The 57,671-nt window shown below is 72.3% G+C and carries 54 protein-coding genes and 1 pseudogene (2 of these 55 cut by a window edge); 46 read left to right on the top strand and 9 right to left on the bottom strand.

Translation table 11 applies throughout. The annotated features are described in order from the left end of the window. The 3 genes from AC1DZC_RS18075 to AC1DZC_RS18085 all read left to right on the top strand — a co-directional run. A protein-coding gene (locus tag AC1DZC_RS18075) for an SDR family oxidoreductase (protein WP_477044228.1) crosses the window boundary here: on the top strand, positions 1-535 show its 3' portion. It extends 224 nt beyond the left edge of the window; only the last 535 of its 759 coding nucleotides appear in the window; its start codon lies off the left edge, out of view; its stop codon occupies positions 533-535. A gap of 90 nt (positions 536-625) precedes the next feature. Continuing rightward, positions 626-2,428 carry an ABC transporter ATP-binding protein gene (locus tag AC1DZC_RS18080; RefSeq protein ID WP_477044229.1) on the top strand — a complete coding sequence of 601 codons (1,803 nt, stop codon included), beginning with the start codon at positions 626-628 and terminating at the stop codon, positions 2,426-2,428. Continuing rightward, positions 2,425-4,236, top strand: coding sequence for an ABC transporter ATP-binding protein (locus AC1DZC_RS18085; RefSeq protein ID WP_477044230.1), 1,812 nt, complete (start codon positions 2,425-2,427; stop codon positions 4,234-4,236). The genes AC1DZC_RS18080 and AC1DZC_RS18085 overlap by 4 nt, the downstream gene beginning before the upstream one ends. Positions 4,237-4,260: 24 nt before the next feature. On the opposite strand, the gene AC1DZC_RS18090 is transcribed toward AC1DZC_RS18085, so the two are convergent. Together AC1DZC_RS18090 and AC1DZC_RS18095 are read right to left on the bottom strand one after the other, a co-directional pair. Next, on the bottom strand, positions 4,261-5,016 hold the full coding sequence (locus tag AC1DZC_RS18090) for a MerR family transcriptional regulator (RefSeq protein WP_477044231.1): 756 nt from the start codon (positions 5,014-5,016) through the stop codon (positions 4,261-4,263). A gap of 82 nt (positions 5,017-5,098) precedes the next feature. Further along, positions 5,099-5,752, bottom strand: coding sequence for an HAD hydrolase-like protein (locus AC1DZC_RS18095; RefSeq protein WP_477038950.1), 654 nt, complete (start codon positions 5,750-5,752; stop codon positions 5,099-5,101). 54 nt (positions 5,753-5,806) lie between these two features. Between AC1DZC_RS18095 and AC1DZC_RS18100 the strand changes: the two genes are divergently transcribed. The 32 genes from AC1DZC_RS18100 to whiG all read left to right on the top strand — a co-directional run bounded on the left by AC1DZC_RS18100 (position 5,807) and on the right by whiG (position 39,665). Continuing rightward, positions 5,807-6,304, top strand: a complete 498-nt coding sequence (locus AC1DZC_RS18100; protein ID WP_477044232.1) for a phosphoribosyltransferase — start codon at positions 5,807-5,809, stop codon at positions 6,302-6,304. 278 nt (positions 6,305-6,582) lie between these two features. Continuing rightward, entirely contained in the window at positions 6,583-9,792 is a 3,210-nt protein-coding gene (ileS, locus tag AC1DZC_RS18105) for an isoleucine--tRNA ligase (RefSeq protein WP_477044233.1), read from the top strand. After that, positions 9,789-11,171, top strand: coding sequence for a bifunctional folylpolyglutamate synthase/dihydrofolate synthase (locus tag AC1DZC_RS18110; protein ID WP_477044234.1), 1,383 nt, complete (start codon positions 9,789-9,791; stop codon positions 11,169-11,171). The genes ileS and AC1DZC_RS18110 overlap by 4 nt, the downstream gene beginning before the upstream one ends. A 171-nt stretch (positions 11,172-11,342) precedes the next feature. Further along, entirely contained in the window at positions 11,343-12,338 is a 996-nt protein-coding gene (gene dhaK / locus AC1DZC_RS18115) for a dihydroxyacetone kinase subunit DhaK (RefSeq protein ID WP_477044266.1), read from the top strand. A 72-nt stretch (positions 12,339-12,410) separates the two neighbouring features. Beyond that, a complete protein-coding gene (dhaL, locus tag AC1DZC_RS18120; RefSeq protein ID WP_477044235.1) occupies positions 12,411-13,043 on the top strand; it encodes a dihydroxyacetone kinase subunit DhaL in 633 nt (210 codons plus the stop codon). Then, positions 13,040-13,744 carry a dihydroxyacetone kinase phosphoryl donor subunit DhaM gene (dhaM, locus tag AC1DZC_RS18125; protein WP_477044236.1) on the top strand — a complete coding sequence of 235 codons (705 nt, stop codon included), beginning with the start codon at positions 13,040-13,042 and terminating at the stop codon, positions 13,742-13,744. The genes dhaL and dhaM overlap by 4 nt, the downstream gene beginning before the upstream one ends. Before the next feature lie 68 nt (positions 13,745-13,812). Continuing rightward, positions 13,813-14,445: a TetR/AcrR family transcriptional regulator gene (locus tag AC1DZC_RS18130; RefSeq protein WP_477041124.1), complete on the top strand. Its 633-nt coding sequence runs from the start codon at positions 13,813-13,815 to the stop codon at positions 14,443-14,445. Between the two features lie 78 nt (positions 14,446-14,523). Further along, positions 14,524-16,233 (top strand): MDR family MFS transporter, encoded by a 1,710-nt coding sequence (locus AC1DZC_RS18135; protein ID WP_477041123.1) that lies wholly within the window; start codon positions 14,524-14,526, stop codon positions 16,231-16,233. A 10-nt stretch (positions 16,234-16,243) separates the two neighbouring features. Then, on the top strand, positions 16,244-16,645 hold the full coding sequence (locus AC1DZC_RS18140) for a DUF4233 domain-containing protein (protein ID WP_477041122.1): 402 nt from the start codon (positions 16,244-16,246) through the stop codon (positions 16,643-16,645). A 27-nt stretch (positions 16,646-16,672) separates the two neighbouring features. Continuing rightward, positions 16,673-17,107 carry a nucleoside-diphosphate kinase gene (gene ndk, locus AC1DZC_RS18145; protein ID WP_477041121.1) on the top strand — a complete coding sequence of 145 codons (435 nt, stop codon included), beginning with the start codon at positions 16,673-16,675 and terminating at the stop codon, positions 17,105-17,107. 3 nt (positions 17,108-17,110) lie between these two features. After that, positions 17,111-17,668: a HEAT repeat domain-containing protein gene (locus tag AC1DZC_RS18150; RefSeq protein ID WP_477044237.1), complete on the top strand. Its 558-nt coding sequence runs from the start codon at positions 17,111-17,113 to the stop codon at positions 17,666-17,668. Positions 17,669-17,716: 48 nt separating this feature from the next. Further along, positions 17,717-21,280, top strand: coding sequence for a chromosome segregation protein SMC (smc, locus tag AC1DZC_RS18155; RefSeq protein WP_477044238.1), 3,564 nt, complete (start codon positions 17,717-17,719; stop codon positions 21,278-21,280). 93 nt (positions 21,281-21,373) lie between these two features. Beyond that, positions 21,374-21,691, top strand: coding sequence for a hypothetical protein (locus AC1DZC_RS18160; RefSeq protein ID WP_477044239.1), 318 nt, complete (start codon positions 21,374-21,376; stop codon positions 21,689-21,691). Positions 21,692-21,728: 37 nt separating this feature from the next. Next, positions 21,729-22,925 carry a signal recognition particle-docking protein FtsY gene (ftsY, locus tag AC1DZC_RS18165; protein ID WP_477044240.1) on the top strand — a complete coding sequence of 399 codons (1,197 nt, stop codon included), beginning with the start codon at positions 21,729-21,731 and terminating at the stop codon, positions 22,923-22,925. A gap of 367 nt (positions 22,926-23,292) precedes the next feature. Then, entirely contained in the window at positions 23,293-24,573 is a 1,281-nt protein-coding gene (locus AC1DZC_RS18170; protein WP_477044267.1) for an ammonium transporter, read from the top strand. Further along, positions 24,573-24,914 (top strand): P-II family nitrogen regulator, encoded by a 342-nt coding sequence (locus AC1DZC_RS18175; RefSeq protein ID WP_028047055.1) that lies wholly within the window; start codon positions 24,573-24,575, stop codon positions 24,912-24,914. The genes AC1DZC_RS18170 and AC1DZC_RS18175 overlap by 1 nt, the downstream gene beginning before the upstream one ends. A 21-nt stretch (positions 24,915-24,935) precedes the next feature. After that, the gene (locus tag AC1DZC_RS18180; RefSeq protein ID WP_477044241.1) at positions 24,936-26,732 is read left to right on the top strand and encodes a [protein-PII] uridylyltransferase; all 1,797 of its coding nucleotides are present in this window, start codon (positions 24,936-24,938) and stop codon (positions 26,730-26,732) included. A 41-nt stretch (positions 26,733-26,773) separates the two neighbouring features. Further along, on the top strand, positions 26,774-28,375 hold the full coding sequence (gene ffh / locus AC1DZC_RS18185) for a signal recognition particle protein (RefSeq protein ID WP_477040862.1): 1,602 nt from the start codon (positions 26,774-26,776) through the stop codon (positions 28,373-28,375). A gap of 20 nt (positions 28,376-28,395) precedes the next feature. Further along, entirely contained in the window at positions 28,396-29,490 is a 1,095-nt protein-coding gene (locus AC1DZC_RS18190) for an amidohydrolase family protein (RefSeq protein WP_477044242.1), read from the top strand. A 174-nt stretch (positions 29,491-29,664) separates the two neighbouring features. After that, entirely contained in the window at positions 29,665-30,090 is a 426-nt protein-coding gene (rpsP, locus tag AC1DZC_RS18195; RefSeq protein WP_477040860.1) for a 30S ribosomal protein S16, read from the top strand. Beyond that, positions 30,090-30,329, top strand: coding sequence for an RNA-binding protein (locus tag AC1DZC_RS18200; protein WP_477040859.1), 240 nt, complete (start codon positions 30,090-30,092; stop codon positions 30,327-30,329). Before rpsP ends, AC1DZC_RS18200 begins: the two co-directional genes overlap by 1 nt. Positions 30,330-30,412: 83 nt before the next feature. Then, positions 30,413-30,979, top strand: coding sequence for a ribosome maturation factor RimM (gene rimM, locus AC1DZC_RS18205; RefSeq protein WP_477044243.1), 567 nt, complete (start codon positions 30,413-30,415; stop codon positions 30,977-30,979). A 1-nt stretch (position 30,980) separates the two neighbouring features. Further along, a complete protein-coding gene (trmD, locus tag AC1DZC_RS18210) occupies positions 30,981-31,769 on the top strand; it encodes a tRNA (guanosine(37)-N1)-methyltransferase TrmD (RefSeq protein WP_477044244.1) in 789 nt (262 codons plus the stop codon). A 213-nt stretch (positions 31,770-31,982) separates the two neighbouring features. Beyond that, positions 31,983-32,348 carry a 50S ribosomal protein L19 gene (rplS, locus tag AC1DZC_RS18215; protein ID WP_028047047.1) on the top strand — a complete coding sequence of 122 codons (366 nt, stop codon included), beginning with the start codon at positions 31,983-31,985 and terminating at the stop codon, positions 32,346-32,348. Positions 32,349-32,463: 115 nt separating this feature from the next. Then, positions 32,464-33,321 (top strand): signal peptidase I, encoded by an 858-nt coding sequence (gene lepB / locus AC1DZC_RS18220; RefSeq protein WP_477040856.1) that lies wholly within the window; start codon positions 32,464-32,466, stop codon positions 33,319-33,321. Next, positions 33,318-34,058: a ribonuclease HII gene (locus AC1DZC_RS18225; RefSeq protein ID WP_477040855.1), complete on the top strand. Its 741-nt coding sequence runs from the start codon at positions 33,318-33,320 to the stop codon at positions 34,056-34,058. Before lepB ends, AC1DZC_RS18225 begins: the two co-directional genes overlap by 4 nt. Before the next feature lie 46 nt (positions 34,059-34,104). After that, positions 34,105-34,428 carry a DUF2469 domain-containing protein gene (locus AC1DZC_RS18230; RefSeq protein WP_028047046.1) on the top strand — a complete coding sequence of 108 codons (324 nt, stop codon included), beginning with the start codon at positions 34,105-34,107 and terminating at the stop codon, positions 34,426-34,428. 90 nt (positions 34,429-34,518) lie between these two features. After that, positions 34,519-34,875, top strand: coding sequence for a YraN family protein (locus AC1DZC_RS18235; RefSeq protein WP_477040854.1), 357 nt, complete (start codon positions 34,519-34,521; stop codon positions 34,873-34,875). After that, on the top strand, positions 34,876-36,399 hold the full coding sequence (locus tag AC1DZC_RS18240; RefSeq protein WP_477040853.1) for a YifB family Mg chelatase-like AAA ATPase: 1,524 nt from the start codon (positions 34,876-34,878) through the stop codon (positions 36,397-36,399). Further along, the gene (dprA, locus tag AC1DZC_RS18245) at positions 36,396-37,601 is read left to right on the top strand and encodes a DNA-processing protein DprA (protein WP_477044245.1); all 1,206 of its coding nucleotides are present in this window, start codon (positions 36,396-36,398) and stop codon (positions 37,599-37,601) included. Before AC1DZC_RS18240 ends, dprA begins: the two co-directional genes overlap by 4 nt. 196 nt (positions 37,602-37,797) lie before the next feature. Further along, entirely contained in the window at positions 37,798-38,730 is a 933-nt protein-coding gene (locus AC1DZC_RS18250) for a tyrosine recombinase XerC (RefSeq protein ID WP_477040851.1), read from the top strand. Between the two features lie 20 nt (positions 38,731-38,750). Continuing rightward, entirely contained in the window at positions 38,751-39,665 is a 915-nt protein-coding gene (whiG, locus tag AC1DZC_RS18255) for an RNA polymerase sigma factor WhiG (protein WP_477040850.1), read from the top strand. Positions 39,666-39,742: 77 nt separating this feature from the next. Here the strand turns inward: whiG and AC1DZC_RS18260 are convergent. Beyond that, a pseudogene (locus tag AC1DZC_RS18260) lies at positions 39,743-40,765 on the bottom strand (M23 family metallopeptidase); the annotation flags it as partial. On the opposite strand from AC1DZC_RS18260, the gene rpsB reads away from it, so the two are divergent. From rpsB to AC1DZC_RS18295, 7 genes are all read left to right on the top strand, one after another. Continuing rightward, a complete protein-coding gene (rpsB, locus tag AC1DZC_RS18265) occupies positions 40,653-41,726 on the top strand; it encodes a 30S ribosomal protein S2 (RefSeq protein ID WP_477044246.1) in 1,074 nt (357 codons plus the stop codon). The pseudogene AC1DZC_RS18260 and the gene rpsB overlap by 113 nt on opposite strands. A 72-nt stretch (positions 41,727-41,798) precedes the next feature. Further along, positions 41,799-42,644, top strand: a complete 846-nt coding sequence (gene tsf, locus AC1DZC_RS18270; protein ID WP_477040848.1) for a translation elongation factor Ts — start codon at positions 41,799-41,801, stop codon at positions 42,642-42,644. 97 nt (positions 42,645-42,741) lie between these two features. Further along, on the top strand, positions 42,742-43,485 hold the full coding sequence (gene pyrH, locus AC1DZC_RS18275) for a UMP kinase (protein ID WP_477040847.1): 744 nt from the start codon (positions 42,742-42,744) through the stop codon (positions 43,483-43,485). A gap of 48 nt (positions 43,486-43,533) precedes the next feature. After that, a complete protein-coding gene (gene frr / locus AC1DZC_RS18280) occupies positions 43,534-44,091 on the top strand; it encodes a ribosome recycling factor (protein ID WP_477040846.1) in 558 nt (185 codons plus the stop codon). Further along, the gene (locus AC1DZC_RS18285; RefSeq protein ID WP_477044247.1) at positions 44,091-44,936 is read left to right on the top strand and encodes a phosphatidate cytidylyltransferase; all 846 of its coding nucleotides are present in this window, start codon (positions 44,091-44,093) and stop codon (positions 44,934-44,936) included. Before frr ends, AC1DZC_RS18285 begins: the two co-directional genes overlap by 1 nt. A 59-nt stretch (positions 44,937-44,995) precedes the next feature. Next, positions 44,996-46,123, top strand: a complete 1,128-nt coding sequence (gene rlmN, locus AC1DZC_RS18290; RefSeq protein WP_477040844.1) for a dual-specificity RNA methyltransferase RlmN — start codon at positions 44,996-44,998, stop codon at positions 46,121-46,123. Next, positions 46,120-46,674 carry a DivIVA domain-containing protein gene (locus AC1DZC_RS18295; protein ID WP_477040843.1) on the top strand — a complete coding sequence of 185 codons (555 nt, stop codon included), beginning with the start codon at positions 46,120-46,122 and terminating at the stop codon, positions 46,672-46,674. Before rlmN ends, AC1DZC_RS18295 begins: the two co-directional genes overlap by 4 nt. Before the next feature lie 197 nt (positions 46,675-46,871). Here AC1DZC_RS18295 and AC1DZC_RS18300 read toward each other — a convergent pair whose 3' ends face one another. The 3 genes from AC1DZC_RS18300 to AC1DZC_RS18310 form a co-directional block, all read right to left on the bottom strand. Continuing rightward, positions 46,872-47,681 (bottom strand): ABC transporter permease, encoded by an 810-nt coding sequence (locus AC1DZC_RS18300; protein ID WP_477040842.1) that lies wholly within the window; start codon positions 47,679-47,681, stop codon positions 46,872-46,874. Continuing rightward, positions 47,678-48,673 carry an ATP-binding cassette domain-containing protein gene (locus AC1DZC_RS18305; protein WP_477040841.1) on the bottom strand — a complete coding sequence of 332 codons (996 nt, stop codon included), beginning with the start codon at positions 48,671-48,673 and terminating at the stop codon, positions 47,678-47,680. The genes AC1DZC_RS18300 and AC1DZC_RS18305 overlap by 4 nt, the downstream gene beginning before the upstream one ends. Before the next feature lie 65 nt (positions 48,674-48,738). Further along, on the bottom strand, positions 48,739-49,440 hold the full coding sequence (locus AC1DZC_RS18310) for a PadR family transcriptional regulator (protein WP_477044248.1): 702 nt from the start codon (positions 49,438-49,440) through the stop codon (positions 48,739-48,741). 35 nt (positions 49,441-49,475) lie between these two features. Here AC1DZC_RS18310 and dxr point away from each other — a divergent pair, with 35 nt between their 5' ends. Continuing rightward, positions 49,476-50,627: a 1-deoxy-D-xylulose-5-phosphate reductoisomerase gene (gene dxr, locus AC1DZC_RS18315; RefSeq protein WP_477044249.1), complete on the top strand. Its 1,152-nt coding sequence runs from the start codon at positions 49,476-49,478 to the stop codon at positions 50,625-50,627. A gap of 25 nt (positions 50,628-50,652) precedes the next feature. On the opposite strand, the gene AC1DZC_RS18320 is transcribed toward dxr, so the two are convergent. The 3 genes from AC1DZC_RS18320 to AC1DZC_RS18330 are packed head-to-tail and all read right to left on the bottom strand — an operon-like array spanning position 50,653 to position 53,854. Then, on the bottom strand, positions 50,653-52,050 hold the full coding sequence (locus AC1DZC_RS18320) for an NAD(P)/FAD-dependent oxidoreductase (protein ID WP_477044250.1): 1,398 nt from the start codon (positions 52,048-52,050) through the stop codon (positions 50,653-50,655). After that, complete coding sequence (locus AC1DZC_RS18325) at positions 52,035-53,411, bottom strand: aspartate aminotransferase family protein (protein WP_477044251.1); 1,377 nt, start codon at positions 53,409-53,411, stop codon at positions 52,035-52,037. Before AC1DZC_RS18325 ends, AC1DZC_RS18320 begins: the two co-directional genes overlap by 16 nt. After that, positions 53,408-53,854, bottom strand: coding sequence for an Lrp/AsnC family transcriptional regulator (locus tag AC1DZC_RS18330; RefSeq protein ID WP_477040870.1), 447 nt, complete (start codon positions 53,852-53,854; stop codon positions 53,408-53,410). The genes AC1DZC_RS18325 and AC1DZC_RS18330 overlap by 4 nt, the downstream gene beginning before the upstream one ends. 210 nt (positions 53,855-54,064) lie before the next feature. On the opposite strand from AC1DZC_RS18330, the gene AC1DZC_RS18335 reads away from it, so the two are divergent. The 3 genes from AC1DZC_RS18335 to AC1DZC_RS18345 all read left to right on the top strand — a co-directional run. Next, the gene (locus AC1DZC_RS18335; RefSeq protein ID WP_477040836.1) at positions 54,065-55,513 is read left to right on the top strand and encodes a gamma-aminobutyraldehyde dehydrogenase; all 1,449 of its coding nucleotides are present in this window, start codon (positions 54,065-54,067) and stop codon (positions 55,511-55,513) included. A gap of 147 nt (positions 55,514-55,660) precedes the next feature. Continuing rightward, a complete protein-coding gene (locus AC1DZC_RS18340; protein WP_477040835.1) occupies positions 55,661-56,908 on the top strand; it encodes an ABC transporter substrate-binding protein in 1,248 nt (415 codons plus the stop codon). After that, positions 56,905-57,671: the 5' portion of an ABC transporter ATP-binding protein gene (locus AC1DZC_RS18345; RefSeq protein ID WP_477044252.1), read on the top strand. 424 nt of this gene lie beyond the right edge of the window; the window shows 767 of its 1,191 coding nt (coding positions 1-767); its start codon is at positions 56,905-56,907; the stop codon falls past the right edge of the window. Before AC1DZC_RS18340 ends, AC1DZC_RS18345 begins: the two co-directional genes overlap by 4 nt.

A 57,671-nucleotide genomic window follows, 5' to 3' on the forward strand; every position in this document is an offset into this window, starting at 1 on the left:
CGGACCGCTCGACGCCGTCGTCAACAACGCGGGCGGGGCGTTCGGCCTCGACCCCGTCGAGAAGGCCGACCTGGACCAGTGGCGGCGGATGTACGAGCTCAACGTGCTCGGCACGCTGCGCGTGACGCAGGCCGTGCTGCCGCAGCTGCGCGCCGACGGCGGGGGAGACGTGGTCGTCGTGACCTCGACCGCCGCCTACGGCGCGTACGAGGGCGGCGCGGGGTACACCGGCGCCAAGGCCGCCGAGCGGATGCTCGCGACGACGCTGCGCTGGGAGATCGTCGGCGAGCCGATCCGCGTGCTGGAGATCGCGCCCGGTGCGGTCGCGACCGACGAGTTCGCGCTGGTCCGCTTCGACGGTGACGCCCAACGGGCTGCGGCGGTGTACGACGGCTACCAGCCGCTCGTCGCCGACGACGTCGCGGACGCGATCGCGTGGACCCTGTCCCGCCCCGCCCACGTGAACATCGACCTCCTCGTGGTCCGGCCGGTCGCGCAGGCCAGCAACACCAAGATCGCCCGCACCACCGCCTGAGCACGACGCAGCCCCGCGCCGAGGGGCTGCGTCGGTCCGCGGCGCGGAATCCGGGACGTGGATGTCCGACCGGCTACGTAGGGTGAACGGGTGCCTGACGCAACATCCGCCCGACCGCCCTCGACCACACGAGTACTGCTCCAGCTGCGTCGTTGGGCGCGGCCCGCGCTCCCGCGCATCGCGCTCGGCGGCCTGACGGCCCTCGGCGCGAGCCTGCTGGCGCTCGCCGTCCCGCAGGTCCTGCGGGTGATCGTCAACGGGCCGCTGCTCACCAACGGCTCGGCGCGCGGCGTGGTGCTCGGCGCCCTGGTCGTCCTTGCGCTCGGCATCCTCGAGGCGTTCCTCGTCTGGTGCCGCCGCGCCCTGATCCTCACGCCCGGGACGGGTGTCGAGCGGGACATGCGCACCGACCTGTTCCGGCACCTGCTCGACCTGCCGGTCGAGTTCCACGACCGGTGGCCCGGGGGCCAGCTGCTGTCCCGGATCATGTCGGACCTGTCGACGATCCGGCGCTGGACCGTCTTCGGCCTCGTCATGCTCCTGGTCAGCGCGACCACGGTGCTCGTCGGCGTCGGGCTGATGATCTGGACGAGCCCGGTGCTCGGTCTGGTCTACCTCGCGGGCGCGGTGCCGATGATCTGGCTCGGGTTCCGGTTCCGCGAGGACTACAAGGCGGTCGCCCGGCTCGCGCGCGACCAGGCGGGCGACCTCGCCACGACGGTCGAGGAGTCGGTCCACGGCATCCGCGTGCTCAAGGCGTTCGGCCGGGGGCAGGACGCCCTCGACGACTTCGCCCGGCAGGCCGACGAGCTGCGCACGACCGAGGTGCACAAGGCCCGGACGCTGTCCCGGGTGTCGTTCGCCCTGGGGGCCATCCCGGAGGCGGTGCTGGCGATCTCGCTCGCGATCGGGGTGACGCTGGCCGCGGACGGACGGCTGAGCGTCGGTGCGCTGGTCGCGTTCTTCGCGACCGCGGCCGTGGTGAACAACCCCGTCGAGCGGCTCGGCATGCTGCTCGCGATGACGCTCGACGCCCGCGCGGCGACCGACCGGTACATGCAGGTGATGGACACGGCCCCCACCGTCCAGGACCCGGCCCGGCCCGCGTCGCTCCCGCCCGCGAGCGGTGCCGGGTCCGTCGTGGAGCTGGTCGGGGTCGGGTTCGCGCATCCCGGGGCGACGAGCCCCGCCGTGCTGGAGGGCGTCGACCTGCGCCTCGAGCCGGGCGAGACGATGGCGCTCGTCGGCCTGACCGGCAGCGGCAAGACGACCCTGCTGCAGCTGGTGCCGCGACTCTACGACGTGACCGACGGGACCGTGCGGATCGACGGCGTCGACGTCCGTGACCTCACGCGAGAGGACCTGCGCCGTGCGGTCTCGGTCGCGTTCGAGGACCCGATCCTCTTCTCCGCGTCGGTGCGCGAGAACGTCCTGCTCGGCACCGACCTCACCGGCCCGGCCGCGGACGCGTTCGTCGACGAGGCGCTCGAGGTCGCGCGCGCCGGGTTCGCGTACGGGCTGCCCGACGGGCTCGACACGGTCATCGGCGAGGAGGGACTCAGCCTGTCGGGCGGGCAGCGGCAGCGCATCGCCCTGGCGCGCGCGATCGCGGTGCGACCCCGCGTTCTCGTCCTGGACGACCCGCTCTCGGCGCTCGACGTCACGACGGAGGCGGCGGTGACCGCGCGGCTGCGGGCGATGCTCACCGGCACGACGACGCTCGTCGTCGCGCACCGGCCCTCGACCGTCGCGCTCGCCGACCGGGTCGCGGTGCTCGAGGAGGGCCGGATCACCGGGGTCGGCCGGCACGCAGAGCTGCTCGCGACGCATCCGCACTACCGCTACGTCCTGACCGCGTTGTCCGAGCGCGACGTGCAGGAGGTGAGCTCGTGAGCGACGCCGAGTCCCGCGACGACGCCCCCACGCGCGTCGAGTCCCGACGGCTGCGCAAGCGTTCGCTCGCCCTCCTGTCGTCGCTGGTCCATCCGGTCTCCGGGGCCGCCTGGTGGACTGCTGCGCTCGTCGTCGGCTCGCAGCTGGCCGCGGTCGCGGGCCCGGTCCTGGTCGCGTACGGCATCGACCACGCGCTGCCCGCGATGCGGGACGGCGACGCCCGACCGCTCCTGCTGGCGTCGTCGGCCTACCTCGTGGCCGCGCTGCTCGGCGGCCTGCTGGTCGCGGCGACGGTGCGCGCGTCCGCCCGGGTCAGCCAGACGATGCTCCTGGACCTGCGACGCCGGGTCTTCCGGCACACGCAGCGCCTGAGCCTCGAGTTCCACGAGCAGTACACGTCCGGGCGGATCATCTCGCGACAGACGTCCGACGTGGAGGCGCTGCGCGAGCTGCTCGACGGCGGGGTGACCACGCTCGCCACCGGTGTCCTGGCCATGATCCTGACGGCCGCCTCGCTGGTGCTGCTCGACTGGCGCAGCGGCCTCGTGCTCCTTGTCGCGGTCGTGCCCGGCGTGCTGCTCACGCGGTGGTTCCAGGTGCGGTCGCAGGTGCAGTACCGCAAGAACCGCACGGCGGTGGCGCGCCTGATCGTGCGGTTCGTCGAGACGATGACCGGCATCCGCGCGGTCCAGGCGTTCCGGCGCGAGCGCGAGGTCGAGGGCGTCTACGGCGAGCTGGCCGAGACCTATCGCGGCACGACGGCCGAGGCGATCCGGCTCAACGGCGTGTTCGACACCGGCCTGGTGCTCATCGGCAACGTCACGGTGGCTGCCGTCCTGCTCGTCGGCGGGCTGCGCGCGGTCGACGGCAGCCTCGAGGTCGGGGTGCTCGTCGCGTCCGTCCTCTACGCGCGCCGGTTCTTCCTGCCGCTCGCGCAGATCGGCATGTTCTACAACTCCTTCCAGTCCGCGACGGCGGCGCTCGAGAAGCTCGCCGACCTGCTCGCGGAGGAGCCGACCGTGCCGGAACCCACCCGGCCGGTGCGTCTGGCGGCACCCCGCGGCGACGTCCGGTTCGACGGGGTGGAGTTCGGGTACGGCACCGGTCCGACCGTGCTGCCCCGGCTGGACCTGCACATCCCGGCCGGGCAGTCGGTCGCGCTCGTGGGGGAGACGGGCGCCGGAAAGTCGACCGTCGCGAAGCTGCTGGCGCGGTTCTACGACGTGCGGGCGGGGGCGGTGCGGCTCGACGACCTGGACCTGCGCACGATCGAGCCGACCGACCTGCGCCGGGCGGTGGTCATGGTCACCCAGGAGGCCTATCTCTTCTCCGGCTCCATCGGTGCGAACATCGCGCTCGGCAGGCCGGGGGCCGCGCCGGACGAGATCGAGGCGGCCGCGCGGGCCGTGGGCGTGCACGACCTGATCATGAGCATGGCGGACGGGTACGACACCGAGGTCGACAAGCGAGGCGTGCGCCTCTCGGCGGGCCAGCGCCAGCTCGTCTCGTTCGCGCGCGCGTTCCTCGCCGATCCCGCCCTGCTGATCCTCGACGAGGCGACCAGCTCGCTCGACGTGCCGGGGGAGGCGCTCGTCCAGGAGGGGCTGACCACCCTGCTCGCCGACCGGACCTCGGTCGTCATCGCGCACCGGCTGTCGACGGTGATGGGTGCGGACCGGGTGCTCGTCGTCGACGACGGTCGCGTGGTCGAGGACGGGTCGCCGGCCGAGCTCGTCGCGAACGACGGGCGGTTCGCGGCCCTGCACGCCGACTGGCAGCGCTCGCTCGAGCGGGTGCCGGGCCCCTGAGACCCGACCGAGCGCCGCGCGTGTTCAGAGATGTCGTGCGGCGTACTCGTGCAGCGCGTCCCGGACGAGGGTCGCACCCTCGACGCCGCCGTACGTGCGGGTGAAGCGCTCGTCCGCGACGTACATGTCGGCCAGGCCGACGACATAGGCGCGCACGGGCGACGTCCCGTACCCGGGGGTCCCGGGGATGCTTCCCAGCCACGCCACGTGTCGTGCGGCGAGCTCCTGTGCCTCGTCGGAACCCGGTGCGGTGCCGGCCCGAGCGGCGTCCGTCCACCGCGCGGCGAGCTCTGCCGTCTGCTTCTTCCAGGCAGCGCGCTCCGCCTCGCTCATGCCGCGCCACCAGGCGTCCGAGGAGGCGTACGCCTCCGCGCCCCAGCGCTGCTCGACCTCCTCCCGGTGCACCGTGTGGTCGAAGCCGTCGAACATGTCCTCGGCCATGAGTGGCCCTCCGTCCTGTCGTGCCGTGATGGTCCGCTCGACCGACGCGATCTGCCGCGCCAGCCGCTCCTGCTCGCCCCGCAGCCGGTCGAGGTGGCGCCGGAGCGCCGTCGTCTCGTCCTGCTCCTGGTCGAGAACCCGCCGGATGTCCGGCAGGCCCAGGCCCAGGTCCCGCAGCAGCAGGATCCGCTGGAGCCGCACCAGTGCGTCCTCGTCGTACCAGCGGTAGCCGTTGTCGCCGACGCGGCTGGGTTCGAGCAGTCCGAGCGCGTCGTAGTGGCGCAGCGCCCGGCTCGTCGTGCCCGTGAGCCGCGCGACCTGCTGGATCGACGCCTCCACGTGCCCTCCTTCGTCGCGGACCGTTCCTGTCCTGATCCACGGTAAGAGTTGACGCAGCGTCAAGGTCAAGTCGTCGGGCGCCTCAGGACTGGAGCCGTCGGAGCACCACGGCCGCGAGGTCGCGCACGTCGTCGACGAGCTCGACCGCGCCGGCCGCCGTGAGCTCACCGTCAGCCGCGTACCCCCACGTCACACCAACCGTGTCCACCCCGCACGCCCGAGCGCCGAGCACGTCGTGCTCGCGGTCGCCCACCATCAGCACAGGAGACGCCACGGGGAACGCGGCCAGCGCCGCGGCGACGACGTCGGCCTTCGTCGACGGGGTGTCGTCCAGCGGGGCGCCGAAGATCGCGTCCACCCGGTCGGTGATGCCGAACGCGTCGCAGATCGGCCGGGCGTAGACGGCGGGCTTCGAGGTGGCGACCGCCAAGGTGAGACCGGCGGCCCGCAGCTGGTCGAGGGTGTCGAGGATCCCGTCGAACAGGGCGTTGTCGCTGATCATGCGCGTGACGAACACCTCGCGGTAGGCGAGCACCGCCTCGGCCGCGCGCGCCGCCGGCACACCGTGCCCCACGAAGCTCTCCGTGATCGGCGGGCCGACGAACGAGCGCAGCTGAACCCGGGACGGCACCTCGAGACCGAGCGCCCGGAACGCGGAGGCGGCGGACGCGGTGATGCCCGGGGCCGAGTCGGTCAAGGTGCCGTCGAGATCGAGCAGGCAGAGAGGGGTCGTCACGGGCACGAGTGTGCCCGCAACCCGTCGGCAACGTCGGCGACCTACGCTGCCCGCATGGAGACTGAGACTGCGCGCGAGGTGCTCGGCTGGGACCTGTTCGGGACGGCGGCCCGGGAGCTGGCGCAGGCCGTGGTGGACGACGGGTTCGTGCCGGACATCGTCATCGCGGTGGCCCGTGGGGGACTGCCACCCGGGGGAGCCATCGCGTACGCGCTGGGCACCAAGGCCGTCGGCACCCTGAACGTCGAGTTCTACACGGGTGTCGACGAGCGCCTGCCCGACCCGGTCGTCCTGCCACCACTGCTCGACACGGACGCGATGTCGGGGCTGAGGGCTCTGATCGTCGACGACGTCGCGGACACCGGCGAGACCCTCGCCCTGGTGCAGAGGATCATGTCGCTGCACTGCGAGGAGGCGCGGACCGCCGTCCTGTACTCCAAGCCGCGCTCGATCGTCGAGCCGGACTACGTCTGGCGCCGGACCGACCGGTGGATCGTCTTCCCGTGGTCGGCCGAGCCGCCGGTCACGCCGTCCGCGGGGCGAGCGGGATAAGGCGGTGCGCACGGCGGGGTGAATGCCGATATCCTGGTGCGCACAGGCATCGACCCGGTCATCACCGGTGAGCCTCCGGAAGAACGGGCCGGTCAGACGGTCCCAGTAGAACCGGACGGGTAGGCCCGTCACAGCCGCTACGAAGTGGTCGACGACCCGCAAGGGGAGCCGGCAAGCGAGGTGGTACCGCGGTAGAGCCCGGCCGGTCCGGGTCCCATCGTCCTCGCAGCCGAGAGCGACGCACCCACCCAGGGTGCCGACCACAGGAGATCCGTACGGTGGCCTACCCGCTGCACCGCCCGTCCGCGTCCGTCCCCGCCTCGCCGGACCTTCCGTCCCTCGAGAAGGACGTCCTGGCCTACTGGGACGCCGACGGGACGTTCCAGGCGTCCATCGACGCGCGCCCCGCCGGTGAGAACGGCAGCAACGAGTACGTCTTCTACGACGGCCCGCCGTTCGCCAACGGGCTGCCGCACTACGGCCACCTGCTGACGGGCTACGCCAAGGACGTCGTGCCGCGCTACCAGACGATGCGCGGCCACCACGTCGAGCGTCGGTTCGGCTGGGACACGCACGGCCTGCCCGCCGAGCTCGAGGCGCAGCGGCTGCTCGGCATCACGGACACCTCGCAGATCGAGGAGATGGGCCTGGCGGCGTTCAACCAGGCGTGCCGCGAGTCGGTCCTGCGGTACACCGGCGAGTGGCGTGAGTACGTCACCCGGCAGGCGCGCTGGGTCGACTTCGACCACGACTACAAGACGCTCGACACGACGTTCATGGAGTCGGTGATCTGGGCGTTCAAGCGCCTCTACGACAAGGGCCTGGCGTACGAGGGCTACCGCGTCCTGCCGTACTGCTGGCGCGACGAGACCCCGCTGTCCAACCACGAGCTGCGCATGGACGACGACGTCTACCAGTCCCGCCAGGACCCCGCGCTCACGGTCGGGCTGCGGCTCGAGACCGGCGAGCTGGCGCTCATCTGGACGACGACGCCGTGGACGCTCCCGAGCAACCTGGCGATCGCCGTCAGCCCCGACGTGGACTACGTGACGGTCGAACCGGGACCCGACTCCGCGCTCGCGGGGGAGCAGGTGGTCCTCGCGGCCGCCCGGGTCGGCGCCTACGCCAAGGAGCTGGGTCCGGAGCCGACCGTCGTCGCGACCGTGAAGGGCCGCGACCTCGCGGGCCGCCGGTACACGCCGCCGTTCGACTACTTCGCCGGTCACGAGAACGCCCACCAGGTGCTGCTCGGCGACTTCGTCACCACCGAGGACGGCTCGGGCATCGTGCACATGGCGCCCGCCTTCGGTGAGGACGACATGGTCGCGTGCGAGGCCGTCGGCATCGCCCCGGTCGTGCCCGTCGACTCGCGCGGCCGGTTCACCACCGAGGTCCCGGACTACGTCGGCCTGCAGGTGTTCGAGGCCAACAAGCCGATCACGGCGGACCTCAAGGCGGGCACCGGCCCGCTGTCGCGCACACCTGCGGAGCAGCGGTCCGTCGTCGTGCGGCACGAGACCTACGAGCACTCCTACCCGCACTGCTGGCGCTGCCGGAACCCGCTGATCTACAAGGCGGTCTCCAGCTGGTTCGTGCGCGTGACCGAGTTCCGCGACCGCATGGTCGAGCTCAACCAGGAGATCAGCTGGACCCCGGACCACATCAAGGACGGCCAGTTCGGCAAGTGGCTGTCCAACGCGCGCGACTGGTCGATCAGCCGCAACCGCTACTGGGGCACGCCGATCCCGGTGTGGGTCTCCGACGACCCCGCGCACCCCCGCGTCGACGTCTACGGGTCGCTGGCGGAGCTGGAGGCGGACTTCGGACGGGTCCCGACGAACGAGGCGGGCGAGCCCGACCTGCACCGCCCGTTCATCGACGAGCTGACGCGCCCGAACCCGGACGACCCGACGGGTGCCTCGACGATGCGTCGCATCCCGGACGTGCTCGACGTGTGGTTCGACTCGGGCTCGATGCCGTTCGCCCAGGTCCACTACCCGTTCGAGAACGCGGACTGGTTCGAGCACCACTACCCGGGCGACTTCATCGTCGAGTACATCGGCCAGACGCGCGGCTGGTTCTACACGCTGCACGTCCTGGCCACGGCGATCTTCGACCGGCCGGCGTTCCGCAACGTCATGTGCCACGGCATCGTGCTGGGCGACGACGGCCGCAAGGCGTCCAAGAGCCTGCGCAACTTCCCTGACCCGGTCGAGATGTGGGACGTGTACGGCTCGGACGCCGTGCGCTGGTTCCTCATGTCGAGCTCGATCCTGCGTGGCGGGAACCTGATCGTCGGCGAGGAGGGCATCCGCGACGGGGTGCGCCAGGTGCTGCTGCCGCTGTGGAGCACGTACTACTTCTTCTCGCTGTACTCGGGCGCCGCGAACGGTGGCGCGGGGTACAGGGCGAAGGCGGTCTCGGCGGAGCGGGTCCCCGGCCTCGCGCCCATGGACCGGTACGTCCTGTCGCGCACCGACGACCTCGTCCGGGACGTCACCGCGCAGATGGACGCCTACGACATCGCGGCCGCGTGCGAGTCGGTGCGCGAGCACCTCGACGTGCTCACCAACTGGTACGTGCGCACGCAGCGTGACCGCTTCTGGGCCGAGGACGCCGACGCGTTCGACACGCTCTGGACCTCTCTCGAGGTGCTCACGCGCGTCATGGCGCCGCTGGCCCCGCTGGTCTGCGAGGAGGTCTGGCGCGGGCTCACCGGCGGTCGCAGCGTGCACCTGACCGACTGGCCGGTGGCCGGCGCGTCAGACGAGTCGCTCGTCGGCGCGATGGACCAGGTCCGCGCGGTCACCTCCACCGCCCTCGGGCTGCGCAAGGCGGCGGGCGTCCGCGTCCGCCAGCCGCTGCACCGCCTCACGGTCGCGGTCGACGACGCGGACGCGCTCGCGCCCTACTCCGACCTGCTCGCGGCCGAGCTCAACGTCAAGGCCGTCGACCTGGTCACCGCGGACGCCGGCACCGCCGAGCGGTTCGGGATCACGCAGCGGCTCGCGGTCAACGCGCGCGCGGCCGGTCCGCGGCTCGGTCGCGGCGTGCAGGCGGTCATCCAGGCCGCCCGCGCGGGTGACTGGAGCGTCGACGGCGAGACGGTCGTCGCGGGCGGGGTCGCGCTGGAGCCGAGCGAGTACGAGCTGACCACCGTCGTGGGGTCCGAGGGCGGTGCCGCCGCGGTGCTGCCGGGCGGTGGGTTCGTCGTGCTCGACCTGACGCTCGACGACGCGCTGCGAGCCGAGGGCTACGCCCGCGACGTCGTGCGCGCGGTCCAGGATGCCCGCAAGGCGGCCGGTCTGCAGGTGGGTGACCGCATCGTGCTCACGCTCGACGTGCCCGCCGAGCACCTGGCGGCGGTCGAGGCGCACCGCGACACGATCGCCCGCGAGACGCTCGCGATCTCGATCGAGGTCGCGGACGCGTCGCCCGAGCTGCGGGTCACCGTGGCGGCCGTCGAAGGTGGAGGGTACGAGGCGTGAGCAGCAGCAGCGGAGCCGAGCACGTGCGTCGTCAGGCCGAGAAGGAGGCCCGGCTGGCCGCCGACGAGGTCTACCAGGCGATCCTGAGCCGCGCCCCGGAGCACGACATCGACCCGACCCTGGACCGGGTCCGGGCCGTGTGCGAGCTGCTGGGCGACCCGCAGAAGGCGTACCGCGTGGTGCACCTGACGGGGACCAACGGCAAGACGTCGACCTCGCGCATGGTCGAGCGTCTGCTGCGCGAGCACGGGCTGCGCACGGGCCGGTTCACCAGCCCGCACCTGTCGCGGGTCACCGAGCGCATCGCGATCGACGGCGAGCCGATCAGCGACGAGAGGTTCGTCGAGGTCTGGCAGGACGTCGCGCCGTACGTGCACCTCGTGGACCAGGGGTCGCTCGAGAAGGGCGAGCCGCGGTTGTCGTTCTTCGAGGTGTTCACGGTGATGGCGTTCGCGGCGTTCGCGGACGCGCCGGTCGACGTCGCCGTCATCGAGGTGGGCCTCGGCGGCGCGTGGGACTCGACGAACGTCGCCGACGGCGAGGTCTCGATCATCACGCCGATCGCCCTGGACCACGAGCGCTTCCTCGGGCACACGGTCGTGGAGATCGCCTCGGAGAAGTCGGGGATCATCAAGGACGGTGCCACGGTCGTCGTCGCCGAGCAGACCGAGGACGTCGAGGGCGTGCTGCTCGCGGTCGCCGCGGAGCACGGCGCCCGGGTGGTCCGCGAGGGCGTGGACATCCGCGTGGTGGACCGGCAGGTCGCGGTCGGCGGCCAGCTGCTCTCGCTGCAGGGCCTGGGCGGGACCTACACGGAGATCTTTCTGCCCCTGCACGGGCAGTTCCAGGCGCACAACGCCCTGCTCGCGCTCACCGCTGTCGAGGCGTTCATGACCGGTGGGCGCGCGCTGGATCCCGGTGTCGTCGAGATCGCGTTCGCTGACGTCGACTCACCGGGCCGGCTCGAGCTCGTGCGCACCAGCCCGACGATCCTGGTCGACGGTGCGCACAACCCCGCCGGAGCCGAGGCGCTCGTCGAGGCGGTGCAGGAGGCGTTCCAGTTCGAGCGCCTCGTCGGCGTCGTCGGCGTGATGGCGGACAAGGACCCCGAGGGCATCCTCGCGGCGCTCGAGCCCCTGCTCGCCGAGGTGGTGATCACGAGTGCCTCCACGTCCCGCGCGATGGATCCGAACGACCTCGCGGAGACCGCGATCGACATCTTCGGGGAGGACCGCGTGCACGTCGCCGAACGCCTGAACGACGCGCTGGACCTCGCCGTCGCACGCGCCGAGAGCGAGGCCGACAGGGGAGCGGGTGTGCTCGTCACCGGGTCGATCCTGCTCGTCGCCGAGGCCCGGATGCTGCTCGGGCGTCGCTGAGGAGGCATCACCCCTTCGAGCGATGGTGCACGAACGTGCACCGGTGGCGCACGTTCTCACCTTGACGGCCCTGACCGGCACCCACAAGGTGAACATGTCGGGACAAAGGGGTCCGAGGACGGAAGTGCGCGGGTCGCTCGCCGTGGGCGCCCGGAGGAAGGGATGGCTGCAGTGAAGAAGCTCATCAACGACCCGCAGACCGTCGTGGCCGAGTCGCTCGAGGGATTTGCGGCGGCGCATGCCGACGTCGTCTCCGTGCACAGCGACCCGTGGTTCGTCACGCGTGCGGGTGGCGCAGTTGCCGGCAAGGTCGGCCTCGTCAGCGGTGGTGGGAGCGGCCACGAGCCGCTGCATGGGGGCTTCGTGGGTCTCGGGATGCTGGACGCTGCCGTACCGGGTGCCGTCTTCACGTCTCCGACCCCCGACCAGATCGCGCCGGCGCTGCACGCGTCGGACGGGGGCGCAGGCGTCCTCGCGATCGTCAAGAACTACACGGGCGACGTGCTCAACTTCGAGACGGCGGCCGAGCTGGCCGACGCCGAGGGCGTCACCGTGCGCACCGTCGTCGTGAACGACGACGTCGCCGTCGAGGACTCGCTGTGGACCGCCGGACGGCGCGGTGTGGCCGGCACCGTCGCGGTCGAGAAGATCGCCGGTGCCGCGGCCGAGCGCGGGGACGACCTCGACGCCGTCACCGCGGTGGCGGAGAAGGTCATCGCCAACGTGCGGTCGATGGGCGTCGCGCTGACCGCCTGCACCGTGCCGCACGCGGGCAAGCCCAGCTTCGACCTGCCCGACGACGAGATCGAGATCGGCATCGGGATCCACGGCGAGCCGGGTCGGCGCCGCATCCCGCTGGCCAGTGCCGACGAGATCACGGAGATGCTCCTGACGCCGGTCGTCGAGGACCTGGGCCTCGCCTCCGGCGAGAGTGTTCTCCTCTTCGTCAACGGCATGGGGGGCACACCTGCCTCCGAGCTCTACGTCGTCTATCGTCGGGCTCGCGCGTTGCTGGAGGAGCGGGGGGTCGTCGTGACCCGGTCGCTCGTGGGCAACTACGTGACATCGCTGGAGATGCAGGGCGCATCGGTCACCGTGCTCCGACTGGACGACGAGCTGACCGCCCTGTGGGACGCACCGGTGCACACGACCGCGCTGCGCTGGTAGCAGCCGGTTGGTGACGCCATGGGTGCGGCGCAGGGGAGCTCGGCCTCGGGAACTGTCGATGGGAGCGTGGGTATGACGTTGGACGTCGCGTGGGCGATCTCGTGGGTGCGCCTGTCGGCGCAGACCGTCACCGAGCACCGGTCGGAGCTGATCGAGCTCGACCGCCAGATCGGTGACGGGGACCACGGCGAGAACCTGTTCCGTGGCTTCACCGCCGTCACCGCCAAGCTCGACGCGCTCGAAGAGCAGCCCGCCGACATCGGCGAGGTGCTCAAGCTCGTGGCCACCACGCTGATGTCGACGGTCGGCGGTGCCGCAGGTCCGCTCTACGGCACCGCCTACCTGCGCGCGGCGAAGGCCACCGGCGTCGCCGAGCTCGACAGCCACGGCGTCGTGGCCCTGCTCGAGGGTGCGCTCGAGGGCATCGTCGCGCGCGGCAAGGCGCACACCGGCGAGAAGACGATGGTCGACGCGTGGACGCCCGCGGTCGAGGCGGCCGTCGCCGCCGCCGACTCGGGCGCCACGCCGGCCGCCGTCCTCGAGGCGGCCGCGCAGGCCGCGACCGCCGGTGCGGAGGCGACGGTCGAGCTGATCGCGACGAAGGGTCGCGCCAGCTACCTCGGCGAGCGCTCGGCGCACCACATGGACCCGGGGGCGCGCTCGACCGAGCTGATCCTGCGCGCCGCCGCCCAGGCCGCGGAGTGAGCGGGGGCGCACGGGTCGCGCTCGTGCTCGTCTCGCACTCGCGCGCGCTCGCGGAAGGGGCCGCCGAGCTCGCCGGCCAGATGGCGCCCGGCGTCCTGCTGATCGCCGCGGGTGGCATGGACGACGGGGGGATCGGCACGAGCTTCGGCGCGATCGAGGCCGCGCTGACGAGGGCGACCGAGGACGGTGGCTCCGCCGTCGTCCTGACCGACCTCGGCTCCGCGGTGCTCACCACCGAGTCCGTCGTGGAGTTCCTCGACCCCGACGTCGCGGCGCGGGTGCGGCTCGCGGACGCCCCGTTCGTCGAGGGCGCTGTCGCGGCGGCCGTGACGGCGCACGGGGGAGCGGACCTGGAGACGGTCCACGCGTCGGCAGAGGCCGCAGGCGGCATGTTCGGGACCCCCTCGGCGGAGGCCGCCCCAGCGGGTCCGGTCGGCGACGACGGTGTAGTGCGGGCCACCGTCACGGTCCGCAACCCGCTCGGGCTGCATGCCCGGCCCGCCGCGGTCGTGGCGCGGATGCTGGCGGGCTACGACGCGAAGGTGCAGGTCAACGGCGCGAACGGGGCGAGCGTGCTGGCCCTGATGAAGCTCGGGGCCACGCAGGGGCACGAGCTGCAGGTCGAGGCCGAGGGCGCGCAGGCTGCTGAGGCCGTCGCGGCCCTCGTCGAGGCGGTCGAGGGCGGGTTCGGCGAGACCTGATCCCGTGTGACCGAGTCCACATGGACGGGCGTTCAGAAAATATTGCACGAGATGTAAAGTTGCACCTCGTGCAGAACACCCTACTCGTCGGCTCGGCCGATCCCCGGGGCCCCGGCCTGCGGGAGCGCCAGAAGCTTGCGCGCCGCGAGGCGCTGATCGACGCGACCCATCGACTCGTCGCCGAGCACGGCCTCGACGCGGTGACGGTTGAGGCGATCTGCGCGGAGGCGGGTGTCTCGGTCCGCACGTTCTTCAACTACTTCGAGACGAAGGACGACGCGGTCCTCGGGCACGCGCCGTGGCCGCTGGAGTCGGAGGCCGCCGACGCGTTCGTCGCGGGCGGCCCGACCGGTCACCTCCTCGAGGACATGCAGGCGCTCGTCTCGTCGTTCCTGGGGGACCCGCACCTGGACCACGCCCGGATGGCGCGCGCGTTCGAGCTGGCGGCCCAGGAGCCGCGGCTGATCGCCCGCCACATGGCCTGGCTCGAGAAGCACAAGGGGCAGCTCGCGGCCGTCGTCGAGAAGCGCCTCGGATCGGGGACCGCGTCGTCGGCGTACTCCACCGAGACCGTCTCCGCCGCCCTGATGTTCCTCGTGCACGCGACATTCCTGCGCTCCGAGGCCTCACCTGCCGATGTGCCTGTCGGAGACCACCTCGCTGCCGTGGTCGCCGAGCTGCGCGCGATCGTCTCCGACTGAAGCCGCTCCACCGTCGTCCCTCGCGTCCCGCGACGCGATCACAGTTGCCCGAACGCACCGAAGAACGAGGTCCCACGCATGGCCATCGCCGCACCCGGCGCCCCAGCGACAGACAAGCCGCTGATCGTCCTGACCCCCCGCACCGTCTGGCTCATCTTCGGTGCGCTCATGGCGGGCATGTTCATGTCGTCGCTCGACCAGTCGATCGTCGGCACAGCCATGCCCACGATCGTGGGCGAGCTCAACGGCGTCGAGCACCAGGGCTGGGTGGTGACCGCGTACATCCTGGCGATCGCCATCGTGATGCCCCTGTACGGCAAGTTCGGTGACCTCTGGGGCCGGCGCTGGCCGTTCCTGGTGGCGATCGGGCTGTTCACGCTGGCGTCCGCCGGTGCCGGGTTCGCCGACACGTTCGGCCAGCTGGTGTTCTGGCGGTTCATGCAGGGCCTCGGCGGTGGCGGTCTGATGATCCTGTCGCAGGCGATCATCGCGGACATCGTGCCGGCCAAGGAGCGCGGCAAGTACATGGGCCCGATGGGCGCCCTGTTCGGCATCGCGGCCGTCGTCGGCCCACTGCTCGGCGGCCTGTTCACGCAGCACGCCGACTGGCGCTGGTGCTTCTGGCTGAACATCCCGATCGGCGTCGCCGCGTTCGCGATCGCCTGGTTCACGCTCAAGCTGCCCTCGCACCGTTCCGGCAAGAAGATCGACGTCGCCGGGATCTTCTTCATGGTCGTCGGAACCTCCGGCCTGGTCCTGCTGACCAGCTGGGACAGCTGGACCGGCAACCGCGGCTACGACTGGTCCGACCCGGGTCTGCTCGCGCTCGCCGTCGGCACCCTCGCGTCCATCGCGGCGTTCATCGTCGTGGAGCTGCGCGCGCAGGAGCCGCTGCTGCCGCTGCGCCTGTTCCGCAACCCGACCTTCACCATCGCCACCGTGATCGGCCTGATCCTCGGCATGGGGATGTTCGCGGCGATCGCGTTCCTGCCGACGTTCCTGCAGATGTCGACCGGTGCCGGCGTGACCGAGTCCGGCTTCCTCATGCTCCCGATGATGGTCGGCGTCATGATCGCGGCCGTCGGGTCGGGTCTGGCGATCACCCGCACGGGCCGCTACAAGATCTTCCCCGTGGCCGGCCTGGCCATCACGGCGGGGGGCATCGCGTGGCTCACGCAGATCACCGGTGACATGTCGATGATCCTGTTCGGCGCCATGATCTTCGTGGTCGGCTCGGGCATGGGCCTCGTGATGCAGACGATCGTCCTCGCCGTGCAGAACTCCGTGGACCCGCACGAGATCGGCACCGCGACCAGCACGAACAACTTCTTCCGCGAGATCGGCGCGGCCGTCGGCACGGCGCTGTTCAGCACCCTCTTCACGACGAAGCTCGCCGCGAACCTCGGCGACGTGTTCGCGGGTGCCCCGGCGGGTGCCGGCGACAGCGCGGCGGGCCTCACCCCCGCGGCCGTGCAGGCCCTGCCCGAGCCCTACAAGACCGGCGTGATCGACGCCTTCACCAACGCCCTCGCCCCGTCGTTCTGGTACCTCGTGCCCGTGGTCCTCGTCGGGTTCGTTCTCGCGCTCTTCCTGCGCGAGGTCAAGCTCTCCGACGTGGCCGGCATGGTCGCCCGCGGCGAGGCGCTGGCCGCCGACGGCTCCGGCGACGTGACCGAGACGGTCGACGGCTCCGTGGTGCTCGACGAGCTCTCCGCGCCGGCCCACCCGGACATCCCGAGCCCGCACCGCGAGCCGGCGCAGGACGTCGGCGCGTCGGCCCGCCGGTAACCTTGGCCGCATGAGCTCCACCACCGGTGACGGTCCGGCCGTACGCCGCAAGCGCCCCGCGAAGCCCCAGTTCACGCAGACGATCCTCGTTCTCGAGGCTGTCGTGGTGTTCTTCGCGACGCTCGTGGCGTACGGCCTCCGGGTCGCCCCCACGGCCACCGTCTGGCTGGTCGGCGGCGGCCTGTGCGTGCTGCTCATCCTGCTGTCGGGCTTCGTCTCGCGGCCCGGCGGGTACGCGGCCGGGTGGGTCGGGCAGGTGCTCGTGCTCGCGGGCGGGATCTGGGTCCCGATGATGTTCTTCGTTGGCGGGCTCTTCGTGATCCTGTGGTGGGTCGCACTGAGCCTGGGCGGACGCATCGACCGCGAGCGTGCGGAGTATGACGCCGCTCACCCCGGTGCAGTCGGACCCTGAGCGACGACCCCCGTTAGGGTGACGGCCATGACTGACGCACCGACCACCCAGCGCACCCTCGTCCTCGTCAAGCCGGACGGCGTCCGGCGCGGGCTGACCGGCGAGGTCCTGCGCCGCATCGAGGCCAAGGGCTACACGCTGGTGGCCGTCGAGCTGCGCGAGGCCTCCGTGGAGCTCCTCGAGGAGCACTACGCCGAGCACGCCGGCAAGCCGTTCCTGACCCCGCTGGTCGACTTCATGCGCTCGGGCCCGCTGCTCGCGGTCGTCGTCGAGGGCCACCGCGCCATCGAGGGGTTCCGGTCCCTGGCCGGCGCCACCGACCCGACGGTCGCCGCGCCCGGCACGATCCGCGGCGACCTCGCCCGCGACTGGGGCCTGAAGGTCATCCAGAACCTCGTGCACGGTTCGGACTCTCCCGAGTCGGCCGCCCGCGAGATCGCGCTCTGGTTCCCCGCGCTCTGAACCATGGCCGCGACGCCTGCGGACCTCGTCGCGCAGGCGTGCGCGGACCTCGGTGAGGACGTCGTCGTCGACCGGTGCGTGGACCTGCTCACCGGACGGGCGTCGGACCATCCGTTCTCGCTGGACCTGATCTCCGGGCCCGGGTCGCAACGGCTCGCGGACCGCTACGCGACGCAGCCCGGCAAGCCCGACTACTGGCCACGTGCCTGGGCCGCCCGGGCGCTGCGCTACGCCTGGCGCGAGGAGGTCGGCGTCCGGCGCGCCGTCGTCAGCGGGCTGTCCGACCCCGCGTGGCGCGTCCGGGAGACGTGCGCGGCGGTGGTCCGGCTGCGCGAGGTCGCGGAGGCGGCCGAGCCGCTGCGAGCCCTCCTGGCCGACGAGACACCCCGCGTCCGCGTCGCCGCCGCCCAGGCGCTGGCCGTGGTCGGCGAGCACGATGACCTCGAGGTGCTCGCGACGCTCCACGACGAGGACGCCCGGGTCGCACGCGCGGTCGGGCGGGCCCGGAGCCGGCTCGCGGAGCGCCTCGACCTGCCCGATCCCGGCCCCCACCGGCACTGAGCAGCGCCGCCTCCCGGCTGCCGGGCGGCCAGCCCTTAGGCTTCGACCGTGCACCTCAAGACCCTCACCCTGCGGGGGTTCAAGTCGTTCGCCTCGGCGACGACCCTGAACTTCGAGCCGGGCGTCACCTGCGTGGTCGGGCCGAACGGCTCGGGCAAGTCCAACGTCGTCGACGCGCTGGCCTGGGTGATGGGGGAGCAGGGCGCCAAGTCGTTGCGCGGCGGCAAGATGGAGGACGTCATCTTCGCCGGCACCACCGGCCGCCCGCCGTTGGGTCGTGCCGAGGTGTCGCTGACGATCGACAACGCCGACGGTGCGCTGCCCATCGAGTACTCCGAGGTGACGATCTCGCGCACCCTGTTCCGCAACGGCGGGTCCGAGTATGCGATCAACGGCCAGGGCTGCCGGCTGCTGGACATCCAGGACCTGCTGTCCGACTCGGGCCTGGGCCGCGAGATGCACGTCATCGTCGGCCAGGGCCAGCTCGACGCGGTCCTGCGGGCCACGCCCGAGGAGCGGCGCGGCTTCATCGAGGAGGCCGCAGGCGTCCTCAAGCACCGCAAGCGCAAGGAGAAGGCGCTCCGCAAGCTCGAGGCGATGCAGGCCAACCTGACGCGGCTCGGCGACCTGACCGGCGAGATCCGACGACAGCTCGGGCCGCTCGGCCGGCAGGCCGAGGTCGCTCGCAAGGCGCAGACCGTCCAGGCCGACCTGCGCGACGCCCGCGCGCGGCTCCTGGCCGACGACCTGGCGCAGCTCACCTCCACGCTCGAGCAGGAGATCGCCGACGAGAGCGCCCTGCGCGTGAAGCGCGAGGAGGTCGAGCAGGCCCTGGCCGGCGTCCGTGCGCGGCTCGCGACGCTCGAGCGGGAGGCGGCCGAGGCGGCACCCGCGCTCAGCGAGGCCAGCGAGGTCTGGTACCGGCTGTCGTCGCTGCGCGAGCGGCTGCGCGGCACCGCCTCGCTGGCGGCCGACCGGGTCCGGCTGCTCGGCAGCGCCGGCCCCGAGCGTTCCGGCGGCGCCGACCCCGACGACCTGGCGGCCCAGGCCGAGCGGGTGCGCTCGGCGGAGGCGGAGCTGGCAGGCGAGGTCGAGCTGGCCCGGGCCGGGCTGGAGGCTGCCGTCACCGCGCGCCAGCAGGCCGAGGCCGAGGCGGTCGCCGCCGAGAAGGAGGTGGCGACCGCCCTGCGCGGTGCCGCCGACCGTCGCGAGGGCGTCGCCCGCCTCGCCGGCCAGGTCGCGGCCCGACGCAGCCGCGTCGAGGCCACGCAGGCCGAGATCGGGCGCCTGCGCGAGTCGCTGGCGGCCGCCGAGCTGCGTGCTCAGGACGCGACGACCCAGTTCGCCGTCCTCGAGTCGCAGGTCGCGGGTGTCGAGGAGGGCGAGGAGGGCCTGGACGCCGAGCACGAGGCAGCCGTCGAGGCGCTCGAGAAGGCGACCGAGCGGCTCGCCGCGCTCCAGGAACAGCTCAGCGCCGCCGACCGCGAGCGTGCGGCCCTCGAGTCGCGCGCCGAGACCCTCGAGCTCAGCCTGACGCGCAAGGACGGCGTGGGCGCACTGCTCGCCGCCGACGGTCAGCCCGGTCTCGTCGGATCCGTCGCGGCCCTGCTGGCGGTGGACCCGAAGGACGAGGAGGCGATCGTCGCGGCGCTCGGCTCGCTCGCCGACGCGGTCGCGGTCGACTCGGTCGATGCCGCCGTCGACGCCATCCGGTACCTGCGCACCGAGGACGCCGGCCGGGCGACGCTGCTGGTCAGCGGCGGTGCCGGGAGTCCCGCCCCGCCGGTGACCGACGTGCCCGCAGGCGCCGAGCGCGCCGTCGACCTGGTCCGGGCCCCCGCGCACGTGCGCGCCGCCGTCGAGACATTGCTCGCCGACGTCGTGGTCGTGGACGACCTCGCCGCCGCCCGCGCGATCGTCGCCACCCGCCCCGACCTGGTCGTCGCGACCCGGTCCGGTGACGTCCTGTCGCAGCACCGCGCCTCCGGTGGCTCGGCGACCGCTCCGAGCGCGCTGCACCTGCAGGCCGCGCTCGAGCAGGCGAGGTCGGGTGCCGCGGCCGCGGCTGCGGCGGGGGAGCGGGTCCGGTTCGAGCTGACGACGGCGACCGAGTCGCTGGCCGCGGCCCGCGAGGCGCACGAGCACACCCTGGACCGGCTGAACGAGTCCGACGCGGCCCTCGCGGCCGTCGCCGAGCAGCTGGGCCACCTCGGCTCGACCGCCCGCGCCGCGAACGCCGAGGCCGCGCGCCTGCAGACCTCGCTCGACGGCGCGTCGAACACGCTCGAAGCGGACACCGCCGAGCTCGCCGAGCTCACCGAGCGGCTGGCCGCGGCCGAGGTCGAGCCCGCCGAGTCCGAGGCCGCGATCATGGAGGGCAGCGCGCGTCGCGACCGCCTGGCCGAGCTGGCGTCCGGCGCCCGCGCCCGGGAGACCGAGGCGCGGCTGACGCTGCGGACCGGCGAGGAGCGCGCCCGCGCGCTGTCGGGTCGTGCGGAGTCGCTCGAGCGCGCCGCGCAGGCCGAGCGCGCCGCCCGKGAGCGGGSCGCCGAGCGCGAGAGGTCGCGCGCGCGGCAGGCCGGGGTCGCCGAGGCCGTCCGTGACGGTGCCCAGCGCGCGCTCGTCGTGCTCGACGAGTCCCTGCGTCGGGCGTCCGCCGAGCGGGACGATGCCGAGACCGCGCGCGGCGAGCGCGACCGCGCGGTGACCGCGGCCCGCGCCGAGGTCGACGTCCGGGCCGGCGAGCTCGCCCAGCTGACCGACGTCGCGCACCGCGACGAGATGGCCCGCACGCAGCAGCGCCTGCGCATCGAGACGCTGCAGGCGCGCGCGGTCGACGACCTGGGCCTCGACCCGGCCGTGCTGATCGACGAGTACGGCCCCCACCAGGACGTCCCGGTCATCCCCCCGCCCGACCCCGGCTCCGACGAGCCGGCGGCGGTGCCCTACGTCCGCGAGCAGCAGGAGAAGCGCCTCCGGGCTGCCGAGCGTGCCCTGTCGCTGCTGGGACGCGTCAACCCGCTCGCGCTCGAGGAGTTCGCCGCGCTCGAGGAGCGTCACCAGTTCCTCGTCGAGCAGCTGGCCGACCTCAAGAAGTCGCGTGCCGACCTGCTCGAGATCGTCAAGGAGATCGACGAGCGCGTCGAGCAGGTGTTCGCGGACGCCTACCACGACACCGCGGCGGCGTTCGACGTCGTCTTCCCGCGCCTGTTCCCCGGCGGCGAGGGGCGACTCGTGCTCACCGACCCCGACAACATGCTCACCACCGGCATCGAGGTCGAGGCGCGGCCTGCCGGCAAGAAGGTCAAGCGCCTGTCGCTGCTGTCGGGTGGCGAGCGGTCGCTGACGGCCGTGGCGCTCCTCGTCGCGATCTTCAAGGCGCGGCCCAGCCCGTTCTACGTGATGGACGAGGTCGAGGCCGCGCTCGACGACGCGAACCTGGGCCGCCTGCTCGAGATCTTCCGAGAGCTGCAGGAGGACTCCCAGCTCATCGTCGTGACGCACCAGAAGCGCACGATGGAGATCGCCGACGCCCTCTACGGCGTGACCATGCGCGGGGACGGCGTGACCACCGTGATCAGCCAGCGGATGCGCGAGGACGTCGCGGTCTGAGTGCCTCGCGTCCTTGTGGAGATTGTGTGAGGTTGTCCGCCCGGCGCGCGTTCGATGCTGCTCACGGCGTGCTCGGCACGGAGACTGGATGACATGCCGGTTCTCGTTGCGATCTTCGTCGCCCTGCTCGTCGCGGGCGGTGTGCTGCTCGTGGCCAGCGTCGTCAGCACCCGGCGCGACCGCCGCGAGTCGCCGCTGACCGCCCTGAAGGCGGGCCTGACGGGCCGGGACCACCCCGACTCCGCGGTCGGTGCCGCCGCGACCGCCGAGCCCGTGGACGTCTCGCTGGCCGAGTTCCTCAGCGTGACCGTCGAGGAGGGGGACCCGTACCTCCACGTCGACGACCTGACCTCGACGCTGCAGGACGCGCGCGCCAAGGCCGCGGGAGCACTGACCGGCAAGCGACGCTGACTCGCTTCCTGGCGCCGCCGCCGTACAGACTGTCCCGGTGACCAACGACAGCCTCGAGATCCTTCTCGCCGCCGGCATCCCGATCGCTCTGCTCGTCGTCCTCGCGACGACGCTCGTGCGTCGTCGCCGACCCGGCCTCGACGACGAGGCACCGCCTCCCGTGGCGGAGGAGGCACCGGCAGCGGCCCCGGTCGAGGCTCCCGCCGACACGGCGCCTCCCGCGCCCGTCGTCGAGGCGCCCGAGGAGGTCTTCCCGGACGAGGCCGAGCTGGCTCCCGTCCTCGAGGTCCCCGAACCCGTCGCGGGTCGCCTCGCGCGGCTGCGCTCCCGGCTCGCTCGGTCTGGCTCACCCCTGGGCACGCGGCTGCTCGCGGTCCTCTCGCGCGACCACCTCACGGAGGACGACTGGGACGAGCTCGAGGAGACGCTGCTGCTCGCGGACGTGGGCGCCGGTCCGAGCGGTGAGCTGATCGACGCCCTGCGCACACGGGTGCGGGTGGACGGCGTCAAGGACCCCGCGCAGGTCCGCGCGCTGCTGCGAGAGCAGCTCATCGCGCTCGTCGACCCCACGCTGGACCGGTCGCTGAGCACGGCCCCGACCGTGGCCGAGGACGGGTCCGCCGTCCCGGCCGTCGTCCTGGTCGTCGGCGTCAACGGCACCGGCAAGACGACGACGGTCGGCAAGCTCGCGCGCGTGCTCGTCGCCGAGGGGAGCACTGTGGTGCTCGGTGCGGCGGACACCTTCCGAGCCGCCGCCGCCGACCAGCTGCAGACCTGGGGCTCCCGGGTGGGCGTGCACACCGTGCGCTCGGACCGCGACGGTGCCGATCCCGCGGCCGTCGCGTTCGACGCGGTCCGGACGGGCAAGACCGAGGGCGTCGACGTCGTGCTCGTCGACACCGCCGGGCGCCTGCAGAACAAGGCCGGCCTGATGGACGAGCTCGGAAAGATCACGCGCGTCATCACGCGCGAGGCGCCCCTGTCCGAGGTGCTGCTGGTGCTCGACGCCACGACGGGCCAGAACGGCCTGAACCAGGCGCGGGTCTTCAACGAGGTCGCCGGCGTCACCGGCATCGTCCTGACCAAGCTCGACGGCACCGCGAAGGGCGGAATCGTCGTGGCGGTCCAGCGTGAGCTCGGCGTCCCGGTCAAGCTCGTCGGCCTCGGTGAGGGACCCGACGACCTGGCGCCGTTCGACGCCGCATCCTTCGTCGACGGGCTGCTCGAGGGCTGAACCCGAGCGCAGGGTCGCGCCGACCTGTCCGGTTTGCTCGGATAATGGGTGGAGTTGTCGCCGTCGGTCCGGCAAGGCGCCCATGCGGACTGTCACCGAGCCCATCACCTGCCGGAATCAGTGGCTGACCAGGCACGACGCGCGTCGACGCACGGCCGGACCTCCTGGACGACCGCTCACCACGAAATCGAACGTTTACGCGGGATCGGCGCTTGTCACACGCCCGTAACGTCCCTGGTGACCGAAGGAAACGGGCCTCCCCGACTGTTGACCCGTCCGACCGCCAGGTCGGCGGAGGGAGAGACGCGTAATGGGCTCCACCTTGGTTTCCGCGGAATTCACGCTGGACTCCGGCAACACCGCCTGGATGATGACTTCGGCCGCGATCGTCCTCATGATGACGGTCCCCGGCCTCGCGTTCTTCTACGGTGGCATGGTCCGCAGCAAGTCGGTCCTGAACATGCTGATGATGAACTTCATCTCGGTCGGGACCGTGGGTTTCGTCTGGGTGCTGTACGGCTACTCGATGGCCTTCGGCCCGGACACGACCGGATTCGGGCAGTTCGTCAGCAGCCCCACCACGTACTTCGGTCTGAACGGTCTGACCGACGACCTGAGCCTCCTGGGCTTCGCGGGCGTCCCGGCGCTCGTCGCCGTGGGATTCCAGGCCACGTTCGCCGTGATCACGGTCGCACTCATCTCGGGCGCGATCGCCGACCGCATCAAGTTCGGCACCTGGATCGCCTTCACGGTGGTGTGGGTGACGCTCGTCTACTTCCCGCTCGCGCACATGGTGTGGGGCGGCGGCTTCCTGAGCCCGGTCGGTAAGGTCGCGGGCTGGCTCTCGGCCCCCATCGACTTCGCCGGTGGCACGGTCGTCCACATCAACGCCGGTATCGCGGGCCTCGCCCTCGTGCTCCTGCTCGGCAAGCGCAAGGGCTGGCCGAAGGAGCCGATCCGGCCGCACAACCTGCCGTACACCATGCTCGGTGCCGGCCTGCTGTGGATCGGCTGGTTCGGGTTCAACGCCGGCTCCGAGGGCGGCGCGGACAGCGTCTCCGGTCGTGCGTGGATCAACACGTTCGTCGCCACCTGCCTCGCGATGCTCACCTGGCTCATCGTGGAGAAGATCCGCGACGGCCACGCGACGTCCCTGGGTGCCGCATCCGGCATCGTCGCGGGCCTTGTCGCCATCACCCCGGCTGCGGCCGCGGTGGACACGTACGGCGCCATCGCGATCGGTGCGATCGCCGGTGTGGTCTGCGCCCTGGCGGTCGGCCTGAAGTTCAAGTTCGGCTACGACGACGCTCTCGACGTGGTGGGTGTCCACCTCGTCGGTGGTATCACTGGGACGCTGCTGATCGGCTTCTTCGCGACGACGAACCAGGGTGCCTGGTACCCGGACGGCGCGCAGGACGGTGTCTTCTACGGTGGCGGCTTCACCCAGCTGGCCTCGCAGGCGGTCGTGGCACTGTTCGCGGTCGTGTTCTCCTTCGTCCTGACCATCATCATCGGCTTCGTCCTCAAGGCGATCACCGGTCTGCGGCTCAGCGAGGATGACGAGGTCAACGGCATCGACCTGGCAGTGCACGGTGAGACGGCGTACGAGACCCTGGGTGGAACCCGGGTCCTGACGGAGGTGAACTGATGACCAAGCTCGTCACGGCTGTCATCCAGCCGCATCGGCTCGATGACGTGAAGTCCGCGCTGGAGGCCGCCGGAGTCCGGGGGCTGACGGTGAGCGAGGCGAGCGGCTACGGCCGTCAGAAGGGCCACACCGAGGTCTACCGAGGCGCGGAGTACACCGTCGACCTGGTGCCCAAGGTGAAGATCGACGTCCTGGTCACCGACGAGGACGTGGCGGGCGTGACCGAGGTCATCATCCGCGCGGCCCAGACGGGCAAGATCGGTGACGGCAAGGTCTGGGTCGTGCCGGTGGAGGACGTCGCTCGTGTCCGCACCGGTGAGCACGGCGACGACGCGCTCTAGCAGGACGGTGAATCGCAGCACATGACACACGAACGGCCGCCCGCGGGGGGCGTGGCCGGACATGGGTCGCCCGAGGTCCCGCACCCCCCCGTTGGGGTGCGGGACCTCCGCGCAGAACGGCTCGAGCTCGCCGCCGGCCTGACCGGCCCGGGGTCCGACGGCATCGGGCGACGCCGCGCCATCGTCGACCTCGTCGTCCACCGGCTCAGCGAGCAGTGGACGCTCGCCACCGAGGGCGAGGACGTCTCGGGCATCGCGCTCGGGGCGGTGGGCAGCATCGGCCGGGGTGACGCCAGCCCGGTCAGCGACCTCGACCTGCTCCTCGTCCACGAGGGACGCGGGCACTCGCCCGACGAGCTCGCCGCGCTCTCGCAGCGCATCTGGTACCCCATCTGGGACGCCGGGCTCGACCTGGACCACTCGGTCCGCTCGCTCGCACAGTGCCGCCAGGTGGCCTCCAAGGACCTGCCGGCCGCGGTGGGCCTGCTCGACCTGCAGCCGGTGGCCGGCGACGCGCTGGTGATCGCGCGCGCCAAGTCCGCCCTGCTCGAGGACTGGCGCTCCGCGGCCCGCCGCCGGCTCCCCGAGCTCCTCAACTCGACCCGTCAGCGCGCCGAGCGGCACGGCGAGCTCGCCTACCTCATCGAGCCGGAGCTCAAGGAGGCGCGCGGCGGCATCCGCGACGCCGTGGTGCTCAGCGCCCTGGCTGCCACCTGGCTGACGGACCGCCCGCACGGTGCGGTCGACATGGCCTACGCGCACCTGCTCGACGTGCGCGACACCGTGCAGGTGGTCACGCGACGGCACACCAACCGGCTCCTGCTCGCCGACCAGGACGAGGTGGCCGCGCTCGTGGGGTTCGACGACCGCGACGACCTCCTGGCGAGCATCGCCGAGGCCGGCCGCGTCATCTCCTACGCGCTCGACACCACCGTCCGCAACGCCCGGCAGGCGCTCCAGCGCCCGGCGAGGACCGCGATGCTCGTGCGCGGACGTCGGGCCGCGCCACGGCTGCGCTCGATCGCGGAGGACCTGGTCGAGCACGACGGCGAGATCGTGCTCGCGGTCGACGCGCGACCGGCGGACGACCCGCTGCTCTCGCTGCGCGCGGCGGCCACCGCTGCGCGGACGGGGCTGAGCCTGTCGCCCGTGACGGTCGCGAGCCTGACGTCCACGCCGCCCCTGCCGACGCCCTGGCCCAAGGCGGCGCGCCAGTACCTGCTCCAGCTGCTCGGCTCGGGTCCGGCGCAGGTGCCCATCTGGGAGGCGCTCGACCTGGCCGGCGTGGTGACCACCTGGATCCCCGAGTGGGCGGGCGTCCGGAACCGGCCGCAGCGGTCGCAGGTCCACCGGCACACGGTCGACCGCCACCTGATCGAGACCGTCGCGCGTGCGAGCCGCGACAAGCGCGTGGTCGAGAACGGCGACACCCTGCTCGTGGCGGCCCTGCTGCACGACATCGGCAAGCGCGCCGGCGCGGGGGACCACTCGGTCGAGGGTGCCCGCCTGGCCGGCCCGATCGTGGCGCGGATGGGCTTCGACGAGCAGATGGTGGCCGACGTGACGCGCCTGGTGCGCGAGCACCTCACGCTCTCGGAGCTCGCCACGACCGCCGACCCGGACGACCCGGCGACCATCGCGCGGCTCCTCGACGCGGTCGACCACCGCCCGGACATGCTGGTCCTGCTGCGCGCGCTGACCGAGGCGGACGCCGGCGCGGCCGGTCCGCTGGCGTGGAGCACGTGGCGCGCGACGCTCGTCGACGACCTGACGGCGCGGGCCACCCGCGCCCTGGCAGGTACGCTGGGCTCTCTCTGAGAAGCCGTTCCTGAGAACCCCCGAAGTGTGAGGATCGCCAGGTGTTCGCCACCCTGTCCGACCGATTGACGTCGACCTTCAAGAACCTGCGTACCAAGGGCCGTCTGTCCGAGGCGGACATCGACGCCACGGTGCGCGAGATCCGTCGCGCCCTGCTCGACGCCGACGTCGCCGTCCCGGTCGTGCGGTCGTTCACCGGTGCCGTGCGCGAGCGGGCCCTGTCGGTCGAGGTCTCCGGTGCCCTGAACCCGGCCCAGCAGGTCGTCAAGATCGTCAACGAGGAGCTCGTCGCGATCCTCGGCGGCGAGACGCGCACGCTGAACCTCGCCAAGAACCCGCCGACGGTCATCCTGCTCGCGGGTCTGCAGGGTGCCGGCAAGACGACCCTCGCCGGCAAGCTCGCGCTGCACCTGAAGTCGCAGGGCCACACCCCGCTGCTCGTCGCGGCCGACCTCCAGCGCCCGAACGCGGTGACGCAGCTGCAGGTCGTCGGCGAGCGCGCCGGCGTGCCCGTGTTCGCCCCGCACCGGGGCAACCAGGGCCACGAGGACGTCCTGCCGGCCGACGCCGACCCGGTCGCGGTCGCCCGCGAGGGGCTCGCGACGGCCAAGTCGAAGCAGCACGACGTCCTGATCGTCGACACGGCCGGACGCCTCGGCGTCGACGCGGACCTGATGAAGCAGGCCTCCGACATCCGCGACGCGCTCGACCCGGACGAGATCCTGTTCGTGATCGACGCGATGATCGGCCAGGACGCGGTCACGACCGCCCAGGCGTTCCAGGACGGCGTCGGGTTCACCGGCGTGGTCCTGTCCAAGCTCGACGGCGACGCCCGCGGTGGCGCCGCGCTGTCGGTGGCCAGCGTCACGGGCCGCCCGATCCTGTACGCCTCCACCGGTGAGAAGCTCACCGACTTCGAGGTGTTCCACCCCGACCGCATGGCGTCGCGCATCCTCGACATGGGCGACGTGCTCACCCTCATCGAGCAGGCCGAGAAGGCGTTCGACGCCGGCGAGGCCGAGGCGCTGGCCGACAAGCTGTCCGCAGGCAAGGACCTCACGCTCGAGGACTTCCTGAGCCAGATGCAGCAGCTGCGCAAGGCCGGACCGCTCAAGAAGATGATGGGCATGCTGCCGGGCATGGGGCAGATGCGCGAGGCGCTGGACAACTTCGACGAGCGCGAGGTGGACCGCATCGAGGCGATCATCCGCTCGATGACGCCCGCCGAGCGCCGCACGCCGAAGATCATCAACGGCTCGCGCCGCGCGCGCATCGCCAAGGGTTCGGGAACGCAGCCCAGCGACGTCAACCAGCTGCTCGAGCGCTTCGACGGCGCGCAGAAGATGATGAAGCAGATGGCCAAGGGCGGCGGGATGCCCCCGGGCATGCCGGGCAGCATGGGCAACCTGCCGGGCATGGGCGGCAAGAAGTCGAAGGGTCGCACGGCCCCGCCGGTGCGCCGGGTCAAGGCCAAGTCCGGCAACCCGGCCAAGCGGGCCGAGCAGGAGCGCGGCATCACGAGCCGTCCGGCCTCGGCCCCCGGCTCCGCGTTCGGCGTCGCCGCACCCAAGGCACCCGTCGACGTCGACCCCGCAGACCTGACGCTGCCCGCGGACCTCGACCGGTTCCTCGGCGGTCGCTGAGCCGGGCTGCGGCCACCCCGATGGTCCTGCACCTGCGTGGCACGGTCGTCCTCGACGACGAGCACGAGGTCGGTGAGGCCTGGGTCGTCGGCGGACGACTGACGTTCCAGCGCCCGGCGCTCGAGCCGTCCGCCGTCCTCGAGGGCTGGGTGCTGCCCGGCCTGGTCGACGTCCACTGCCACATCGGCCTGGCGGCGGACGGCCCGGTCGACGCCGCGACCGCCGAGCTGCAGGCGATCGCCGACCGCGACTCGGGCGTGCTGCTCGTGCGCGACGCGGGCTCGCCGGCCGACACCGGCTGGGTGCACGACCGCGCCGACCTCCCGCGGCTGATCCGCGCGGGACGGCACCTGGCCCTGCCCAAGCGGTACCTGCGGCACTACGGCCGCGAGCTCGCGTCGACGGACGCCCTTCCGTCCGCGGTCCTCGAGGAGGCGGCGCGGGGCGACGGCTGGGTCAAGCTCGTCGCCGACTGGATCGACCGCGACCTCGGAGCCGACGGCGACCTGACGCCCCTGTGGCCGGCGGACGTGCTGAAAGAGGCGGTGGCCGGGGCGCACGCCGCCGGTGCCCGCGTCACGGCGCACACGTTCGCGACGGAGTCGCTCGACGCCTTGCTCGACGCGGGTATCGACTGCCTCGAGCACGCCACGGGGGCCACGTCCGAGCACGTCGACCGCATCGCGGCGGCGGGCATCCCCGTCACCGCGACCCTCCTGCAGATCGCGCAGTTCGAGGCGATCGCTGCCCAGGGGGAGGCGCGCTACCCGCGGTTCGCGTCGCGCATGCGCGCCCTGCACGCCCACCGCTACCAGCTGGTGCGCGACCTGCACGAGGCGGGCGTCCCCGTCCTCGTCGGGACCGACGCCGGCGGCACCCTCGGGCACGGCCGGATCGCCGACGAGGCCGCCGAGCTGGTGCGCGCCGGCCTGCCGCCCCGCGAGGTGGTCGCGGCGGCGAGCTGGCGGACGCGCGAGTGGCTGGGCGTCCCGGGCGTCGCCGAGGGCCAGAGCGCCGACGTGGTCGTCTACGACGGCGACCCCAGGACGGACATCGCCGTGCTCGAGCACCCGCGCGCCGTGGTTCTCCGGGGGGACGTCGTCGCGCACGTGTGACGTCGGGCATGTGGTTGGGGGAGACCCTCCACATCTGGCACAATGGTCGGCTGTACCCGGCGTCTGCAGCCCCTCTACCTGCGTTCACCGTGTCCCCGACCGAACCGGCGCGCCCAACCCCACGGGCCATGCGCGGGAACGTCAACTCAGCAGACCTCAGGAGAAGACCACACCGTGGCCACCAAGATTCGTCTCAAGCGTTTCGGCAAGATCCGTCAGCCGTACTACCGCGTCGTCGTCGCCGACTCGCGCACCAAGCGCGACGGCCGCGTGATCGAGGAGATCGGCAAGTACCACCCCACCGAGGAGCCCTCGTTCATCGAGATCGACTCCGAGCGTGCGCAGTACTGGCTCGGCGTCGGCGCGCAGCCGACCGAGCAGGTCTCCGTGCTCCTCAAGATCACGGGTGACTGGCAGAAGTTCAAGAACCTTCCCGGCCAGGAGGGCACCCTGCGCACCAAGGCCGACAAGGTCGACCCGAAGGCGGCCATCGAGGCCGTCGGTCTGGACGCCGAGAAGGCCAAGGCCAAGGCGTCCGAGAAGAAGGCTGCCGACAAGGCCGCCGCTGCCGAGGCTCCTGCCGCGGACGACGAGGCCTGATGCTCGCGGAGGCGCTCGAGCACCTGGTGCGCGGCATCGTCGACCACCCGGACGACGTGCGGGTCAACGCCTCGACGCTGCGTCGCGGTGACCTGCTCGAGGTCCGCGTGCACCCGGACGACCTCGGCCGGGTCATCGGCCGCGGCGGTCGGACCGCTCGTGCGCTGCGCACGGTCGTCGGCGCGCTCTCCACGGACGGCTCGGTCCGGGTCGACGTCGTGGACGTCGACCGGCGCTGAGCCCAGCACCACCTGCGCAAGGCCCGGTCCCCTAGCCTGGGGACCGGGCCTTCGCCACATCCGCCACCTCTGGAAGGACTCCCATGCTGTTGACCGTCGCGCGGATCGGCCGTGCCCACGGCCTGCGCGGTGAGGTGGCGCTCGACCTGCGCACCGACACCCCCGAGGACCGATTCGGCGCCGGCACGCAGCTGCAGACCGAGCCGGCTGCGCGCGGTCCGCTCACGGTGGTCAGCACCCGGGTCCAGCAGGGTCGCTGGTACGTGACGTTCGCGCAGATCAACGACCGCACCACGGCCGAGGCCATGCGTGGCACCGAGCTCGTCGTCGAGGAGGACGTCTCCGACGAGGACGACGCCTGGTACCCGCACGAGCTCGCAGGGCTGCGCGCCGAGCACGTCGACGGCTCGCTGCTCGGCGAGATCATCGGTCTGGAGCACCTGCCGGCGCACGACATGCTGGTCCTGCGCGAGCCCGACGGCACGCGCACGCTCGTGCCGTTCGTCCGCGTGATCGTGCCGGTCGTCGACGTCGCGGGCGGGCGCGTGGTGCTCGACCCGCCCGGTGGTCTGCTCGCCTCCGACGCCGCGAACCTGGTGGTCTCCGAGGAGACGGTCGGCGCGTCGGACGACGACGGGGCCGACGACTGACGTGCGCATCGACGTCGTCTCGATCTTCCCGGAGTACCTCAGCCCGCTCGAACTCTCGCTCGTCGGCAAGGCCCGGACGTCCGGGCTGCTCGACCTGCGGGTGCACGACCTGCGGGACTGGACCACGGACCGGCACCGGACGGTCGACGACACCCCGTTCGGCGGCGGCGCGGGCATGGTCATGCGCCCGGACGTCTGGGGGAACGCGCTCGACGAGGTCCTGACGCCGGGCGCGCACCTCCTGGTGCCGACGCCGTCGGGGGAGCCGTTCACGCAGCGGACCGCCGAGGCGCTCGCCGGCGAGAGCCACCTCGTGCTGGCCTGCGGCCGGTACGAGGGGATCGACTCGCGCGTGGCGGAGCACTACCGCGGGCGTCCCGGGGTGACCGTGACCGAGTTCTCGATCGGCGACTACGTGCTCAACGGCGGCGAGGTGGCGGCCCTGGTCGTCGTCGAGGCCGTCGGACGCCTGCTCCCGGGCGTCGTCGGCAACCCCGAGTCCCTGGTCGAGGAGTCCCACGGGGCTGCTGGACTGCTCGAGTACCCCGTCTACACCAAGCCACCCGCCTGGGCCGGGCTCGAGGTGCCCGAGGTGCTGCTCTCGGGGCACCACGCGAAGATCGCGCGCTGGCGTCGGGACACCGCGCTCGAGCGCACCGCCGCGCGCCGGCCGGACCTCGTCGCCGCTCTGCCCCTCGACCAGCTCGACGCGCACGACCTGCGCGTGCTGGCGGACCTCGGGTGGGTGCCCGGGCACGGTCGGCTCGTCCGGGCTGAACTGCCCCTCTGATTTACCGCTGCACCCCTGCGTGTGGCAGACTTGCCCGTTGGTGCGCGCAGGCTGCGTCTCTGCCACAGGGGAGACGATCAACGGCCACCTGGGAGATGTCTCCCGGACGCGCACGACCATGAGCCCACGGACGCCGGTTCCTGCCCTCGCGGGCGGGCCGAGACGTCCCGACGACGCTCCTGACCTGTGGCAGGGCGAGGAAGTGAACATCACATGCACACGCTCGACTCCGTCGATGCAGCATCGCTGCGCTCCGACATCCCGGACTTCCGCGCCGGTGACACCCTGAAGGTCAACGTCAAGGTCGTCGAGGGCACGCGCTCCCGCATCCAGGCGTTCCAGGGCGTCGTGATCGCGCGCCAGGGCAGCGGCGTCCGCGAGACCTTCACGGTCCGCAAGGTCAGCTTCCAGGTCGGCGTCGAGCGCACCTTCCCCGTGCACTCCCCGAGCCTGGAGTCGATCGAGGTCGTCACCCGCGGTGACGTCCGTCGCGCCAAGCTCTACTACCTGCGCAACCTGCGCGGCAAGAAGGCGAAGATCAAGGAGAAGCGCGACTTCGTCCCGGCCAAGAAGGCCTGACGCTCAGCGCTCCCAGCACTCGTCGACGGGCGGTCACCTCACGGTGGCCGCCCGTTCGCGTCGTCGGACATCCGTCGTGTACGCGGATCACAACTCCACGTGCGAGAGTGTGCGGGTGACCGACCGACCCGCCGACGAGCTCGGCATCGACGCGGGTCCGACGGCCTGGCCGGGCCAGGTGAGCTCGGCTGCGCCCGCGACGGCCGCGACGGCGGGAGAGACCGTCGTCCCGTTCGGGGAGGTCCCGCCCTCGACCCCGGCGTCGTCCAGCCCGCGTCGCCACGCGGCCCCCCGGCGGCACGGCGGAGCCGGTTCGCTCCTGCGTGAGACGGTCATCATCCTCGTCAGCGCGATCGTCCTGTCGCTGCTGGTCAAGACCTTCCTGGTGCAGGCGTTCTTCATCCCGAGCCAGTCGATGCACGACACCCTGATCGAGGACGACCGGATCCTCGTCTCGAAGCTCACGCCCGGCCCTTTCGACCTGCGCCGCGGTGACATCGTCGTGTTCAAGGACCCGGGTGGCTGGCTCCAGGAGCAGGTCGTGCCGGATCCTGGCCCCGTCCGATCCGGGATCAACAACTTCCTGACGTTCATCGGCCTGTACCCCGCGGACGCCAACGAGCACCTGGTCAAGCGGCTGATCGGGCTGCCCGGCGACCGCGTGGCCTGCGCCGGACCTGGCGAGCCGATCACCGTGAACGGCGTGCCGATCGACGAGCCGTACCTCGCCGCGGGCGCGATGCCGAGCGAGCTCCAGTTCGACATCACGGTGCCGCCGGACAGCATCTGGGTGATGGGCGACAACCGCCAGAACTCGGCGGACTCGCGGTTCCACCAGGGCAACCCGGGCGGCGGCTCCGTGCCGATCTCGAACGTCGTCGGCACCGCGTTCGTCACCGTGTGGCCGCTCGAACGCTTCGGTCTCCTGCGCAACCCGAGCAGCACGTTCGCGGACGTGCCACCCCCGTCGTGACCACGACCGCCGACCGTCCGGCGACGCCGCGCACCGCGGCGCCCCGACCGTCGGCACCCCGCACGCCGCCGCACCTGCGCAACGAGCGGCTGCTCCTGCGCGACGGCGCCCGCCTCCTCGCGGGCATGGACGAGGTGGGCCGCGGGTCGCTCGCCGGGCCGGTCAGCGTCGGCGTCGTCGTGGTGGACGTCTCGACGCGCTCCGCCCCGCGCGGGGTCGCCGACTCCAAGCTGCTGACGCCGGCGGCGCGCACCGCCCTCCTGCCTCCTCTGCGCCGGTGGGGCGTCGCCCGGGCGGTCGGGCACGCGAGCGCGGCGGAGATCGACGAGGTCGGGATCATCGCCGCCCTGCGCCTCGCGGGCACCCGGGCGCTGGAGACGGTCGCTCTGGTGGTCGGCCCGGTGGACGTCGTGCTCCTCGACGGCTCGCACGACTGGCTCAGCCGTCCGGCCCAGGGTGACCTGTTCTCGCTCGACGACGAGCCGCTGGTCGCCGGACCGCGCGTGCACCTGCGGGTCAAGGCCGACCGGACGTGCGCGAGCGTGGCCGCCGCGAGCGTCCTGGCCAAGTGCGAGCGCGACGCGATGATGGTCGACCTGTCCGCGCAGCACCCGCACTACCGCTGGGACGAGAACAAGGGCTACGCGTCGCCCGAGCACATGGCGGCGCTGCGCGAGCTCGGACCGAGCGTCCTGCACCGGCGCTCGTGGCGGCTGCCGGGAGTCGAGGTCGACTGAGCGGCGTCGGTCGGGCGAGCGTCGTGCGATGGGGGATGATGGGCGCGTGAGTGCCGAGGACCTGGAGAACTACGAGACCGACATGGAGCTCGCGCTCTACCGCGAGTACCGCGACGTCGTGGGGCTCTTCTCCTACGTCGTCGAGACCGAGCGCCGGTTCTACCTGGCCAACCAGGTCGACCTGCAGGTGCGGTCGGCAGCCGGTGAGGTCTACTTCGAGCTGTCACTCGCGGACGCGTGGGTGTGGGACGTCTACCGCTCCGCGCGGTTCGTGAAGTCGGTGCGGGTCGTGACGTTCAAGGACGTCAACGTCGAGGAGCTGGCCAAGGCCGAGCTCGACCTCGGGGGCAGCGCCGGCTTCGCGCGCTGAGCCGCCCCCAGCCCCTGCGCGGACCTCCTGGCCGGGACCGGCCGTTCCTGCCACGTCCCGGCTGGAAGCGTCGTGCCCGGAGGTGGTCCGGTGCGCGCGAAGGACGCAGTGGGGCGGTACGGCGAAGACGTCGCGGAGGCGCACGTGCGTCGCCGCGGGTGGCAGGTGCTCGAGCGCAACTGGCGGTGCCGCGACGGTGAGCTCGACCTCGTGGCGCTCGACGGCGACGAGCTCGTGGTGGTCGAGGTCAAGACCCGTCGGTCGACCGCGTACGGGCACCCGGCCGAGGCGGTCACCGCCGTGAAGCTCGCGCGGGTGCGTCGGCTCGCGGCCCAGTGGCTCGCCGTGCACGACGTGCACCCGAGCTCGGTCCGGGTCGACGTGATCGCGGTCCTCCTCCTGCGTGGCCGCGCGGCGCAGGTCGACCACCTGGTCGGGGTGGTCTAGGTGGTGCTCGGCCGAACCCTCGGCGTCGCCCTCGTCGGGCTCACCGGGCACGTCGTCGACGTCGAGGCGCACCTGGCGCCGTCCCTGCCGGCATTCACGCTCGTCGGCCTGCCGGACGCGTCGCTCGCCGAGTCGCGGGACCGCGTGCGTGCCGCCGTGACCTCGTCGGGCCTGGCGTGGCCCAACCGGCGGATCACCGTGAACCTCTCGCCCGCCACCCTGCCCAAGTCGGGGTCGGGCTTCGACCTGGCGATCGCCGTCGCGACGCTCGCCGGTGCCGAGGTGGTCGACCCGGCGGGCCCCCAGGGAGTCGTGCACCTCGGCGAGCTCGGTCTGGACGGGCGGCTGCGGCCCGTGCGTGGCGTGCTCCCTGCGGTCGCCGCAGCCGTCGCCGCAGGGCGTCGTCGCGTGGTCGTCGCCGAGGCCAACGTGGCCGAGGCCCGGCTCGTGCCGGGTGCCCAGGTGGTCGGTGCGCGCAGCCTGGCAGAGGTGGCCGCGAGCTACGGTGCCGACGTCGCGGTCCCCGCGCTGCCCGCGGTCGAGCCCGAGGCCGTGCAGCTGCGCCCGCGCCTCGCCGCGCTCGACCTGGCGGACGTGGTGGGCCAGGAGGACGCCCGCGCGTGCCTCGAGGTCGCCGCGGCGGGCAGTCACCACCTGCTCATGGTGGGGCCGCCCGGCACCGGCAAGACCATGCTCGCCGCCCGCCTGCCCGGGCTCCTGCCCGATCTGTCGGAGGCCGACGCGGTCGAGGTGACCGCCGTGCACTCCGTGGCCGGAGCGTTCGACCCGGGGGAGGGACTCCTCCGGAGACCGCCGTTCGAGGACCCGCACCACACCGCGACGCCGGCCAGCGTGATCGGCGGCGGCTCCGGGGTGCCGCGTCCCGGCGCCGCGTCGCGTGCGCACCGCGGCGTGCTGTTCCTCGACGAGGCCCCGGAGTTCAGCACCGCGGTGCTGCAGACCCTGCGCCAGCCGCTCGAGCACGGCGAGCTGGTCCTGCACCGGGCCGCCGGCACCGCGCGCTACCCGGCGCGGTTCCAGCTGGTGCTGGCGGCCAACCCGTGCCCCTGCGGCCAGGCGGTCGGCAAGGGGCTCGCGTGCACGTGCCGCAGCGAGCAACGGCGCCGCTACTTCGGCAAGCTCTCCGGGCCGTTGCTGGACCGCGTGGACCTGCAGGTGGAGCTCGGCCCGGCGCGGGCCGGGTCGACCGCGGGGGAGTCGACCTCTCTGGTCGCCGCCCGGGTCCTGGCTGCCCGTGGAGCGCAGTCGGACCGGCTCGAGGGCACGCCCTGGCGGACGAACGGCGAGGTCCCGGGCGGTTGGTTACGTGCGCGGCTGGGCCCCGACCGCTCTCTGATGGGCGACCTCGACCGGGCGCTGGACCGAGGCACGCTCAGTCTGCGCGGGGTCGACCGGGTGCTGCGGGTCGCGTGGACGCTGGCGGACCTCGAGGGTCGGGCGGCGCCCGGGCGATCCGACGTCGGGCGTGCGCTGCTCCTGCGCACGCGCGGGAACGGCGCATGAGCGCCGACGAGGCGGACGCGCTCGCGCGGATGGCCTGGAGCGCGCTCGTCGAGCCCGGTGACCCGGTCGCCGGGGTCCTGGTCGAGCAGCTCGGTGCGTCCGACGCCCTCGACTGGGTCCGTTCCGGCGTCGGAGGCAGCTCCGAGATGCACTGGCGAGCGCTCGAGGAGCGGTGCGGGACTCTCGCTCCGGACGTGCGGGCGCGGATCGCCCGAGCCGTCGCCCGCTGGTCCGGGCGCCTCCCCGACGTCGACGCTGCCCGCAGCGGGGACCAGCTGGCGCGGCTCGGTGGCGTGCTGCTCGTGCCGACGGACCCGCGCTGGCCCGACGGCCTGGCCGATCTCGGCGCCGAGGGGCCGTTCTGCCTCTGGGTCCGCGGGGAGCCCGACCTACGGGCGGTGCTGACGCGGTCCGTCGCCGTCGTGGGGTCGCGGGCGTCGACCACCTACGGCGAGCGGGTCGCGTTCGACCTCGCCGACGGCCTGACCGGCCGCGGGGTGTGCGTCGTGTCCGGCGGTGCGTACGGCATCGACGCGGCGGCGCACCGGGGTGCCGTCGCGCGGGACGGCGCGACCGTGGTGGTCCTCGCAGGGGGCGTGGACCGCGCCTACCCCGCCGGCAACGCCCGGCTGCTCGAGGCGGTGGTCGGTGCCGGCGGGGCGCTCGTGGCGGAGGTGCCGCCGCAGAGCCTGCCCACCAAGAGCCGATTCCTGCAGCGCAACCGGTTGATCGCCGCGGCCGGCAAGGCGACGGTCGTGGTCGAGGCGGCCTGGCGGTCCGGCGCGATGAGCACCGCCCACCATGCGGCCAGGTTGCTACGACCGGTCGGGGCGGTGCCCGGACCGGTCACGTCGGCCGCGTCCGCCGGCTGCCACCGGCTGCTCCGGGACGGCGTCGCGGTCTGCGTCACGGACGCCGACGAGGTCGGTGAGCTCGCCGGGCTGACCGGCTCGGCCGCAACCCCCGGCGAGGAGGCCGCCGACGCCGGTGCGGTCCGCGCGACCGACCACCTGGACCCCGTGGCGCGCCGGGTCCTCGACGCCCTGCCGCGCCGGTCGGCGGTCGAGGTGGAGCGGGTGGCCGCCGCGGCGGGTATCTCCAGGGTGGAGGCAGGGGCAGCCCTGGGCATTCTGGAGCTCGACGGATGGGCAGTTCGCCGGGGCAACGGGTGGCTTCTGAGCAGGATGTCCGAAAGTTCATAGTGCCAAATGTCCAGCGGACTCGCCGATGGCAAAGGAGTGAGTTTCGGGGGTGAGTCCTGCAGGGGGTGAAAAAATCGGACACCGGTCCAATACGCGCTCGACGAATCGGACATTGACCCCGGAATCGCCCAGGATTAGGCCGTAGGTGTGAAAGTCGCGCTTGTTCCCGGCTGTGTTTCACGCCACCGTAGGGGCCATGAACGTGGCCGAGATCACCACAGGGACGCCCAGCCGGGCGAGCATCCTTGCTGCGTTCTCGGACCACCTGACCGCCCAGCGCGGCCTCTCGGAGCATTCCGTCCGCGCCTATCTGGGCGATGTCGACCAGCTCCTGGGATATGCCTCCCGCCACGGCGCGGTCACGCTCTCGGACATTGATCTCGCGATGCTGCGCGGCTGGCTCGCCTCCATGGCGACGGCTCGGCGCAGCCGCTCCACCCTGGCCCGCCGCGGTGCGGCCGTCCGGACGTTCTTCGCATGGGCCACGCGCTCGGAGCTCGTCGCGACCGACCCGGCCCTGCGCCTGGCGACGGCCCGCGCGGCCTCCCCGCTGCCGACCGTGCTCCGGGTCGAGCCGGTCACCCAGCTCCTCGACCAGGCCGGCGAGCGCGCCGAGGACGACGACGCGATCCACCTGCGCGACTGGGCGCTGCTCGAGCTGCTGTACGCCACGGGCGTCCGCGTGGGGGAGGTCGTCGGTGCCGACCTGGCCGACGCCGACCCGTCCGAGCGCACCATCCGCGTCGTCGGCAAGGGCGACAAGGAGCGGGTCGTGCCCTTCGGCCGCCCCGCCGAGCTGGCGCTGCGCGCCTGGCTCGACCGCGGTCGCCCGCAGCTCGCACAGCCCAACTCCCCGAAGGCCGTGTTCCTCGGCCTCCGCGGCGGACGCCTCGACCAGCGCCAGGCGCGCGCGGTCGTGCACCAGGCCGCCGCACTGGCAGGCGTCGACGACGTCGCGCCCCACGCACTGCGTCACACCGCAGCGACCCACCTTCTCGAAGGCGGTTCGGACCTGCGCAGCGTCCAGGAGATCCTCGGTCACTCGAGCCTCGCCACGACGCAGCGCTACACACATGTCTCCGCCGAGCGTCTGCGATCGGCGTTCCAGCAGGCGCACCCCCGAGCATGACGGACACAACGGAGTCGACGATGACCACTCAGCTGGATGCCGCATACAACGTGCACACGCGGTTCACGGGTACTGCGCCCGAGGGCGTCATCCCGCAGCCGCGCGCGTCCGCGGCCGAGCTGCTTGCCGAGGTCCCGACGCAGCGTGGAGCCTCCGCGCCCAGCCGGACCGGCGAGGACATCGACGCCCTCTGGGAGGAGTACAAGGCGACCTCCGCGCCTCGTGCCCGTGAGCGCCTGATCCTGCACTACGCGCCCCTGGTCAACGCCGTCGCCGGCCGCGTGGGCATGCGGCTGCCGAGCACCGTGGAGCAGGCCGACCTGGTCTCCTACGGCATGTTCGGCCTCATCGACGCCATCGAGAAGTACCAGACCGACCGTGCGGTGAAGTTCGAGTCCTACGCCTCCTCCCGCATCCGCGGCGCCATCATCGACGAGCTGCGCGCCATGGACTGGGTCCCGCGCTCGGTCCGCACCAAGGCCCGCTCCGTCGACCGCGCCTACGCCGAGCTCGAGGCCAAGCTGCACCGCACGCCCAGCGAGGCCGAGGTCGCCCTGCACCTCGAGATGCCGGTCGAGGACCTCCGTGCGATCTACTCCCAGCTCTCCACCGTCAACGTCGCCGCGCTCGACGAGCTGCTCGGCGGCGGCGAGGACCGCCCCGGCGGCGTCTCGCTCGGCGACACCCTCGGCGACGAGCGGACGCTGGACCCTGCCGGCTCGCTGGAGGCGGCCGAGACCAAGTTCCTGCTGGCCCGTGCCATCGAGTGTCTCGGGGAGCGCGAGCGCATCGTCGTCGTCCTCTACTACTACGAGGGCATGACCCTCGCCGAGATCGGTCGCGTCCTGGGCGTCACCGAGTCGCGGATCTCGCAGATGCACACGGCCGCGATGGTCCGGCTGCGCACCCGCCTCATGGACGCCGAGCGCGTCTGACCTCCGGCGGGACGCGTTCCCGACGAGAGCAGCACCACAGGTCCCGCACCGGGCAGCAGGCCCAGCGGGTCGACGTACTCGGCGCCCTCCCGCACGCCCCAGTGCAGGCAGGTTCGCGGCGCGCAGTGCGAGCCCGCAGCCTCGACGGTGCCGACCGGGTCGCCCCGTGCCACGCGCGTCCCGACGAGCACCGAGGCGCCGACCGGCTCGAGGCTCGACCGCCGACCGTCCGGGTGCGCGACGGTCAGCACGCCGCGACCCGCGACGGATCCCGCGAACGCCACGACACCGTCCGCCGGCGCGAGCACCTCGGCACCCACGACCGAGCGCAGGTCGACCCCGCGGTGCCCCGCCGACCACGCCTGCTCAGGCGCCTCGAACCGCCGCGCGACGTCGGGCGCGCCGGCCAGCGGCAGGCCGTAGGACTCGGACGCGCGCACGGGTACCGGTCCGGAGGCCGCCGGCAGCGCCGAGCCGAGCACGCCCAGGAGCACCAGCGCGAGGAGCGCGCAGACGGCGACCGCGACGGTCGGCGCGAGCCGGACGTGCGGCGCTGGTCGCGGCGAGGTCCTGGTCATGTCGCCACCCTGGCCTCCGGGAGCGACCGGCACGTCGGGCGCGTCGCCGACCGGAGGCGGATCCGCGTCGCCGGGGGGCTGGGGACGGCTCGGCCCCCGGTGTTCGGAGCTGCTGCCGCCATCCGCTAAACTGTTCTCGCGACCGGTCCGTACCGGTCGACTTCGCGCGTCATCCTCCCTTCCGGGAACCCGCTCGTGCCCTCCGGGGTCGGGCGAGCACCAGGTCGGGGTCGATCTCCGCAGCGGTCCGGCATCTTGCACACGGTCACCCGATGCAGCTGCCGGAGCGGACGACGACATGGCGCCAGGGGCGACGACCACATGGTCGGAGCCGACAACCGAGATGCGGATCCCTCGCGGGTCCGCCTTTGACGCGTGCACCTCGCGGTGCGCGCCGGAAGGACGTGCCATGGCCGTCGTGACCATGCGCCAGCTGCTCGAGAGCGGTGTCCACTTCGGACACCAGACCCGCCGCTGGAACCCCAAGATGAAGCGCTTCATCTTCACCGAGCGCAACGGCATCTACATCGTCGACCTGCAGCAGTCGCTGTCCTACATCGACCGCGCGTACGACTTCGTCAGCCAGACCGTCGCCCACGGCGGCACCATCCTGTTCGTCGGCACCAAGAAGCAGGCGCAGGAGCCGGTCGCCGACCAGGCCGCCCGCGTCGGCATGCCGTACGTCAACCAGCGCTGGCTCGGTGGCATGCTCACCAACTTCAGCACCGTGCACAAGCGTCTGCAGCGCCTCAAGGAGCTCGAGCAGATCGACTTCGACGACGTGGCGGGCTCGAACCTCACGAAGAAGGAGCTGCTCGTCCTGCGCCGCGAGAAGGACAAGCTCGCGAAGACGCTCGGCGGCATCCGCGACATGGCCAAGGTCCCCTCGGCCGTGTGGATCGTGGACACGAACAAGGAGCACCTCGCCGTCAACGAGGCGCGCAAGCTCGGCATCCCGGTCGTCGCGATCCTCGACACCAACTGCGACCCCGACGTCGTCGACTACCCGATCCCGGGCAACGACGACGCGATCCGCGCCGTGCAGCTGCTGACCCGCGTCATCGCGGACGCCGCGGCCGACGGTCTGCTCAAGCGTCACTCGGGTCGCACCGCGGCCGCCGAGGGCGCCGACGCCGACGCCGAGCCGCTGGCCGAGTGGGAGCGCGAGCTGCTCGCCGGTGCCGAGGCCGGCCTGGCCGCCGAGGCCACGGCCGAGGCCACCGAGGACGCTGCCGAGGAGGCCGTCGCGGCCGAGGTCGTCGAGGAGATCGCCGAGGCGGTCGCCGAGGAGATCGCCGCCGAGGAGATCGCGGAGGCCGTCGTCGAGGAGGCCGCTGTCGAGGCCATCGCCGAGGAGCTCGTCGCCGAGGGCGTCGAGGCCGAGGTCGCCGTCGAGGCTGCCGAGGAGGTCGTCGCCGAGGCCGTTGCCGAGGAGGCCGCCGAGGCCGACGCCCAGGCCGAGGGCGACACCGACGCCAAGTGAGTTGATCCGGCCGCCGCGAGGCGGCCGGATCCCCGCTCGATCATCACGACACAAGCAGAACGGACACGACTGATGGCGAACTACTCGCTCGCAGACATCAAGGCGCTGCGCGAGAAGACCGGTGCCGGAATGATGGACGTCAAGAAGGCGCTCGAGGAGGCTGAGGGCGACTCCGACAAGGCGCTCGAGCTCATCCGGGTCAAGGGCCTCAAGGGCGTCGGCAAGCGTGAGGGACGCGCGGCCTCCGACGGCCTCGTCGTCGCGCACGTCGGCCCGACGGCCGACGGGGAGGGTCAGACGGGCGTGCTCGTCGAGATCAACTCCGAGACCGACTTCGTCGCCAAGAGCCCGAACTTCGTCGCCCTGGCGGACCGCGTCCTCGCGGCCGCGGTCGACAGCCCGGCCCGCGATGCGGACGCGCTGCTGGCCACCGAGGTCGACGGCTCCAGCGTGCAGAACATCGTCGACGAGACGGCCGCCACCCTGGGTGAGCGCGTCGTCGTGCGTCGTCTGGCCCGCGTGGCCGGCGAGCACGTCGAGGTCTACCTGCACAAGGTCAGCAAGGACCTGCCCCCGCAGGTCGGCGTCCTCGTGGCGACCGACGCGGCCGGTGCCGGTGTGGCCCGTGACATCGCGACCCACATCGCGGCGTTCTCGCCGACGTACCTGACGCGTGAGGAGGTCTCGGCCGACGTCGTCGCGAACGAGCGCCACATCGCCGAGGAGACGGCGCGCAACGAGGGCAAGCCCGAGGCCGCGCTGCCGAAGATCATCGAGGGCCGCCTCAACGGCTTCTTCAAGGAGAACGTCCTGCTCGAGCAGGCGTTCGCCAAGGACAACAAGAAGACGGTCGCCCAGGTCCTCTCCGAGGCCGGCGGCACGCTGACGGGCTTCGTGCGCTACCGCGTGGGAGCCTGACACCTGTGAGCGCAACGGTGGCCCCGATCCGACTGGGTCGGGGCCACCGTCGCAACCAGGCGGCGGACGCCGCACCCAACAGCTGCGAGGAGACGACGTGAGCCAGGACCCGGGTCCCGTGCGCGGGGCCGAGCCGGAGCGTCGCGTCCTGCTCAAGCTGTCGGGCGAGACGTTCGGCGGCGGCGACATCGGCCTCGCGGCGGACGTCGTGCAGCGGGTGGCCGCGGAGATCGCGGTGGCCGTCCGCGCCGGGGTGCAGGTGGCGATCGTCGTCGGCGGTGGCAACTTCTTCCGCGGCGCCGAGCTCTCGCAGCGCGGTCTGGACCGTGCCCGCGCCGACTACATGGGCATGCTCGGCACGGTGATGAACTGCCTGGCGCTGCAGGACTTCCTGGAGCAGGCCGGCGTGAGCACCCGCGTGCAGACGGCGATCACGATGGGCCAGGTGGCCGAGCCGTACATCCCGCTGCGCGCCATCCGGCACCTCGAGAAGGGCCGCGTCGTCATCTTCGGCGCCGGCGCCGGCATGCCGTACTTCTCCACCGACACCGTCAGCGTCCAGCGCGCCCTCGAGACGCACTGCCACGAGGTCCTCATGGGCAAGAACGGCGTGGACGGCGTCTACTCGGCCGACCCGCGCACCGACCCCACGGCCGTGAAGCTCGACCACCTGACCTACACCGACGCCCTGGTCAACGACCTGGGGGTCATGGACGGCTCGGCGCTCAGCCTGTGCCGCGACAACGACGTCCGCATGCGCGTGTTCGGCCTCGAGGAGGTCGGGAACGTCACGCGGGCCCTGCAGGGTGAGAAGATCGGCACGCTGATCACGGCCAGCTGAACCCCACCCGGGCGCAGGCCGAACGACACGAACGACGAAGGAGCTCCGGTGATCGACGAGACCCTCTTCGAGGCTGAAGAGAAGATGGACAAGGCCGTCGAGGTCGCCAAGGAGGACTTCTCGACGATCCGCACGGGCCGCGCCAACGCCGCGATGTTCTCCAAGGTGTTCGTCGACTACTACGGCAGCCCGACGCCCCTGCAGCAGCTCGCGTCCTTCAACGTGACCGAGGCGCGCACGATCCTCGTCTCGCCGTTCGACAAGTCGTCGACGGTCGCGATCGAGAAGGCCCTGCGTGACTCCGACCTCGGGGTGAACCCCACCAACGACGGCAACGTCATCCGCGTGGTCCTGCCCGCGCTGACGCAGGACCGTCGCAAGGACTTCGTCAAGCTGGCCAAGACCAAGGCCGAGGACGCGCGCATCTCGGTGCGCAACGTGCGTCGTCGCGCCAAGGAGGAGCTGGACCGCATCGTCAAGGACGGCGAGGCGGGTGAGGACGAGGTGGGTCGTGCCGAGAAGGAGCTCGAGGCGCTGACCAAGAAGCACGTCGACCTCATCGACCAGCTCCTCTCGTCCAAGGAGAGCGAGCTGCTCGAGGTCTGATGACGGACACAGCCATCGCCACCACCCGCACGCCGCGCTCGGGTCGCGACCTCCCGGTCGCGATCGTCGTCGGTGTCGGCCTGCTCGTCCTCGTGGTGGCCTCGCTGTTCATCCGCAAGGAAGCGTTCGGCGTCCTGGCGATCATCGCGGTCTGCGCGGGCCTGTGGGAGCTGGCGCAGGCGTTCACGCGCCGCGACATCCACCTGCCGTTGCTCCCGCTGCTGGTCGGCGCGATCGGGATCCTCGTGTCGGCGTACACCGCCGGACCCGAGGCGCTGTTCGTGTCGTTCATGCTCACCGTCGGGGGCGTCGTCGTCTGGCGCGTGCTTGACGGCAGCGGCCAGTCGGCCCTGCGGGACGTGACCGCCGGGACGTTCGCGGCCGCGTACCTGCCGTTCCTCGCCGGGTTCGTCATGCTCATGCTCGCGGAGCCCGACGGGCCGTCGCGCGTGATGCTGTTCATCCTGCTCTGCGTGGCCAACGACACCGGCGGCTACACGGTCGGTGTCCTGCTGGGCAAGCACCCGCTCGCGCCGTCGGTCAGCCMGAAGAAGACCTGGGAGGGTCTGCTCGGGTCGATCGTCCTGGCGTGCGTCGTCGGCGTCGTGGGCGTGCAGGTCGCGTTCGACGGTGAGCCGCTCGTCGGCGTGTTCCTGGGGCTGGCCACCGTCGTGACGGCGACGCTGGGCGACCTGAGCGAGTCCATGCTCAAGCGCGACCTGGAGCTCAAGGACATGGGCCGGCTCATCCCCGGTCACGGTGGCCTGCTCGACCGGCTCGACTCCCTCCTGCTGACCGTCCCCGCGGTCTACGTCGTCCTGGCGGTCCTGCAGCCCGCCGCCTGACAGCTCGTCTTCTTCCTCGCGCGGCCACCGCCGCCAGCCCGACCCGAGAGGGGGTACCGATGACCGGTACACCCGTCCGCCTCGACCTGTCCTCGCCCAGCCGGGGACCTCGGGGCAAGCCACCCAAGCACTTCGTCGACCTCACGCCCGAGCAGCGGATCGAGGCCGTCACGGAGCTGGGGGAGAAGCCGTTCCGCGCCAAGCAGCTGGCGACGCACTACTTCACGCACCTGTCGAACGACCCCGCGACGATGACCGACCTGCCGAAGGCGACCCGCGACAAGCTGGTCGAGGGGCTGTTCCCGCGCCTGCTGACCGCGCACAAGACCATGACGGCCGACCACGGCACGACGGTCAAGACGCTCTGGCACCTGTTCGACGGCGCCAAGGTCGAGTCCGTGCTGATGCGCTACAAGAACCGCACCACGCTGTGCATCTCGAGCCAGGCCGGCTGCGGCCTCGCGTGCGCGTTCTGCGCGACGGGCCAGATGGGGCTCACGCGCAACCTGTCGACCGCCGAGATCGTCGAGCAGGTCCGGGCGGCCGGCCGCATGCTCGCCGACGGCGAGGTGCCGGGCGGCCCGACCAGGCTGACGAACGTCGTCTTCATGGGCATGGGCGAGCCGCTGGCCAACTACAAGTCGGTGATGGAGACGGTGCGGCGCCTCGTCGCGCCGACGCCCGACGGCCTGGGGATGTCCGCCCGCAACGTCACCGTCTCGACGGTGGGCATGGTCCCGGCGATGAACAAGCTGGCCGGCGAGGGCATCCCGGTGACGCTCGCGCTGTCCCTGCACGCGCCCGACGACGAGCTGCGCAGCGAGCTCGTGCCGGTCAACACGCGCTGGTCCGTCGCCGAGGCGATCGACTCGGCGCACCGCTACTTCGTGGCCACCGGCCGACGCGTCTCGATCGAGTACGCGATGATGCGCGACATCAACGACCAGGCCTGGCGCGCGGACCTGCTCGGCGAGCTGCTCAACCAGCGCGGGCGTGGCTGGGTGCACTGCAACCCGATCCCGCTGAACCCGGTGCCGGGCTCGAAGTGGACGGCGAGCGATCCGCAGGTCGAGCAGGAGTTCGTGGCACGCTTGCGTGCGCACGGCATCCCGACGACGATCCGGGACACGCGCGGCAGTGAGATCGACGGTGCCTGCGGCCAGCTCGCAGCAGAGGAGGACGAGTGAGCGACGGCATGTTCCGGACCGTCTCCGGTCTGAAGCAGGGCTACGACCCGGACGAGGTCGACGACTTCTTCGCCCACGCGAGGGCGGTGTACGAGCAGGGACCGGCCGCCGCGTTGTCCAGCAAGGACGTGCGTGGGGTCGCGTTCGACATGGTGCGCGGCGGGTACGTGACCGCGGCCGTCGACGCGGCGCTCGACCGGCTCGAGGCGGCCTTCGTCGCCCGGGCGCGTGCCGAGTACGTGTCGACGCAGGGGCAACAGGCGTGGATGGCCAAGCTGAGCGAGCAGGCGCGCACGCTCTACGGCCGCCTCGGTCGGCCGGACGGCGACCGGTTCGCCCCGCCCGAGCGTCGTCAGCAGGGCTACGAGCCCGCCGACGTCGACGAGCTGTGCCGTCGCCTCGTCGCCTACTTCGACACCGGTGCGCCGCTCGCGGCCGCCGAGGTGCGTGCCGCCACGTTCCGCCGCCGCAAGGGCCGCAACGCCTACGCCGAACCGCCGGTCGACGCGTTCTTCGCGCGGGCCGTCGAGGTGCTGCTCGGCGTCGAGTGACCAGCACGGTCGACTGACCCGCAGAAAGGCCGCGCTCCGACGAGGAGCGCGGCCTTTCGCATTCATGGATCTCAGCCGTCCTCGCGCTTGAAGGTCCGCGCGCCGAACAGCCTCGTCGCGACCCGGGCCGTGGCTCAGCCGTCCTCGCGCTTGAAGGTCCGCGCGCCGAACAGCCTCGTCGCGACCCGGGCCGTGGCTCAGCCGTCCTCGCGCTTGAAGGTCCGCGCGCCGAACCACATCCCGAGCGCCGCCAGCGCGATCGTGATCACCACGCCCCAGACCGCCGTCGGGGTGCCGAAGTCGCCGTTGAACTGGGCACGGATGCCCGAGACGACGTGCTTGACGGGGTTGAGGTTCGACAGGGTGTTCAACCACGCGGGGGCGGTCGCGGCCGTGATGGGCAGCAGGATCCCGGACAGCAGGAGCAGCGGCAGGGCGATGCCGTTCATGAGCGGGGCGAGCGCGTCCTCGCTCTTGAGCGTCAGCGCGATCGCGTAGGACGCCGACGCGAACGCGGCCGCGAGCAGGGCGCCGGTCACGATGCCGAGCACGACGCCCCAGAACGGCGCCTCGAGCCCGAACAGGAACGCGACCGAGCACAGGACGACGCCCTGGACGAACACGACGATGACGTCACGGGTGACGCGGCCGAGCACGAGCGCGGCGCGGGGGGCGGGGCTGACGCGCTCGGCCTCGATCACGCCGTCGCGCCACTCGCCGATGAGGCCGAAGCCGACGAACAGCGCGCCGAACATGCCCAGCTGCACGAGCAGTCCGGGGACGAACATCTGGTAGGAGTTCGTGGCGCCGAGCTGCCCGGCGATCGGCTCCAGCAGGGGACCGAACAGGCAGAGGTAGAGCACGGGCTGCAGGAGACCCATGACCGACCAGACGGGGTTGCGCAGCGAGATGCGCATGGCCCGGCGGAACACGGTGCTCGTGTCCCGCAGGAACGTCGAGCGGCCGGTCTGCTCGTCGAGGATCGCCGGTGCTTCGGTGGTGGTCATGCTGCGGCTCCGTCCGTGGTGTCGGCGCCGTCGGCGCGGCGTTCGCCGTCCCGCAGGGAGCGTCCGGTGAGGGTGAGGAAGACGTCGTCGAGGGTCGGGCGGCGCAGCTCGACGCCGTCGATCTCGACCCCGTCGGCGTCCAGGGCGCGCAGCAGTCCGGCGAGCTGGGTGCGACCCTGCGGGACGCGCACCTCGACGATCGAGCCGTCGACGACGGGTGCCGTGGCGCCGGGCAGCTGCGCGGCGACCGTCGCGATGCGGGCGACGTCCGAGGGCAGGGCGGCGGTGAGGACGATCGCGTCGCCGCTGACCCGCTGCTTGAGCTCCTCGGGGCTGCCCTGGGCGACGATCTGGCCGCTGTCGATCACGAGGATCCGGTCGCACAGCGCGTCGGCCTCGTCGAGGTAGTGCGTGGTGAGGAAGACCGTGCTGCCGCGGGTGTCGCGCAGGCCGCGCACGTGCGTCCAGAGGTTGGCGCGGGCCTGCGGGTCGAGACCGGTGGTCGGCTCGTCGAGGAACACGAGCCGGGGTGTGTGGATCAGCCCGAGCGCGATGTCGAGGCGGCGGCGCTGGCCCCCGGACAGGGAGCCGGCCTTGCGGTCCCAGAGCCCGTCGAGCTCGAGCTGTCCGAACAGCTCCCGGCCGCGGGCGACCGCGACGGACCGCTCGACGCCGTACAGCAGGGCGTGGTCGACGACCTCCTCGCCGGCGCGGGCCTCGGAGGCGGTGGACCCGGACTGGGCGACGTAGCCGATGCGGCGTCGCACGGTGCCGGGGTCGCGGCGCAGGTCGGCACCGGCGACGGTCGCCTCGCCGCGCGTCGGGCGCAGGAGGGTGGTGAGCATGCGCAGCGTCGTCGTCTTGCCGGCGCCGTTCGGGCCGAGGAAGCCGACGATCTCGCCGGCCTCGACGTCGAGGTCGACGCCGCGCACGGCGTCCACGTCCCCTCGTCGGGTCTTGTAGGTGCGGGCCAGGCCGCGGGCATGGATCATGCGAGGTCTCCTTCGGGTGGAGACCTCAGTATTCAAGATTGACTATTACTCGTCAACCTTGACTATTACGTGTCTTTCAGTAGGCCGAGATCGAGGCCGTGACCCTGCTGCTCGACGAGGAGCACCCCGGGACCCACGCCGGCGAGCCGGGCGGCCTCGACCTGCTCGGGCGTCGGTGTCCAGAGCGGCGGCTCCCCGTAGAACGCGTACGCACCCGACCGCAGGCGCCCGAGGTACTCGTGCGCCCAGGCGATGTCCGCCCGGACGTGCGCCGACAGCAGACGGGGCACCTCGCTCGCCGTGTCGGGGGTGTCCTTGGCGTCGAGGATCGAGTCGATCGACCCCGTCGTCTCGGTCAGGAGGTCCTCGAGCAGGCCGATCCGCGTCTGGATCGCACGGACCACCTCGTCGCGCGGGAGCGCGTAGGCCATGTTCACGGCCGTGAGGAACACCTGCAGGTCCTCGACCTCCAGCAGCCCCGCCCGCACGAGGGCGAGGAACTCCTCGTCGCCCTCGCGCGTGATCACGTAGGTGGTGCGCTGCGGGCGCGTGCCGGCCGGGGTCTCGATCTCGGCCAGCAGCCCGGCGCGGGTGAGCGTCTTGAGCGCGTTGTAGATGGATCCGGGGTGGATCCGGGCCCAGCGCTCGATGTCCCAGCTCACCAGCTCGCGGCGCAGGAAGTAGCCGTGCACGGGCTGGAAGATGCGCACGCAGCCGAGGACGAGCAGGCGCGTGGCGGACCCCTGGGCGGGTACAGGACCGGGCATGCGGCGATCCTGCCACGACCCGCGATGATGGGGGCGTGAGCCAGCGCAGCGTCATCCTCCTCGGGTCCACGGGCTCGATCGGCACCCAGGCCATCGACGTCATCACCCGCAACCCGGACCGGTTCTCGGTGACCGGGCTGAGCGCCGGCGGCGGTGACGTCGGGCTCCTCGCCCGGCAGGCGCGGCAGCTCGGTGCGGCCACGGTCGCGGTTGCCGACGAGACCGCGGGCCCGGCCCTGCGAGACGCGCTCCMCGGCGTCGAGGTGCTCGTCGGGCCGGACGCATCGACCGAGCTCGCCGGCCGAGGCGCCGACGTGGTGCTGAACGGGGTCACGGGCAGCGTCGGCCTGGGCCCGACGCTCGCGGCCCTGCGCGCGGGAAGCACCCTGGCGCTGGCCAACAAGGAGTCGCTGGTCGTGGGCGGCCGGCTCGTCCACGCCGCGCGGCAGCGGCCCGACCAGATCGTCCCGGTCGACTCCGAGCACTCGGCGATCGCCCAGGCCCTGCGCGGAGGCACGCGGCCCGAGGTCCGCCGCCTCGTCCTGACCGCGTCCGGGGGACCGTTCCGTGGCTGGGCTCAGGACGACGTCAAAGCAGTGACGCCGCAGCAGGCCCTCGCGCATCCGACCTGGTCGATGGGGCCGGTGGTGACGATCAACTCGGCGACCCTGATGAACAAGGGGCTCGAGCTCATCGAGGCGCACCTGCTGTTCGACGTGCCGGTCGAGGACATCACCGTCGTCGTGCATCCGCAGTCGGTCGTGCACTCGATGGTCGAGTTCGTCGACGGGTCGACGCTCGCACAGGCGTCGCCGCCCGACATGCGGCTGCCGATCGCGCTGGGGCTGAGCTGGCCCGACCGGGTGCCGGACGTCGCGCCGGGCTGCGACTGGACGCGGGCGACCGCCTGGACGTTCGAGCCGCTCGACGAGGAGGTGTTCGGTGCGGTCGCGCTCGCGCGGGCCGCCGTGGCGGCCTCCCCGACGCACCCGGCGGTCTACAACGCCGCGAACGAGGAGTGCGTGGAGGCGTTCCTGACCGGGCGGATCGGGTTCCTCGACATCGTGAGCACGGTCGAGCGGGTGCTGGGCGAGCACGGCGGGGTCGACGACCTCACGCTCGACGCGGTGCTGGACGCCGAGAGGTGGGCGCGGACGCGCGCCCACGAGCTGCTCGCCCGCGCCTGACCCGGGCGAGTGCCGCAGGAGGCGGTCAGCGGCCGAGCACGCGGCTGAGCACGGACTCGACCCGGCTCGTGTGCCCGGACCGGCGCTCGATGCGGTCGGACCACGCGGCGGCCCGGCGGGCGGCCGTGATCCCGGCCCAGCGCAGCGGCTCCGGCTCCCACCGCGGGGAGCGGTGGCCCACCCAGGGCAGGCGCACCAGGGACGAGTCCGCGCCGGCGACCAGGTCGGCCAGCGTCCGCCCGGCGAGGTTGGTCGTGGAGATGCCGTCCCCGACGTACCCGCCGGCCCAGCCGATGCCGGTCTCCGCGTCGAGGCCGACGGACGGCGACCAGTCGCGCGCGACGCCGAGCGGTCCGCCCCAGCGGTGCGTGACCTCCGCGCGGTCCAGCACGGGGAAGAGCTCGACCAGCTCGCGCCGCAGGTGCTCGGCGGTGGCGTCGACCTGGTCGTAGGACGGCCGGATCGCGGAGTTGAGGTGGTACGGCGCGCCGCGACCGCCGAACGCGAGCCGGTCGTCGGTCGTGCGCTGGCCGTAGACGATGAGGTGCCGGGCGTCGTGGAACGTCTGCGCGCGGTCCAGACCGATCTGCGCCCAGACCTCGGGCGGCAGCGGCTCGGTGGCGATCATGTGCGAGTAGACGGGCGCCAGGTCGCGCTCGGAGCCGGGCAGCTGCGTGGTCCATGCCTCGGTCGCGCGAATGACCCAGCGCGCGCGCACCGTGCCGTGATCGGTCACGACGGCCCGCGGGGAGAGCCGCAGGGCACGCGTGCCCTCGGCCAGCCGGGCGCCGCGGGACAGCAGCACGTCGACGAGGCCGCGGACGAGGCGAAGGGGCTGGATGCGGGCGCAGTCGGGGGTGTAGGAGCCGCCGATGACGCCCTCGGCCCGCACGTGGTCGGCGACCTCGTCGGGGCCCAGCAGGTGGGACTCGTCGCCCCACCGGGAGTCGGCCTCGACCTCGGAGGCGATGCGCTCGAGCTGCGGGCGGTTGCGAGCCAGCGTGACCGTGCCGCCGAACGCGAAGCCGCAGTCGATCTGCTCGGCCGCCGCGACGCCGCCGACCTCGACGACCGTGTCCCGCATCGCCGCGCGCATGTCGGCCGCCGCCTCCCGGCCGTGACGCCGGGCGAGCTCGTCGGCAGAGACGGGGAAGAGGGCTGAGCACCAGCCGCCGTTGCGACCGCTGGCCCCGAACCCGGCCACCTCGGCCTCGACGATCAGCACGTCGAGCGCCGGGTCGTGCTCGAGCAGGTAGTACGCCGTCCACAGGCCCGTCAGCCCGGCGCCGACGATCACGACGTCGGCCACCTCGTCCCCGTCGAGCGGGTCGCGAGGCACCAGGCTGTCCGGGTCCTCGGCGGCGACCTGGTCGAACCAGAGGGACAGCGGAGCGGGCGCCGCAGCCGTCACAGGCGCGTCCACGCCTCGGTGAGCACCCCGCGCAGGATCTGCTCGATCTCGTCGAACTGCTGCTGCCCGCACGTCAGCGGGGGAGCGAGCTGGATGACGGGGTCGCCGCGGTCGTCGGCCCGGCAGTACAGACCCGCCTCGAACAGGGCGCCCGACAGGAACCCGCGCAGCAGGCGCTCGCTCTCGTCGTCGTCGAACGTCTCCCGGGTGACCTTGTCCTTGACCAGCTCGATCCCGTAGAAGAAGCCCTCGCCGCGCACGTCTCCGACGATCGGCAGGTCGAGCAGCTTCTCCAGGGTCCGCCGGAACGCCGGGGCGCTCTCCTTGACGTGGGTCGTGATGCCCTCGCGCTCGAAGACGTCGAGGTTGGCGTTGGCGACCGCGGCCGAGACCGGGTGCCCGCCGAACGTGTAGCCGTGGGCGAACGAGGCGTTGCCCTTGGCGAACGGCTCGTACAGCTTGTCGGAGGCGATCAGGGCGCCGATCGGGGAGTAGCCCGAGGTCATGCCCTTGGCGCAGGTGATCATGTCCGGCACGTAGCCGAAGTCGTCGCACGCGAAGATCGAGCCGATCCGGCCGAACGCGCAGATGACCTCGTCGGAGACCAGCAGCACGTCGTACTCGTCGCAGATCTCGCGCACACGCTCGAAGTACCCGGGCGGTGGCGGGAAGCAGCCGCCGGCGTTCTGGACGGGCTCGAGGAACACGGCGGCGACGGTGTCCGGACCCTCGAACTCGATGGCCTCGCCGATGCGGTCGGCGGCCCATCGGCCGAAGGCCTTGGGGTCGTCGCGCAGGTGGTCGGGCGCGCGGTACTCGTTCGTGTTCGGCACCTTGTGCGCGCCCGGGACGAGCGGCTCGAACTGCGCCTTCAGCGTCGGCAGGCCGGTGATCGACAGTGCCCCGTGCGTGGTGCCGTGGTAGGCGATCGACCGCGAGATCACCTTGTACTTGTTGGGCTTGCCGGTGAGCTTGAAGTAGTTCTTGGCCAGCTTCCAGGCGGTCTCGACGGCCTCGCCGCCACCCGTGGTGAAGAAGACGTGGTTCAGGTCGCCCGGGGCGTAGGCGGCCAGGCGCTCGGCCAGGTCGATCGCCTCGGGGTGCGCGTACGACCACAGCGGGAAGAACGCGAGCTTCTCGGCCTGCACGCGCGCCGCCTCGGCGAGCTCGGTCCGGCCGTGGCCGGCCTGCACGACGAACAGCCCGGAGAGCCCGTCGATGTACTGGCGCCCGGCGTCGTCGTAGATGTGGTGACCCTGGCCGCGCACGATCGTCGGGACGCCGTGCTCCCACGCGCTCTGCCGGGTGAAGTGACCCCAGAGGTGGTCGCGTGCCGCCTGCGAGCGGTCGGCGCCGGAACGGGTGGTGCTCATCTGGTCCCCCAGTTGTAGAGCTGCTTGCGCAGCTTCAGGTACACGAACGTCTCGGTGGTCCGTACGCCGGGGAGCGAGCGGATCTTCTGGTTGAGCACCTCGAGCAGGTGGTCGTCGTCCTCGCACACGACCTCGCACAGCAGGTCGAAGCCGCCGGCCGTCACGACGACGTAGTCGACCTCCTGGAGGTCGGCCAGCGCGTCGGCGACGACGCTGAGGTCGCCCTCGCACTTGAGCCCGATCATCGCCTGGCGCGTGAAGCCGACCTGCAGCGGGTCGGTCACCGCGACGATCTGCATGACGCCGGAGTCGGTCAGTCGCTGGACGCGCTGCCGCACCGCGGCCTCCGACAGGCCGATGGCCTTGCCGATCGTCGCGTACGGCCGCCGGCCGTCCTCCTGGAGCTGCTCGACGATGGCCTTGGAGACGTCGTCGAGCACCATGCCGCCGTTGACCGGTCTGCGATTGCCCACGCGCCGATCGTGGTCGGCGATCGGCCTCGATGCAAGGAATTCGTTGTGACAGGCCGAAAAAACTTCTGATTTCGAGGACTGGGGCTCCTCGATCGGCCGAATGGTCCGTCCTACCCTGCCGCAACGCGCGTCGTCGGCGTACGGTGCGACCACCGACGAATCGCCCGCGAAGGAGTCACCGTGAGCCAGGCCCCCGACCAGACCATCGAGCTGCTGAACGTCGTCGGGGGTGAGCTGCGGCCTGCTGCGGACGGCCGCACGACCTCGGTGGTCGACCCGTCGACGGGCCAGGAGTACGCCCGCGCGCCGCTGAGCGGGGCCGCGGACGTGGACGCCGCCTACGCGTCGGCGTCGCAGGCGTTCACCACCTGGGGTCGCACGACCCCGGCCGAGCGACAGCTGGCGCTGCTGCGACTCGCGGACGCCGTCGAGGCGCGTGCCGACGAGTTCGTCGCGGTCGAGTCGCGGAACACCGGCAAGCCGCTGCACCTGACCGCGACGGACGAGGTGCCGCCCTGCGTGGACCAGCTGCGCTTCTTCGCGGGCGCCGCGCGCGTGCTCGACGGGCTGAGCGCGGGGGAGTACATGGCCGGCCACACGTCGTGGGTGCGCCGGGAGCCGGTAGGCGTGATCGGGCAGGTCACGCCGTGGAACTACCCGCTCATGATGGCGATCTGGAAGATCGCACCCGCGCTCGCCGCCGGCAACACGGTGGTGCTCAAGCCGTCGGACACGACCCCCGCCTCGAGCCTGCTCCTCGGTCAGGTGGCGGCCGAGGTGCTGCCTCCCGGCGTGCTCAACGTCGTCTGCGGGGACCGCGTCACCGGTCGGGCGCTCGTCTCGCACGCCCGTCCGGACATGGTCGCCATCACGGGGTCGGTGCGCGCGGGCTCGCAGGTCGCCGAGGCCGCGTCGGCCGGGCTCAAGCGCGTCCACCTGGAGCTCGGCGGCAAGGCGCCGGTCATCGTGTTCGCCGACGCCGACCTCGCGGCCGCGGCCGAGGGCATCGCCGGCGCCGGGTACTACAACGCGGGGCAGGACTGCACCGCGGCCACCCGGGTCCTCGTGCACGCCTCCGTGCACGACGACTTCGTCGCCGCTCTCGCCGACGCCGCGCGCGGGCAGAGGACCGGGATGCCCGACGACGCGGACGTCGCGTTCGGTCCGGTGAACAACGCGCTGCAGCTCGAGCGGGTCACGGGCTTCCTGGACCGGCTGCCGGACCACGCCTCGATCGTCGCCGGCGGTCACCGGGTCGGCGACGCGGGCTACTTCGTCGAGGCCACCGTCGTCTCCGGCCTGCGCCAGGACGACGAGGCCGTCCAGGACGAGATCTTCGGGCCGGTCATCACCGTGCAGACGTTCACGGACGAGGACGAGGCGATCGCGCTGGCCAACGGCGTCCGCTACGGCCTCGCGAGCTCGGTCTGGACCTCGAACCACGGCCGCGCGCTGCGGATGTCTCGGGCGCTCGACTTCGGCGTCGTGTGGATCAACACGCACATCCCGTTCGTGGCCGAGATGCCGCACGGAGGCTTCAAGCAGTCCGGCTACGGCAAGGACCTGTCGATGTACGGGTTCGAGGACTACACCCGGATCAAGCACGTGATGTCCGCGTTTGATGTGTAAGTCCACTGATCCGACGGGTTGATGCTTCAGGCGTGCAACATTTTCGTTGCGGTCGGGTGCTTTCGCAACGAATTCCTTGCTGGACGCCCGTCCGCTTGCGATGATCCGTCGGACCGTGTTCGTGTCACTGCCGTACCGAGGAGCCCCATGAGCGACCAGCGCCGTCGACCTGTACCGACCGACCCGCGCGTCCGGGCTCTCATCGCCCAGGCGACACGTCGGAGCCGTGAACGGTCGACGGACCTGTCGCGGCGTTCGTTCCTGCTCGGTGCGGCCGGCACGGCCGGCGCCGCAGCGCTGCTCGCAGCGTGCGGCACGGGTGGTTCGGCGTCCCCGACGGCGCAGGCCGCGAAGGATGACTCGGCGAGCGAGAAGCTCGTCCGGTGGGCCAACTGGACCCAGTACCTGGACCAGAACGACGACGCCACCGAGTACCCGACGCTCACGTCGTTCGAGTCCAAGACCGGCATCACGGTCGACTACGCCGAGGACATCGAGGACAACGACTCGTTCTACGGCAAGGTCAACGGCCAGCTGAAGAACGGCCAGGACATCGGCTACGACATCGTCACGCTCACCGACTGGATGGCCGCGCGGATGATCCGCCTCGGCTACACCCAGGAGCTCGACAAGGCAGCCATGCCGAACTCGGCGAACATCCTGCCGAACCTGGCGAACGTCGACTTCGACCCGGGTCGCATGCACTCGTTGACCTGGCAGTCGGGCTTCGCCGGGCTGGCCTGGGACAAGGAGAAGGTGCCCGGCGGCGTGCACTCGATCGAGGACCTGTGGAAGCCGGAGCTCGCCGGGCGCGTCGAGGTGCTCTCCGAGATGCGCGACACCATGGGCCTGATCATGTTCAGCCAGGGCGTCGACCCTGCCGGCGAGTGGACCGACGACGACTTCTACGCCGCGCTCGACGTCCTCAAGCAGAAGATCGACTCGGGCCACATCCGCAAGGTGCTCGGCAACTCCTACACGCAGGACCTCGCCTCGGGCGACGCGATCGCCGTCATCGGCTGGTCGGGCGACATCACGTCGCTCAACTATGAGTCGGACGACCGCTTCGAGTTCGCGATCCCGGAGGCCGGCGGCACGCTCTGGAGCGACAACATGATGGTGCCGATCGGCTCGCCGGCCCGCAGCAACGCCGAGACGCTCATGAACTACTACTACGACCCGGAGGTCGCCGCGCAGGTGGCCGCGTGGGTCAACTACATCACCCCGGTCGAGGGCGCCCAGCAGGCCATGCTCGAGCTCGACCCCGACCTGGCGACCAACCCGATGATCTTCCCGACGCCCGACATCCTGTCCAAGGTCAGCGTCTTCCGGACGCTCGAGCCGGCCGAGGAGGCGCGCTACAACGGCGAGTTCCTCACCGTGATCGGCGCATGACGAGCACGACAGGGGCCCCGGACGCCGTGACGGTGTCCGTCGAGGACGCCACCGACTCGGGCGCCGCGCTGGAGATCACCGGCGTCACCAAGGCGTTCGGCGACTTCGTGGCGGTCGACGACCTGAGCCTGACCGTGCCGTCCGGCTCGTTCTTCGCGCTGCTCGGCCCGTCGGGCTGCGGCAAGACGACGACCCTGCGCATGGTCGCCGGCCTCGAGCAGCCGACCACCGGGACGATCGCCATCGGCGGCAAGGACGTGACCGGGACGCGCGCCCACCAGCGGCCGGTCAACACCGTGTTCCAGAGCTACGCGCTGTTCCCGCACCTGACCGTCGGGGAGAACGTCGCGTTCGGCCTGCGCCGGACCGGCAAGAGCGAGATCGCCCGTCGGGTCGCCGAGGGTCTGGACCTGGTCGAGCTCGCCCACCTGGCGGACCGCAAGCCGGCCCAGCTCTCGGGCGGGCAGCAGCAGCGCGTGGCCCTGGCCCGCGCCCTGGTCAACCGGCCGTCCGTGCTCCTCCTCGACGAGCCGCTCGGCGCGCTCGACCTCAAGCTGCGCCGCCAGATGCAGCTGGAGCTCAAGCGGATCCAGACCGAGGTGGGACTGACGTTCATCCACGTCACGCACGACCAGGAGGAGGCCATGACGATGGCCGACACCGTCGCCGTGATGAACCACGGGCGCATCGAGCAGATGGGCACGCCCGCCGAGCTGTACGAGCTCCCGCGCACGGCGTTCGTCGCCAACTTCCTGGGCCAGTC

Source organism: Cellulomonas sp. P2_B4, assembly GCF_056404795.1.

What these genes read in the sequence shown, in the direction of transcription:
- AC1DZC_RS18150 (WP_477044237.1), top strand. Translation starts at nt 17,111, where the DNA reads ATGGCCGCGACGCCTGCGGACCTCGTCGCGCAGGCGTGCGCGGACCTC.
- AC1DZC_RS18250 (WP_477040851.1), top strand. Translation starts at nt 37,798, where the DNA reads ATGAACGTGGCCGAGATCACCACAGGGACGCCCAGCCGGGCGAGCATC.
- ndk (WP_477041121.1), top strand. Translation starts at nt 16,673, where the DNA reads ATGACTGACGCACCGACCACCCAGCGCACCCTCGTCCTCGTCAAGCCG.
- AC1DZC_RS18160 (WP_477044239.1), top strand. Translation starts at nt 21,374, where the DNA reads ATGCCGGTTCTCGTTGCGATCTTCGTCGCCCTGCTCGTCGCGGGCGGT.
- AC1DZC_RS18190 (WP_477044242.1), top strand. Translation starts at nt 28,396, where the DNA reads ATGGTCCTGCACCTGCGTGGCACGGTCGTCCTCGACGACGAGCACGAG.
- dprA (WP_477044245.1), top strand. Translation starts at nt 36,396, where the DNA reads ATGAGCGCCGACGAGGCGGACGCGCTCGCGCGGATGGCCTGGAGCGCG.
- AC1DZC_RS18135 (WP_477041123.1), top strand. Translation starts at nt 14,524, where the DNA reads ATGGCCATCGCCGCACCCGGCGCCCCAGCGACAGACAAGCCGCTGATC.
- rplS (WP_028047047.1), top strand. Translation starts at nt 31,983, where the DNA reads ATGCACACGCTCGACTCCGTCGATGCAGCATCGCTGCGCTCCGACATC.
- AC1DZC_RS18300 (WP_477040842.1), bottom strand. Translation starts at nt 47,681, where the DNA reads ATGACCACCACCGAAGCACCGGCGATCCTCGACGAGCAGACCGGCCGC.
- AC1DZC_RS18200 (WP_477040859.1), top strand. Translation starts at nt 30,090, where the DNA reads ATGCTCGCGGAGGCGCTCGAGCACCTGGTGCGCGGCATCGTCGACCAC.
- AC1DZC_RS18340 (WP_477040835.1), top strand. Translation starts at nt 55,661, where the DNA reads ATGAGCGACCAGCGCCGTCGACCTGTACCGACCGACCCGCGCGTCCGG.
- AC1DZC_RS18180 (WP_477044241.1), top strand. Translation starts at nt 24,936, where the DNA reads ATGACACACGAACGGCCGCCCGCGGGGGGCGTGGCCGGACATGGGTCG.
- rlmN (WP_477040844.1), top strand. Translation starts at nt 44,996, where the DNA reads ATGACCGGTACACCCGTCCGCCTCGACCTGTCCTCGCCCAGCCGGGGA.
- AC1DZC_RS18330 (WP_477040870.1), bottom strand. Translation starts at nt 53,854, where the DNA reads ATGGTGCTCGACGACGTCTCCAAGGCCATCGTCGAGCAGCTCCAGGAG.
- dhaL (WP_477044235.1), top strand. Translation starts at nt 12,411, where the DNA reads ATGACGTTGGACGTCGCGTGGGCGATCTCGTGGGTGCGCCTGTCGGCG.
- tsf (WP_477040848.1), top strand. Translation starts at nt 41,799, where the DNA reads ATGGCGAACTACTCGCTCGCAGACATCAAGGCGCTGCGCGAGAAGACC.
- AC1DZC_RS18310 (WP_477044248.1), bottom strand. Translation starts at nt 49,440, where the DNA reads ATGCCCGGTCCTGTACCCGCCCAGGGGTCCGCCACGCGCCTGCTCGTC.
- AC1DZC_RS18170 (WP_477044267.1), top strand. Translation starts at nt 23,293, where the DNA reads ATGATGACTTCGGCCGCGATCGTCCTCATGATGACGGTCCCCGGCCTC.
- AC1DZC_RS18175 (WP_028047055.1), top strand. Translation starts at nt 24,573, where the DNA reads ATGACCAAGCTCGTCACGGCTGTCATCCAGCCGCATCGGCTCGATGAC.
- rimM (WP_477044243.1), top strand. Translation starts at nt 30,413, where the DNA reads ATGCTGTTGACCGTCGCGCGGATCGGCCGTGCCCACGGCCTGCGCGGT.
- AC1DZC_RS18100 (WP_477044232.1), top strand. Translation starts at nt 5,807, where the DNA reads ATGGAGACTGAGACTGCGCGCGAGGTGCTCGGCTGGGACCTGTTCGGG.
- AC1DZC_RS18305 (WP_477040841.1), bottom strand. Translation starts at nt 48,673, where the DNA reads ATGATCCATGCCCGCGGCCTGGCCCGCACCTACAAGACCCGACGAGGG.
- rpsB (WP_477044246.1), top strand. Translation starts at nt 40,653, where the DNA reads ATGGCCGTCGTGACCATGCGCCAGCTGCTCGAGAGCGGTGTCCACTTC.
- AC1DZC_RS18140 (WP_477041122.1), top strand. Translation starts at nt 16,244, where the DNA reads ATGAGCTCCACCACCGGTGACGGTCCGGCCGTACGCCGCAAGCGCCCC.
- whiG (WP_477040850.1), top strand. Translation starts at nt 38,751, where the DNA reads ATGACCACTCAGCTGGATGCCGCATACAACGTGCACACGCGGTTCACG.
- AC1DZC_RS18325 (WP_477044251.1), bottom strand. Translation starts at nt 53,411, where the DNA reads ATGAGCACCACCCGTTCCGGCGCCGACCGCTCGCAGGCGGCACGCGAC.